General features: G+C 32.3%; 54 protein-coding genes and 2 tRNA genes (1 of these 56 running past the window's edge). 8 read left to right on the top strand and 48 right to left on the bottom strand.

Annotated elements, in window-relative coordinates:
* The 13 genes from J2S72_RS07190 to murB form a co-directional block, all read right to left on the bottom strand.
* On the bottom strand, positions 1 to 885 hold the 5' portion of the coding sequence (locus J2S72_RS07190; RefSeq protein WP_023055919.1) for an electron transfer flavoprotein subunit alpha/FixB family protein. 123 nt of this gene lie to the left of the window's left edge; 885 of the gene's 1,008 nt are visible here — the first part of the coding sequence; it begins with the start codon at positions 883 to 885; its stop codon lies beyond the left edge, outside the window.
* A gap of 11 nt (positions 886 to 896) precedes the next feature.
* Positions 897 to 1,685, bottom strand: coding sequence for an electron transfer flavoprotein subunit beta/FixA family protein (locus J2S72_RS07185; RefSeq protein WP_023055951.1), 789 nt, complete (start codon positions 1,683 to 1,685; stop codon positions 897 to 899).
* 266 nt (positions 1,686 to 1,951) lie between these two features.
* Positions 1,952 to 3,094: an acyl-CoA dehydrogenase family protein gene (locus tag J2S72_RS07180; protein WP_023055915.1), complete on the bottom strand. Its 1,143-nt coding sequence runs from the start codon at positions 3,092 to 3,094 to the stop codon at positions 1,952 to 1,954.
* Positions 3,095 to 3,489: 395 nt separating this feature from the next.
* A complete protein-coding gene (locus tag J2S72_RS07175; RefSeq protein ID WP_023055936.1) occupies positions 3,490 to 4,212 on the bottom strand; it encodes a FadR/GntR family transcriptional regulator in 723 nt (240 codons plus the stop codon).
* A 191-nt stretch (positions 4,213 to 4,403) separates the two neighbouring features.
* Positions 4,404 to 4,479, bottom strand: a tRNA-Thr gene (locus tag J2S72_RS07170).
* 43 nt (positions 4,480 to 4,522) lie between these two features.
* Positions 4,523 to 5,041 (bottom strand): YacP-like NYN domain-containing protein, encoded by a 519-nt coding sequence (locus J2S72_RS07165; protein WP_023055761.1) that lies wholly within the window; start codon positions 5,039 to 5,041, stop codon positions 4,523 to 4,525.
* Positions 5,038 to 5,757 (bottom strand): 23S rRNA (guanosine(2251)-2'-O)-methyltransferase RlmB, encoded by a 720-nt coding sequence (gene rlmB / locus J2S72_RS07160; protein ID WP_023055783.1) that lies wholly within the window; start codon positions 5,755 to 5,757, stop codon positions 5,038 to 5,040. The genes J2S72_RS07165 and rlmB overlap by 4 nt, the downstream gene beginning before the upstream one ends.
* Positions 5,754 to 6,521, bottom strand: a complete 768-nt coding sequence (gene thyX, locus J2S72_RS07155) for an FAD-dependent thymidylate synthase (protein WP_023055772.1) — start codon at positions 6,519 to 6,521, stop codon at positions 5,754 to 5,756. The genes rlmB and thyX overlap by 4 nt, the downstream gene beginning before the upstream one ends.
* Positions 6,518 to 6,934: a Mini-ribonuclease 3 gene (locus J2S72_RS07150; RefSeq protein ID WP_023055760.1), complete on the bottom strand. Its 417-nt coding sequence runs from the start codon at positions 6,932 to 6,934 to the stop codon at positions 6,518 to 6,520. Before J2S72_RS07150 ends, thyX begins: the two co-directional genes overlap by 4 nt.
* On the bottom strand, positions 6,919 to 8,307 hold the full coding sequence (gene cysS, locus J2S72_RS07145) for a cysteine--tRNA ligase (protein ID WP_023055766.1): 1,389 nt from the start codon (positions 8,305 to 8,307) through the stop codon (positions 6,919 to 6,921). Before cysS ends, J2S72_RS07150 begins: the two co-directional genes overlap by 16 nt.
* 169 nt (positions 8,308 to 8,476) lie before the next feature.
* On the bottom strand, positions 8,477 to 8,992 hold the full coding sequence (locus tag J2S72_RS07140; protein ID WP_307495256.1) for an NUDIX hydrolase: 516 nt from the start codon (positions 8,990 to 8,992) through the stop codon (positions 8,477 to 8,479).
* Between the two features lie 34 nt (positions 8,993 to 9,026).
* Complete coding sequence (gene rapZ / locus J2S72_RS07135) at positions 9,027 to 9,860, bottom strand: RNase adapter RapZ (protein ID WP_023055773.1); 834 nt, start codon at positions 9,858 to 9,860, stop codon at positions 9,027 to 9,029.
* On the bottom strand, positions 9,860 to 10,741 hold the full coding sequence (murB, locus tag J2S72_RS07130) for a UDP-N-acetylmuramate dehydrogenase (RefSeq protein ID WP_023055770.1): 882 nt from the start codon (positions 10,739 to 10,741) through the stop codon (positions 9,860 to 9,862). Before murB ends, rapZ begins: the two co-directional genes overlap by 1 nt.
* A gap of 66 nt (positions 10,742 to 10,807) precedes the next feature.
* Between murB and J2S72_RS07125 the strand changes: the two genes are divergently transcribed.
* On the top strand, positions 10,808 to 11,473 hold the full coding sequence (locus tag J2S72_RS07125) for a hypothetical protein (RefSeq protein ID WP_023055774.1): 666 nt from the start codon (positions 10,808 to 10,810) through the stop codon (positions 11,471 to 11,473).
* Between the two features lie 39 nt (positions 11,474 to 11,512).
* Here J2S72_RS07125 and gltX read toward each other — a convergent pair whose 3' ends face one another.
* The 3 genes from gltX to trxB are packed head-to-tail and all read right to left on the bottom strand — an operon-like array spanning position 11,513 to position 14,855.
* Positions 11,513 to 12,994 carry a glutamate--tRNA ligase gene (gltX, locus tag J2S72_RS07120; RefSeq protein WP_023055782.1) on the bottom strand — a complete coding sequence of 494 codons (1,482 nt, stop codon included), beginning with the start codon at positions 12,992 to 12,994 and terminating at the stop codon, positions 11,513 to 11,515.
* A gap of 47 nt (positions 12,995 to 13,041) precedes the next feature.
* Complete coding sequence (locus J2S72_RS07115; protein ID WP_023055768.1) at positions 13,042 to 13,911, bottom strand: patatin-like phospholipase family protein; 870 nt, start codon at positions 13,909 to 13,911, stop codon at positions 13,042 to 13,044.
* Positions 13,911 to 14,855 (bottom strand): thioredoxin-disulfide reductase, encoded by a 945-nt coding sequence (gene trxB / locus J2S72_RS07110; RefSeq protein WP_307495255.1) that lies wholly within the window; start codon positions 14,853 to 14,855, stop codon positions 13,911 to 13,913. Before trxB ends, J2S72_RS07115 begins: the two co-directional genes overlap by 1 nt.
* Positions 14,856 to 14,951: 96 nt before the next feature.
* On the opposite strand from trxB, the gene J2S72_RS07105 reads away from it, so the two are divergent.
* Together J2S72_RS07105 and fni are read left to right on the top strand one after the other, a co-directional pair.
* Positions 14,952 to 16,619 carry a DUF2207 domain-containing protein gene (locus J2S72_RS07105; protein ID WP_023055758.1) on the top strand — a complete coding sequence of 556 codons (1,668 nt, stop codon included), beginning with the start codon at positions 14,952 to 14,954 and terminating at the stop codon, positions 16,617 to 16,619.
* 52 nt (positions 16,620 to 16,671) lie between these two features.
* Complete coding sequence (gene fni / locus J2S72_RS07100) at positions 16,672 to 17,688, top strand: type 2 isopentenyl-diphosphate Delta-isomerase (RefSeq protein WP_023055757.1); 1,017 nt, start codon at positions 16,672 to 16,674, stop codon at positions 17,686 to 17,688.
* 106 nt (positions 17,689 to 17,794) lie between these two features.
* On the opposite strand, the gene J2S72_RS07095 is transcribed toward fni, so the two are convergent.
* From J2S72_RS07095 to J2S72_RS07030, 14 genes are all read right to left on the bottom strand, one after another.
* Entirely contained in the window at positions 17,795 to 21,457 is a 3,663-nt protein-coding gene (locus J2S72_RS07095) for an S-layer homology domain-containing protein (RefSeq protein ID WP_023055784.1), read from the bottom strand.
* Between the two features lie 203 nt (positions 21,458 to 21,660).
* Positions 21,661 to 21,810 carry a YvrJ family protein gene (locus J2S72_RS07090; RefSeq protein WP_023055767.1) on the bottom strand — a complete coding sequence of 50 codons (150 nt, stop codon included), beginning with the start codon at positions 21,808 to 21,810 and terminating at the stop codon, positions 21,661 to 21,663.
* Positions 21,811 to 21,836: 26 nt separating this feature from the next.
* Entirely contained in the window at positions 21,837 to 22,052 is a 216-nt protein-coding gene (locus tag J2S72_RS07085; protein WP_307495254.1) for a DUF2922 family protein, read from the bottom strand.
* Between the two features lie 12 nt (positions 22,053 to 22,064).
* Positions 22,065 to 22,250: a hypothetical protein gene (locus J2S72_RS07080; protein ID WP_023055763.1), complete on the bottom strand. Its 186-nt coding sequence runs from the start codon at positions 22,248 to 22,250 to the stop codon at positions 22,065 to 22,067.
* Complete coding sequence (locus J2S72_RS07075) at positions 22,231 to 22,731, bottom strand: peptidoglycan recognition protein family protein (protein WP_023055778.1); 501 nt, start codon at positions 22,729 to 22,731, stop codon at positions 22,231 to 22,233. The genes J2S72_RS07080 and J2S72_RS07075 overlap by 20 nt, the downstream gene beginning before the upstream one ends.
* Before the next feature lie 146 nt (positions 22,732 to 22,877).
* Positions 22,878 to 23,663 (bottom strand): type III pantothenate kinase, encoded by a 786-nt coding sequence (locus J2S72_RS07070; RefSeq protein ID WP_307495253.1) that lies wholly within the window; start codon positions 23,661 to 23,663, stop codon positions 22,878 to 22,880.
* Positions 23,660 to 24,601: a P1 family peptidase gene (locus J2S72_RS07065; protein ID WP_307495252.1), complete on the bottom strand. Its 942-nt coding sequence runs from the start codon at positions 24,599 to 24,601 to the stop codon at positions 23,660 to 23,662. Before J2S72_RS07065 ends, J2S72_RS07070 begins: the two co-directional genes overlap by 4 nt.
* 41 nt (positions 24,602 to 24,642) lie before the next feature.
* Positions 24,643 to 25,500: an undecaprenyl-diphosphate phosphatase gene (locus J2S72_RS07060; protein ID WP_307495251.1), complete on the bottom strand. Its 858-nt coding sequence runs from the start codon at positions 25,498 to 25,500 to the stop codon at positions 24,643 to 24,645.
* A 1-nt stretch (position 25,501) separates the two neighbouring features.
* Positions 25,502 to 26,821: a replicative DNA helicase gene (gene dnaB, locus J2S72_RS07055; RefSeq protein WP_307495250.1), complete on the bottom strand. Its 1,320-nt coding sequence runs from the start codon at positions 26,819 to 26,821 to the stop codon at positions 25,502 to 25,504.
* 4 nt (positions 26,822 to 26,825) lie between these two features.
* Positions 26,826 to 27,275 carry a 50S ribosomal protein L9 gene (rplI, locus tag J2S72_RS07050; RefSeq protein ID WP_307495249.1) on the bottom strand — a complete coding sequence of 150 codons (450 nt, stop codon included), beginning with the start codon at positions 27,273 to 27,275 and terminating at the stop codon, positions 26,826 to 26,828.
* Complete coding sequence (locus J2S72_RS07045; protein ID WP_307495248.1) at positions 27,272 to 29,254, bottom strand: DHH family phosphoesterase; 1,983 nt, start codon at positions 29,252 to 29,254, stop codon at positions 27,272 to 27,274. Before J2S72_RS07045 ends, rplI begins: the two co-directional genes overlap by 4 nt.
* Before the next feature lies 1 nt (position 29,255).
* Entirely contained in the window at positions 29,256 to 30,143 is an 888-nt protein-coding gene (locus J2S72_RS07040; protein ID WP_307495247.1) for a DUF2232 domain-containing protein, read from the bottom strand.
* Between the two features lie 145 nt (positions 30,144 to 30,288).
* On the bottom strand, positions 30,289 to 31,143 hold the full coding sequence (locus tag J2S72_RS07035) for a YitT family protein (protein ID WP_307495246.1): 855 nt from the start codon (positions 31,141 to 31,143) through the stop codon (positions 30,289 to 30,291).
* Positions 31,144 to 31,240: 97 nt separating this feature from the next.
* Complete coding sequence (locus J2S72_RS07030; RefSeq protein ID WP_307495245.1) at positions 31,241 to 32,635, bottom strand: YfcC family protein; 1,395 nt, start codon at positions 32,633 to 32,635, stop codon at positions 31,241 to 31,243.
* Between the two features lie 127 nt (positions 32,636 to 32,762).
* Here J2S72_RS07030 and J2S72_RS07025 point away from each other — a divergent pair, with 127 nt between their 5' ends.
* The 3 genes from J2S72_RS07025 to J2S72_RS07015 all read left to right on the top strand — a co-directional run bounded on the left by J2S72_RS07025 (position 32,763) and on the right by J2S72_RS07015 (position 35,694).
* The gene (locus J2S72_RS07025; protein ID WP_307495244.1) at positions 32,763 to 34,202 is read left to right on the top strand and encodes an amidohydrolase; all 1,440 of its coding nucleotides are present in this window, start codon (positions 32,763 to 32,765) and stop codon (positions 34,200 to 34,202) included.
* A 372-nt stretch (positions 34,203 to 34,574) separates the two neighbouring features.
* Positions 34,575 to 35,090 (top strand): ECF transporter S component, encoded by a 516-nt coding sequence (locus tag J2S72_RS07020; protein ID WP_023055756.1) that lies wholly within the window; start codon positions 34,575 to 34,577, stop codon positions 35,088 to 35,090.
* Positions 35,091 to 35,094: 4 nt separating this feature from the next.
* On the top strand, positions 35,095 to 35,694 hold the full coding sequence (locus J2S72_RS07015) for a class I SAM-dependent methyltransferase (protein ID WP_307495243.1): 600 nt from the start codon (positions 35,095 to 35,097) through the stop codon (positions 35,692 to 35,694).
* Between the two features lie 49 nt (positions 35,695 to 35,743).
* On the opposite strand, the gene J2S72_RS07010 is transcribed toward J2S72_RS07015, so the two are convergent.
* The 7 genes from J2S72_RS07010 to murJ form a co-directional block, all read right to left on the bottom strand.
* Positions 35,744 to 36,136: a SixA phosphatase family protein gene (locus J2S72_RS07010; protein ID WP_307495242.1), complete on the bottom strand. Its 393-nt coding sequence runs from the start codon at positions 36,134 to 36,136 to the stop codon at positions 35,744 to 35,746.
* The gene (eno, locus tag J2S72_RS07005) at positions 36,133 to 37,419 is read right to left on the bottom strand and encodes a phosphopyruvate hydratase (RefSeq protein ID WP_307495241.1); all 1,287 of its coding nucleotides are present in this window, start codon (positions 37,417 to 37,419) and stop codon (positions 36,133 to 36,135) included. The genes J2S72_RS07010 and eno overlap by 4 nt, the downstream gene beginning before the upstream one ends.
* Positions 37,420 to 37,428: 9 nt before the next feature.
* On the bottom strand, positions 37,429 to 39,354 hold the full coding sequence (gene tpiA / locus J2S72_RS07000; RefSeq protein ID WP_023054980.1) for a triose-phosphate isomerase: 1,926 nt from the start codon (positions 39,352 to 39,354) through the stop codon (positions 37,429 to 37,431).
* Positions 39,355 to 39,362: 8 nt separating this feature from the next.
* On the bottom strand, positions 39,363 to 40,379 hold the full coding sequence (gap, locus tag J2S72_RS06995; protein WP_023054984.1) for a type I glyceraldehyde-3-phosphate dehydrogenase: 1,017 nt from the start codon (positions 40,377 to 40,379) through the stop codon (positions 39,363 to 39,365).
* Positions 40,379 to 41,398, bottom strand: coding sequence for a sugar-binding transcriptional regulator (locus J2S72_RS06990; RefSeq protein ID WP_023054967.1), 1,020 nt, complete (start codon positions 41,396 to 41,398; stop codon positions 40,379 to 40,381). Before J2S72_RS06990 ends, gap begins: the two co-directional genes overlap by 1 nt.
* A 237-nt stretch (positions 41,399 to 41,635) precedes the next feature.
* The gene (locus J2S72_RS06985; protein WP_023054976.1) at positions 41,636 to 43,114 is read right to left on the bottom strand and encodes a carbon starvation CstA family protein; all 1,479 of its coding nucleotides are present in this window, start codon (positions 43,112 to 43,114) and stop codon (positions 41,636 to 41,638) included.
* Between the two features lie 225 nt (positions 43,115 to 43,339).
* The gene (gene murJ / locus J2S72_RS06980) at positions 43,340 to 44,842 is read right to left on the bottom strand and encodes a murein biosynthesis integral membrane protein MurJ (protein WP_023054978.1); all 1,503 of its coding nucleotides are present in this window, start codon (positions 44,840 to 44,842) and stop codon (positions 43,340 to 43,342) included.
* Positions 44,843 to 44,916: 74 nt separating this feature from the next.
* Here murJ and J2S72_RS06975 point away from each other — a divergent pair, with 74 nt between their 5' ends.
* Positions 44,917 to 45,903, top strand: a complete 987-nt coding sequence (locus J2S72_RS06975) for a GNAT family N-acetyltransferase (RefSeq protein ID WP_023054973.1) — start codon at positions 44,917 to 44,919, stop codon at positions 45,901 to 45,903.
* Between the two features lie 100 nt (positions 45,904 to 46,003).
* Positions 46,004 to 47,749 (top strand): ABC transporter ATP-binding protein, encoded by a 1,746-nt coding sequence (locus tag J2S72_RS06970; RefSeq protein ID WP_023054969.1) that lies wholly within the window; start codon positions 46,004 to 46,006, stop codon positions 47,747 to 47,749.
* Between the two features lie 52 nt (positions 47,750 to 47,801).
* Here J2S72_RS06970 and J2S72_RS06965 read toward each other — a convergent pair whose 3' ends face one another.
* The 11 genes from J2S72_RS06965 to J2S72_RS06915 all read right to left on the bottom strand — a co-directional run.
* Positions 47,802 to 49,850, bottom strand: coding sequence for a 5'-nucleotidase C-terminal domain-containing protein (locus J2S72_RS06965; protein ID WP_023054972.1), 2,049 nt, complete (start codon positions 49,848 to 49,850; stop codon positions 47,802 to 47,804).
* A gap of 137 nt (positions 49,851 to 49,987) precedes the next feature.
* On the bottom strand, positions 49,988 to 50,623 hold the full coding sequence (locus J2S72_RS06960; RefSeq protein ID WP_307495240.1) for a hypothetical protein: 636 nt from the start codon (positions 50,621 to 50,623) through the stop codon (positions 49,988 to 49,990).
* Between the two features lie 304 nt (positions 50,624 to 50,927).
* Entirely contained in the window at positions 50,928 to 51,860 is a 933-nt protein-coding gene (rbsB, locus tag J2S72_RS06955) for a ribose ABC transporter substrate-binding protein RbsB (protein ID WP_023054979.1), read from the bottom strand.
* A 48-nt stretch (positions 51,861 to 51,908) separates the two neighbouring features.
* Complete coding sequence (gene rbsD, locus J2S72_RS06950) at positions 51,909 to 52,304, bottom strand: D-ribose pyranase (protein ID WP_023054975.1); 396 nt, start codon at positions 52,302 to 52,304, stop codon at positions 51,909 to 51,911.
* A gap of 9 nt (positions 52,305 to 52,313) precedes the next feature.
* The gene (gene rbsC, locus J2S72_RS06945) at positions 52,314 to 53,258 is read right to left on the bottom strand and encodes a ribose ABC transporter permease (protein ID WP_023054983.1); all 945 of its coding nucleotides are present in this window, start codon (positions 53,256 to 53,258) and stop codon (positions 52,314 to 52,316) included.
* Positions 53,255 to 54,745 (bottom strand): sugar ABC transporter ATP-binding protein, encoded by a 1,491-nt coding sequence (locus J2S72_RS06940; protein WP_023054971.1) that lies wholly within the window; start codon positions 54,743 to 54,745, stop codon positions 53,255 to 53,257. Before J2S72_RS06940 ends, rbsC begins: the two co-directional genes overlap by 4 nt.
* A 1-nt stretch (position 54,746) precedes the next feature.
* On the bottom strand, positions 54,747 to 55,661 hold the full coding sequence (gene rbsK, locus J2S72_RS06935; RefSeq protein WP_023054981.1) for a ribokinase: 915 nt from the start codon (positions 55,659 to 55,661) through the stop codon (positions 54,747 to 54,749).
* A gap of 141 nt (positions 55,662 to 55,802) precedes the next feature.
* Positions 55,803 to 56,954, bottom strand: coding sequence for a CaiB/BaiF CoA transferase family protein (locus J2S72_RS06930; protein ID WP_023054966.1), 1,152 nt, complete (start codon positions 56,952 to 56,954; stop codon positions 55,803 to 55,805).
* 7 nt (positions 56,955 to 56,961) lie between these two features.
* Complete coding sequence (locus tag J2S72_RS06925; RefSeq protein ID WP_023054970.1) at positions 56,962 to 57,435, bottom strand: rhodanese-like domain-containing protein; 474 nt, start codon at positions 57,433 to 57,435, stop codon at positions 56,962 to 56,964.
* 16 nt (positions 57,436 to 57,451) lie between these two features.
* Positions 57,452 to 57,527, bottom strand: a tRNA-Arg gene (locus tag J2S72_RS06920).
* A 42-nt stretch (positions 57,528 to 57,569) separates the two neighbouring features.
* A partial coding sequence (locus J2S72_RS06915; RefSeq protein WP_503128800.1) for an EF-Tu C-terminal domain-related protein occupies positions 57,570 to 57,671 on the bottom strand: 102 nt, incomplete at its 5' end.

The raw sequence follows: 57,671 nt of genomic DNA, 5'->3' as shown, positions 1-57,671 counted from the left end.
GTTTACTGCAATGATAAGTTCAGATTCATCCATTCCGGCTAAATGTTGTATAGCTCCAGAAATTCCAAGAGCAAAATAAAGTTCCGGTCTTACAGTTTTTCCAGTTTGTCCTACTTGAGCATCTTTTTCTATCCATCCAGAATCAACGTTTGCCCTTGAAGAAGAAATTTCTGCATCTAATTCATCAGCAAGCTCTTTTAAGGTTTCGAATCCTTCAGGACCTCCTATACCTCTACCACCTGAAACTAATATGTTAGCTTCGGTAATATCTTTTTTCTTTGATTCTTTTTTAGCTATTTCAAGAATTTCAATATTCATATCAGAATCTACAAATTCAATAGTTTCATCAATGATTTCTCCCTTTCTTGAAGGATCTGAATCTAACGCTTGCATAACACCTGGTCTTACAGTTGCCATTTGCGGTCTGAAATTTTCACATAAAATTTCAGCCATTAGATTACCCCCAAAAGCAGGTCTTGTCATTCTAAGATTTTTAGTATCTTCTTCAATTGCTAAACCTGTGCAGTCTGCAGTAAGTCCTGTGTGAATTCTTGCTGCCATTCTGGGAGCTAAATCTCTTCCTATAGAACTTGCACCGTATATTACAATTTCAGGGTCATATTTTTTTATTATCTCGTAAACTGCTTTAGAATATGGTTCAGTAACATACTCTTTAAGCATTGGATGATCTACAACTATTGCTTTGTCAGCACCATGTCTAACAAGTAAATCAGCTTTATTTCTAATATTTTCTCCTAATAAAATTGCAACAACGTCTTGTTTTAAATCGTCAGCTAATTCTCTCGCTTTTCCAAGAAGCTCTATGCCGACTTTTTGAATTTCTCCATCTCTTTGTTCGATGAATACAAATACATCTTTACTCATTTCAAGCCTCCTTAGATAATATATTTTTCTTCAAGTTTAGATAAGATTGCCTTAGCTGCTTCATCTGCAGATAAATCAGTAAGTATGACACCTGCACCTTTACCTTGTTTAGGATATGACTTCTTTACCTTAGTAGGAGAACCCTTTAATCCAAGATTTGAATCATCAAGTTCATCTTTTATATCTTCATAATGCCAAATTTTAATATCTTTTTTGAAAGCTTCAAAAATTCCTCCAACACTCATAAATCTAGGCTCAGCCAGTTCTGAAAGTGTTGTTATTAGACACGGAGTTTTAAGTTTTATTTTATGATATCTATCTTCGAATTGTCTTGTTACAGTTAAAAATCCTTCGTTAACTTCTATGTTTTCAACATATGTAACTTGGGGTAAATTTAAATGCTCCGCCATTTGTGGTCCTACTTGAGCAGTATCTCCATCAATAGCTTGTCTTCCTGTGATTATTAAATCATAATCCAAATGCTTAAGAGCACCTGCAATTGTACAAGAAGTAGCCCAAGTATCAGCTCCTCCAAAAACTCTATCAGTTACTAAAATAGCCTCATCAGCACCCATAGCAAGTGCTTCTCTTAAAGCATTTTCTGCTTGAGGCGGTCCCATTGATACAACAGTTACATGAGCTCCTGTTTGATCTTTAATTTTAAGAGCAGCTTCAAGCCCTGATTTATCATCAGGATTTATTATGCTTGGTACTCCATCCCTAATTAAAGTATTTGTTTTGGGGTCCAGTTTAACTTCATTCGTATCAGGTACTTGCTTAATGCAAACAACAATATTCAAAATAATACCTCCTTGTTTATTGGTAATACCTTTTTTCTTTATGGTAAACGTTTTGCATGACTTTGTCAATATTTTTTCAATTTATTTTATTTTTTTAACACTTTTAATGATTTTTGTTATATTTTAATGCCATTTTTTTATTAAGCATATTTTTTTAAAAATTAAAAATCCAAAAAAAGGCAAAATAAAAATATGGCATTACCTAAAAATATAAGGTAATGCCATATTTTTAAAAATTCTATTATAATCCTTCAATTAACTATTATTTACTTAAAGATAGCTCCTTGTATAACCATATGTTGAATTTCATTAGTTCCTTCATAGATTTGTGTGATTTTTGCATCTCTCATCATACGTTCTACATGGAATTCTTTCATATATCCTTCGCCGCCCATTAATTGAATACATTCTGTTGTAACTTTCATAGCAGCATCTGTACATAAAAGTTTAGCTTGTGCACATGTTTTCGGTTCAACAATTCCTTGATCAAGCATCCAAGCTCCCTTGTATAGCATAAGCTCAGCTTGGTCAATAATATTTGCAAGGTCAACTGCTTTAAAAGCAAGATATTGATTTTTGTAAAGAGGTCTTCCAAATTGAACTCTATTTTTCAAAAATTCAATAGCTCTTTCATAAGCTCCCTTTGCAATACCTAAAGCTTGTGCTGCAACTCCAACACGTCCTGCATTTAGAGTGTCCATAGCAAGTTTGAATCCGTCCCCTTCTTTACCAAGGCGGCAAGTTGCTGGAACTACCATGTCTGTAAATTTAAGCTCAGCTACTTCAAGGCTTCTAAGTCCCATTTTATCTTCCAATCTTACAAGTTCAAATCCCGGTGTATTTGTTGGAATCATAAATGAGGTAAGACCTTTTGTTCCCGGTGCATCTAAATCAGTTTTAGCAACTACCATTGCATAATCTGCTTCTTTTCCGTTAGTAATGAATCTTTTTGTACCATTGATTATGTAGTTATCTCCATCACGTCTTGCTATTGTTTGTACACCACTTGCATCACTTCCTGCATTCTTTTCAGTTAATGCAAAACATCCTGTAATAGATCCGTCGCAAACTCCCCCTACAAAAAACTTCTTTTGTTCTTCTGTTCCATATTTCAAAATTCCTCCAAGGAATAAAGAAAGAGATACTGAGCAAAATACGCAAAGAGAAGCATCAACTTTTGCAAGTTCTTCTAAAGTTAAAATATAAGACATATAGTCTTTTCCAAGTCCACCATATTTTTTATCGAATTGGAAGCCTATAAATCCTTCTTTAACAAGTTCTTTGTATAAATCCATAGGTAAAATAGAATCTCTATCTCTTTCCAATACTCCAGGTAGAACTTTCTCTTCCGCAAACTTACGAGCACGTGCTTGAACTTCTAAATGTTCTTTTGATAGTTGAAAATCCATCAAAAAACCTCCTCTTTTTCTTTTTTAGTATTAACGATTTTTTAATTATCTCGTCACTCTTATTGTACTAATTTAAAAATTATAGGTCAAGTATATGATATTAATAATCAAATAATCGAAATACTTAATTAATTCATTATTGGTAATACCAATTATACGCCTAAATTTAGCCTTTTTCTACCTTTAAAATAAAATTTTTAAATTTTTTTTATTTATTTGAATAAAAAAATAAAAAAAATTTTTTATTTTTTTCGATTTTTACAATATTTTGTTAAAAAATTTTTTATTATCAATTATTTTTTAATTTTTTTAGTGGTAATACCTTATGAATTTATTTATTTTTTATAAAAATTTTCTCCATAAAAAAACAGCCCTCTTTTATGAGGACTGTCCTTTTATTTTATATCTTTAATTGATTTTCTTATTCTGTTAAAATGTTTGTTCATAAATATTTGTGCGAGTACTGGATCTGAATCCCTTATAGAATCATAAATTGGCTTGTGATAGCTAAAAAGTTCTTCTGAACTTTCTCCCTCTAAGGTAATTGCCACCGTTGTATCTTTTATGCTATCATAAAATAGTTTATTCATGGCTAAATAGGATTCTATTATTAAGGCATTATTAGACATTTCCGAAATTAATGTATGAAATAAACCGTCTAATTTTTGAAATTCATATATTGTGTCTGACACTTTTATTTTTATTAAAATTTCTTCCATCTTTTTAAGTTGATCGGTAGTTCTTCTTTCTGCTGCAAGTTTTACAGCTTCATATTCAAACATTTCTCTAAACTCCATAATTTCTGAAATGGTAACTGAATTCATACGAGAGATTGCACTTAAAGATGAAAACATTACATTCTTCATGTTATTAGCAACATAGGAGCCGTCTCCATGTTTTGTTTCAACTAAGCCCATGTTCTCAAGACTTCTTATTGCTTCTCTAACTGAAGGTCTTCCTGAGTCATATTTTTTTGCAAGTTCTCTTTCAGGTGGTAGTTTGGTTCCCACTGAAAGAGTCCCCAAAAAAATCTTATTTTTTATAGTTTCCGCTATTTGCAAATATTGCGGTTTGTTATTTTTATCATCATTATTTTGAACTGAACTTTTTATATCCAATTAAAACACCTACTCATTTAAAACTCTATTTTTTATAAATCTCTTTTCTATTTTTATATCATATACAATTTAGTATATCACTTTTTTCAATGATTTCTATGTTTTTAATTACCTCTGATAATTTGAATCCGAAACATATCTATTCTTACAGAAAAGAAAAATGGTTTTTATTCGTTTTATTTATAAAAAAATGGAGCTAACGGCGGGAATTGAACCCGCGACCTCTACATTACCAATGTAGTGCTCTACCTACTGAGCTACGATAGCATTAGCTATATTTTAATTTTAAAGGACAAGTTTGTCAATCTTTTCATTGATACTCGTCCTTTAATTTTTCTAATAATTCCATGTGTCTTGTCATGGTGTTTATTTTATCTTTTTTAAGTTCTTTTGTTTTTCTTTTTATTTTCTTTTTGCCTTCGAGGATTTCATTTTCCAGTTCTCTTGCAGAAAGCCTAGTCCCACCTCTTGATAAAATAAGTTGCTGCTCCATGTTGTCTGATGTTGCTACTCTTACTGTGTGAAGTCTTCCTATTTTATCAAGTTCATGTTCTATATAGGCGTCTGCAGTTTCAAATTCTTTTGTAAATACTACGTCTATGCCCTTTCTATGAAAGGTTGAGCCGGGAGATTTTTTTACTTTATAACCGTCAAAGACCAGGATTATATATTCACCTGTTACGTTACTGTGTTCAGCCAACATATCCATTAAAAGTTCTCTTGCCAGCTCCAAGTCCTGAACTGATATTTCTTTAAGTTTTTGTATGTGGTTCAATATATTGTATCCATCTACAAAGAGATACTTCCTGTTCTTTTTATAAATTTTCATTTTGCTTGTCTCATTACTTCAAATATCATTATTGCAGCTGCACATGAAGCATTAAGAGAGTTTATATTTCCTTTCATGGGTATGGAAATTATTTGGTCACAATTTTTTTCTACGCTGTGGCCAAGACCTTTTCCTTCATTTCCTATTACAAGGCATATATTCCCTCGCAAGTCGCTTTCATATATGGAGTCCCCTTCCATATCTGCTCCATAAACCCACACGCCCTTTTCTTTAAGCTTTTCTATTGTTTGTGATAGGTTTACTACTCTTGATACTTTTACACGCTCTATGGCCCCTGCTGAGGATTTATAGACTGCATCATTTACTAAGGCAGATCTTCTCTTTGGAATTATTATTCCTGTAAAGCCTGCTGCCTCTACACTTCTTGCTATGGCTCCGAAATTATAGGGATCTTCTATTTCATCAAGGATAATAAGGCGAATTGTTTGGTCTTTTGCCTTTGCTTCTTCTATCATTTCATCTAAATCTGTATAGTCGAATTGACTTACAAGGGCAACTATGCCTTGATGGTTTACATCTCCTACCATTTCAAATATTTTTTTCTTATCGCATTCAGTCAAGACTACTTTTTCTTCTCTTGCCATGGCAAATATTTTATTTGCTGATCCTGATAAATTTTTAAGAGCGTAAAGTTTGTCGACTTTTTTTGCTTTTAAGGCTTCTATTACTGCGTTTCTTCCATATATATAAGTCATTTTACACCTAAATTTCTAAATTTTTCCCTTACTTCATTTATTTTTCCGCAAGTCATTTTTCCTTCAGGACATGGTCCTTTTACACATCCGGGACCTGCATCTTTAAAGATTACAGGACTTATTTTTTTGAGTTCTTCAAGCATCTTAGTTGCTAAATCTCTTATTTCCCACTGAGCTCTGTTGCAACATCTAAGTTCTAAAAAGTGAAGAAGACTTCTCACGTTCATTGTGAAGACAAGTTTTGTTTCGCAGGCGTTTGGAAATACATATCTTGCATCTTCTATAGATTCCTTTGTGGCGGATTTTTTTGCCTTTTCTTCTTCCATACCTTCTGCAATATATTTTTGAGCATTATCTTTTATTAAAAGTTCAGAGATTTTTCTATAGGCCTCTTTGTCATTTTCCATTGTCTCTTTAAATATTTTTAAAGCTTCTTTATTTTTTGCAATTTTGGGAGGCACTATATATTCAAAGTTGTTAAGCTCCACATATCTTTGGGATTGTTGAGAGTAGCTGGCAATTCTATGTCTTACCAATTGATGACTTAAAGTTCTTGAGACCCCTTCTACTGCAAAGGTAAAGCTTACATGTTCAAGGGGTGAAACGTGAGAAAATCCCATAAGCATTTTTATAAATTTTTCCGTTGCTTCCTTATCTAACTTTTCTTTTATTTCATCTACCCCGACTTTTGAATAGCAAAGCTTTGCTGCTTGAGCTATTAAAAGGTCAGGATCAGGTGTATGTGCTATTATTTCAACTTTCATTTTTCCTCCATCAAATCAATTAATTGTGACATTCTTAAGTCTTGCCCTGTTAAATATAAATATCCAAATAGGGCTTCAAGGCCTGTGGCATTTTTATAATCTATGACGCTGGCATTTTTGGCCATGGTGTGGGGCTTTGCATTGCGGCCTCTTTTAAAAATATAAATTTCATCTTCTTCTAACAAATCCATGATTTCCAGGATTTTTCTTGCTTGAGCTGAAGCTTTTACCTCTCTTGCCGATTCTCGATGAAGAGTTGAGGCTTTTTTATTTTTATTTAAAACTTTTGTGCGGATAAAAAGTTCATAAACTCCATCGCCTATAAAGGCAAGGGCAAGGGGTGAATATTGCCTTGCCTGGTCCTTTGTTAAAATTTTTCCCTTACTTAAAAAAATATTTAAATTCTCGTCCACTTGGTTCCATTCCTTGAATCTTTTATTTCAATTCCCATCTCTTTAAGTTTATCTCTTATTTGGTCAGCCTTTGCAAAATCTTTATTTTTTCTCGCATCTTCTCTTTCTTTTATAAGATTTTCAACTTCTGAGTCAATGTCTTCTTTTTCCATTTCGAGGATTCCCAAAACTTTTGTAAGTTTCATTAAATAATTTTGTGCAAGTAAAAGATCTTCCTTACTTGAATTTTCATTAAGATCAGTATTTATTATTTTTACTATGTTAAATATTGCCGTTAAAGCGTCTGCCGTATTTATATCATCTTCCATGGAAGCTTCAAAGAATTTTCTTTCTTCTTCCAATTTTTCTTTCAAGTTTTTAGATTCTATACCTTCCTTTGCGTCTTTCATTAAATTTTCAAGTTCTTCTTTTGCGTTATAGATTCTTTGCAAAGCATTTTTACATTGATCCATTATGTCTCTTGAAAAATTAATAGGATTTCTATAGTTGGCAGTTAAAAGAAAATATCTTAAAACTTCAAGATCAAATTCCTTTGAAACTTCACGAATTGTGAAGAAATTTCCCTTACTCTTACTCATCTTTTCATTGTCAACTGTAATCATACCGTTGTGAAGCCAAAATCTTGCAAAGGGCACTCCGTTACAAGTTTCACTTTGAGCAATTTCATTTTCATGATGAGGAAATTGTAAATCTTCTCCTCCTGAGTGAATGTCAATAGTATCTCCAAGGATAGTCTTAGCCATTACAGAGCATTCTATGTGCCAACCCGGTCTACCTTGAGACCAAGGTGAATCCCAATAGGGTTCTCCTTCTTTTTTTGCCTTCCAAAGAGCAAAATCTCCTGGATGTTTTTTATGTTCACTCACATCAATCCTAGCTCCAGACATTAATTCTTCAATATTCTTTTTTGAAAGCTTTCCGTAGTCTTTAGCCTTTGTTATATCAAAGTAAACATCACCGTTTGATTCATAAGCTGCACCTTTTTTTACAAGAGTGTCTATAAATTCAACCATTTCCTTTATCATATGAGTAGCTCTGGGATTTATAGTTTCATAATCGTATAAATGCAAGCCATTTGCATCAACTTTAAACTCTTTTATATACCTGTCGGCTATATCTGAAACTTGCACTCCTTCTTCATTGGCTTTTTTTATCATCTTATCGTCAATATCAGTAAAATTAACAACAAATTTTACTTCAAGGCCCTTGTATATGAAATATCTTCTTAAAGTATCAAAAATTACAAGGGGTCTGGCATTTCCTACGTGGATAAAATTGTATACTGTTGGGCCACAATTATACATTCTCACATGGCCTGGCTCTATAGGTTTAAATTCTTCTTTTTTTCTTGTAAGTGTATTATATAGTTTCATGATACCTCCTAAATTTTAAAAAAAATAATCGTCCCAAAGAGACGATTCCACTCAAATTCATTTAGATAAAGCTCCCGCTATAAGCAAAATAGACGCATCTGTCAAAACTTGCCAAAACATCTTTCACCAAGGGATGTTCTCTCTTTGTAACAAGGCTTTTGACCTTTTTCTATTTTTTCGCTTCTATTAATTTTTCAGCAGAGTTGAAAAAATCTCTGTAATAACTGAGATTAAGTAAAATTCCTTCATCTATCATCCTAAAAATTTCATCAACTGAAGCAATTTTTGCATCTTCAACCTCTTCTTCCTGAAGTTTTACATCTTCAAGATTTACATTCATATCTATAAGATAAATATAAAAGATTCCGCTATTCTCTCTGATAATTCTCTTTAAATATATTTTATCCCTATCTAAGTCTATGCCAAGTTCTTCTTTTGTTTCACGCAAAAGTCCGTCAATAGGTTCTTCTCCGCTAATAACAGACCCTCCAACAGAACAATACCACATTCCTCCAAAAGATTTTTTTCTCTTTGAGCGTTTTTGAATCAAATAAGTTTCCTTGCCGGTCCTTATCCAACCTTCAACTATAATATGATACTCTCCTGACAAAAGAGGTGAGCCCTTTTTTACAACTTTATACTTTTTTTTTCCATTTTTATTGTAAATATCCCAATACTCAGTCATAATTTCCTTTATTATACTTTATTTTAAATAAATTTTAAACCTTATCTCTATGGGAAACTTCAACGCTATGGCCCAGGTCACTTAGTCTTTTTCCCACTTCATTTGCTATTGCAACAGACCTGTGAAATCCTCCTGTGCATCCGAAAGCAACTACTATTATAGTCTTGCCCTCTTTCTTATAATTTGGAATTAAAAAGTCCAACATATCTACGCACTTGTCAATAAACTTTTGAGTAACTTCCCACTTCATTACAAAATCTTTTACAGGCTTTTCCTCTCCGCTAAATTCTTTAAGTTCCTCTATATAGAAGGGATTAGGTAAAAATCTAACATCAAAAACTAGGTCCGCATCCTTTAAAATTCCGTTTTTAAATCCAAAAGAAACAACGGAAACTGTAAAATCACTTTTTCTTGTTTTAAATAAATTTGTAATTTCAAACTTTAATTCGCTTGTCTTTTTATTCGAAGAATCAATAATATAATCGCTTCTTTTTCTTATTTCTTCAAGCAAGGTCTTTTCTTTTCTGTAACCTGCAACAATGGATTTATCAAGGGGATGGGGCCTTCTTCTCTCCTTGTATCTCTTGATAATAACTCCCTCACTTGCTTCAAGAAAGACAATTTTATAAGTTACATTTAAAGATCTTAAGACTTCAAGAGAACTGGAAAAATTTTTAAAAAATTCTCCACTTCTTAAATCAACTACAGCAGCCACCTTGTCCACCGGAGAAGACTTGGCAATTTCGGCAAACTTTGGTAAAAGCTCCGGAGGAAGATTGTCCATGGAAAAATATCCCAAGTCTTCCATAATATTAAGAACTTCAGATTTTCCAGCACCACTCATGCCAGTTATAATAATTATTTCCATCAATCCACCCCAATAACTTTAAGTTCTCTTTCCAGTTCAACCCCAAAATTATCAAAAACAACTTTTCTTACAATTTCTATAACTTTTAAAATGTCCTTGGCACTGGAATCTCCATAATTTACAATAAAACCGCAGTGCTTTTCACTTACTCCACAGTTTTTATATCTAAAACCCCTTAATCCAGAATCATCTATTAACTTTCCGGCAAAATATCCCTGAGGTCTTTTAAAAGTAGAACCGCAACTTCTAAGTTCAAGAGGTTGTTTAGACTTTCTCCTATTGTCAAAATCCTCCATTTTTTCTTTAATCAAAGATTTGTCGCCTTTTTTTAGTTCAAAAGTTGCAGAAAGGACAATTTCTTCATTTTTTAAAGCTCTTGAATTTCTGTAAACAAAATCCATATCCTCATTGTTTACCTCAATAATTTTAAAATCTTTAGTTAAAAGCCTTACACTTTTTACAATGTCTTTCATTTCTCCCTCATAGGCTCCAGCATTCATAATCATAGCTCCACCTATAGATCCGGGAATTCCATGAGCAAACTCCATATTTGAAAGAGAATTTTCATAAGCAATTTGAGCAGCTTTTTTAAGAGTTGCCCCTCCCTCAGCTGAAATTAAATTATCCTTTACTTTAATTTCATTAAAGGTATTTTTAAGCATTATAACAAGACCTCTTATTCCTCCATCCCTAATTAAAACATTTGTGCAATTACCAAGAACAGTAATGGGAATTCCTTCATTCTTTGCTGTTTTTATTGCTTCTATTAATGAATTTTCGTCTTTAGGGAACAAGAGTATATCTGCAGGTCCGCCAATACCAAAAGATGTATATTTATAAAGTCCTTCATTTAAAAGAACTTTTCCGAATTTTTCAAACATTAATTCACCTCATACATATTAATTATAACATTAAAATGGGTAATAAGTTAAAGAAAGGATGATTTTATGGATAAAGCTAAACTTACAATGGAAGCCTTTTTATATAGGGAACTTTTATCTGATAAGATTTTTTTAAAAGATGTTTTAATTCCTATAAGAAGGGCTTTTTATACGAAAATTTATGACCAATATAAAATGAAAATTTTTGAACTCCAAACCCTTTGTCAAGTTTTAAGAATGGATTTAAATAAAAATTTAAGTTTAAATTTAAAGCAGGAAAAAAATCTTGCAAGAGAGTTTCTTAAAATTGATGAAAATAATTTGTATTTAGAAAAAGTTGACTCTCTATTAAACCTGGATAGTCAAAAATTTGAAAAAGTTATTAAAGAAATAATAAACCTCTTTAATCCCTATGAATATGACTTGAAAGAAGAAGAATTTGTAATTTGGGAAAACTTTAAAAAATATACAGAAGACTTAAATTTACAAGAGCTTATAAAAATTCAAAATAATAATTTAATAAGGTCCTGTGTTTTAAAAAAGGATTTTAACTATAAAAAAGAAATCGAAATTAAAAAAGATGAAATTAAAACTTTAACAAACAATTTACATGACATACCCCTTGAATTTTCAAAAGAGGAAATTGATGAATTAAAATTTATGGTAAAAAGTTTGGAAGAAACTTATGGCACTTTAAAAGAAAATGCAAATATTAAAAAATTTGACAAATAAAAAAACTTTACCCCAGTTTATCTAGGGTAAAGTTTATTTTTATTTCAAATATTTTTTACTTGAATTAAGTCTTTTTAAAAGATTTTCTTTTCCAAGTAAAAGTATAATGTTATTTAATTCCGGTCCGTGAACATTTCCGCTTATAGCAGCTCTTACAGGCATATATAAATCCTTCCCTTTAATTCCTGTTGCCTTTTGAATTTTTTTCATAACTGTTCTTGAAAATTCATCGTCAACTTCTTCTAGGGAATTTAATTCTTCAATAAATTGATCTATTAATTGAAGTACATGGTCTTTTTTTAGTTCTTCAAGAGCACTCTCTTCTTTTACATTTAAATCGCCAAATAAAAATTGAACTGCCTTAGGCAAATCTTCAAGCTTATCCAAACCATCTCTAACAGTTTCCACAAGAATCTTAAACCATTCAAAATTATTGTCAATTTCTTCTTCAGTCATAAGACCCGATTCAATCATATAAGGCTTTTCCAATTGACATAACTTTTCCAAATCATAGTCTTTCATATAATGAGAGTTGACCCAGTTAAGTTTATCAACATCAAAAATTCCCCCTGATTTTACAACTCTATCAAAGCTGAATTTAGGAATTAAATCTTTTAAAGTCATTATTTCTTCATCATCTTCCGGACTCCAACCTACAAGAGCAAGATAATTTATAAGTCCTTCCGGTAAATATCCCCTCTTTTTGAAATCCTCAACAGAGACATCCCCTTCACGTTTTGAAAGTTTCTTGTGATTTTTATTTAATACTGTGGGAAGGTGAACAAACTCCGGAGCTTCCCAACCTAAAGCTTCATATAAGAAAACATGCTTAGGTGTTGAAGCAAGCCATTCTTCACCACGAACAACATGGGTAATCTTCATCAAATGATCGTCAACTACAACTGCCATGTGGTAAGTTGGAAAACCATCGCTTTTCATAAGAACCTGATCATCAATTTCATCTGTATTTATAGTTACATCCCCTCTTACCAGGTCATGAAATTTTATAAATCTGTTCCTTGGAAGTTTAAGTCTTACTACATACTCTTCCCCATTAGCAATTCTTCTTTTAGCTTCTTCAATAGGAATTGAACGACATCTTCCATCATATTTTGGGACTTGTCCCTTTATTCTTTGTTCTTCTCTTAAATTATCAAGTCTTTCCTTGCTGCAAAAACAATAATAAGCATGACCTGATTCAATAAGTTTATCTACATATTTTTTGTAAATATCAAGACGGTTTGATTGAATATAAGGTCCGCATTGACCCTTTTCTGTAAGTTTTCCTTCTTCGTTTAGGATTACTCCTTCATCAACTTCTATTCCCGCCCATTTTAATGATTGAATTAAATTTTCTATGGCACCTTCTACATATCTTGTTCTGTCCGTATCCTCTATTCTCAAAATAAAATCGCCATTATTGTGTTTGGCGAAAAGATAATTATATAGAGCCGTCCTTAGGCCTCCGATGTGGAGAAAACCTGTAGGACTTGGGGCAAAACGAACTCTTACTTTGTCCATTAAATCACTCCTAAGATTAAATTAAATTTATTATATCACAATTTTTTCTATATTCCTAAAAAGGCAAGCCAATCCCTATATTCATTTAGGCCTTGAAAATATCCCTGTTCATAATTGTCCTGAAGTTTGAAAAGATTTGTTTCCGTGCTTTCAACCGCCTGGTTTTTCGCATAGACAATATAGGCCTTTCCCTCTTCTTTTAACTTTTCCAATCTGTCCAAATCCCTGTTATATCTCTTGTATCTTGTAATCATGGCATTAGCAACATGAGGATAACTTTTAAAGGATTTTTTTATTAATTCCTTATGCTTAATAGGCTCTTTTCTGTAACCTTCAGGTCTTGTTAAAACAGCAAAAATTTTTTGGTAGCCATCTCTTAAAGCCATATCCAGGCTTATTCCATAACCCAGGCCTCCATCATAATAGACCTGACCTTCAAACTCAGTAGGTTGCATAATATAGGGTAAAGACGAAGAAGCTCTTATGGCCTTTCTAAGTTTTTCCATGGAATTAAGTTGCCTTTTGTTCCAATATTTCATTCTTCCTGTGTTGGCATTAAAAGCCCCAATTCTTATTTTTGCGGGATTTGCATAAAACGTTTCAAGGCTTATTATGGAATCAGGATAAGGATCCCAAGATTCAAAAATATAATCTGAATTAAAAAAGCCCTGTCCCTTTAAAAGATTTTTTATGCCTGCAACATTTTCATCTCTCACAGAATCGACGAAAGATCTCTTGGCACGAATTCTATCCCTTAATAAATAGTTAAAAACATGAGTTGAGCCTGCAGAAATACCTGATACGTAATCAAAATAAATTCCCTTTTCAAGAAGAACGTTTAAAATGCCTGCGGAGTATGAATTTCTCATACCCCCGCCTTCAAAAATAAGAGCAGTATCAAATACATTTGACTTCATTATTCATTAAAACCCTCATAAAGAGTTCCCTCTTGCTCTTCAATATACTTATAGGCGTTTATGGCAGCTATTGTGCCGTCCCCTACAGCAGTTGTAAGTTGTCTTACAGTCTTAACCCTTATATCTCCTGCAGCAAAAACTCCATCAATGTTTGTTCTCATTTCTTCATCAGTTAAAATATAACCGTCTTTCATATTTATTTTGCCTTCATAAATCTCAGTTTCTGGGACATAGCCTATAAATACAAAAACTCCAAAAGGTTCGTCCTTTGTGATTTTTTCTATATCTCCACTCTTATTATTTTTAATATAAAGTTCCTTTAAGGTTTTATCTCCCTTAAGCTCTGTGACCTGACTATTCCAAATAAAATCAATCTTTTCATTTTTAAAAGCCTTAGCCTGCAAATCCTTTGAAGCACGAAGTTCATCTCTTCTGTGAATTATATGGACTTTCTTAGCAAAATTAGTTAAATAAATAGCCTCTTCAACAGCAGCATCTCCGCCACCTACTACATAAACTTCAAAACCTTCATAAAAAGCTCCATCGCAAGTTGCACAATAGCTTACGCCTCTTCCCTGAAAATCTTCTTCACCAGGAACCCCAATTTTTCTCGGACTTGCACCACCTGCAATAATTACAACTTTTCCTTCATATTGGTCAAACTTTCCTTTGACTTTTTTTATTTTTCCCTCAAGATCCACTTCAACAATATCGTCATTTACAATTTGACAGCCAAACTTTTCAGCCTGATCTTTTATTGTAAAAGCCAAATCAATTCCGCTTATGCCAGGAGCACCTGGATAATTTTCCACATCATTTGTGTTTGTTATTTGTCCCCCTTCAACGGATTTTTCTATAACTAAAGTTTTTTTCTTATCTCTTGCGCCGTAAAGACCTGCCGTAAGCCCTGCAGGACCTCCACCAATAATTATAATATCGTACATGTCTTCCCTTTCCTTTTTTTTATATTTTACACATAATAGTTTACCCTAATAATAATATATTTCACAAATTTTTGATATAATTAATTTGGTGATAATATGAAATTAAAATTATTTTTATATAAATTTTGTAAGTTTGTACTTTTGTTTTTTATTTTTTCTTCTCTTTTTCTCTTTCCCAGGAAAATTTTTGCAGAAGAAATTTCCGTAAACTTTGACACCCATGTCTTAATTAAAGATAACGGAAGCCTGTATTTTGAAGATGATATAGTATATAAATCCAAAAAAAATGAAGACGAAGTAATAAGAAGCATATATAAACCTAAAAATTCAAAAATAGAAAAACTGACAATTTCCATAGGCAATGAAAAATTGACCCTGGATACCAATGCAAAAAAGGGTTATTCCAAATCATACACCTTGGACGAAGAAGAAGACAGGATTCTTATAAAAATTTTCAATCCCTTTGAAAGTACCTTAAATTTAAAAATGTCCTATGAAATTTCAAACCTTGGAAAAATTGGCAGCGACACCGGATATTTTTCCTATACTTTTTTCAAAGACCTTGAAAATAAAATCGATTTTTTTAAAGGAGACCTCTTTTTTGAAAATGGAATTTCTAAAGAAACAAGTCCATTTTTATACTCATCTGGCAAAAAAGAAATTAAAAACGTAAAAAACGGCTTGGAAATCAAAGTAAGAGATATAAAAAAAGGTGGCTATTTATTTTTGGACCTGGGTTTTGAAGAAGAAGCCATACCCTTTTCAACTCAAAGGACAGATATGACATTAAAGGGCCTTAAAGAAATCCATAAAAATAGCGGCAGGCTATCCTTTTTAGACGGAGATAAAAATAAATTTTCTTATTTTATTTCCACCGGAGCAACAATTTTTTCCTTCCTAATTTTCTTATATGCAATTTATTTATTTAATTTAAGAAGAAAAACAAAGGAAGAAGACCCAAATATAGTAAGTTCCTTAGAAGCCTCCTACCTTCTAAAAGGCGACGGAAGTTTACAAAACCTTATTCTTGCAAATATTTTAAGTTTACAAAGAATTAAGGCCCTGGAAATAAAAAAAGAAGACTATGTAACAAAATCTGGCAAGAAAAAAATAAGTTATTTATTTATTTTAAATCCTAAAAAACTTTCTCAACTGCAAATTGAAGAAAAAACCTTTATAGAAAATTTCTTTAAAGATGAAACTATCATAAGCACAAGAGATATTGCAGAAAAAATAAAAGCCGGACCGGAATTTTATTTACAATTTAACGAATATTCAAAAAGTTTAAAATATAAACTGGAAAATTTAAACCTCTTATACAAAATTGACACTTACAAGAAAAAAGTTATTAAAATTTCCCTTCTTGCAATAATTGTATACAGCCTTTCAGTATTAAACTTTAAACCCATAAATATTATTTCATCTACAATATTTACAATATTTTCCATATCCCTCATGTTTTTATCAATGCTTTATAAAACTCCAAAGGGAAACTATTTAGTAAACTTTTACAATAAAAAAACCGTGGAATACGAAAAAAACGAAGACTTTGAATCCTACACAAATGAGGATATAATCGCAATGATAAGCCTTGGAATAGATGATAAAAAAATATACGAAGCCCTGGGCAAAATGCCCCTTAGTAACTTCTTTGACAGGAGCATTTTTAAAACATTTAAAGAAGACCCCGAAAAATATAAAATTTTTTCAGAAAACTTTTACAATTCTTTTTTAAGTGATATTGTATTAAAATCAAAAAAATAATTATATTAACATTTTTCATTCTTGATGATATTATTAAATACAGGAGAAATTTATGAGAAAATATAGAAAAAGAGAACATATCGAAAGTTTTTTAAGATCAAGTTTCCTTGGAAACCCCCTTTTTGAAGATGTTTTTTTGCCCCACAATTCCCTACCGGAATGTGATTTTGACGAAATAGACACATCAACAAGGTTTTTAAACAAAAAAATAAACTTTCCCCTTATGATTAACGCCATGACCGGTGGTTCAGAATTTACCGAAGACATAAATAGACAACTTGCAGAAATCGCAAGAGAATTTAACATCCCCATGGCAGTAGGCTCACAAACAATAACCCTGGAAGATGAAGACTCCATTGAAAGCTTTAAAATTGTAAGAGAAATTATGGGAGACTCAGGAGTAATCCTTGGAAATCTTTCCGGTCGTGCAAGCATAAAAGATGTAAAATTTGCAGTAGACATGTTAAAAGCGGATGGAATCCAAATTCACTTAAATCCCGCTCAAGAACTTGCTATGGAAGAAGGAGAAAGGTCCTTTAAAGGAATCCTCTCAAACATAGAAGAAATTGTAAAAGGGTCTGAAGTACCTGTAATTGTAAAAGAAGTTGGCTTCGGCATGTCAAGAGATGTAGCAAGAAGACTTTACAGTGTAGGCGTAAGACACATAGACGTTTCAGGATTCGGCGGAACAAATTTTATGGAAGTGGAAAATTTAAGAAGACCGGAAAATGATCTATCAGAACTATATTCCTGGGGAATACCCACAGCCCTAAGTCTACTTTCAATTAAAAACCTTAACCTAAAAGACCTATCCTTAATAAGCTCAGGAGGAATTAAAAATTCCATGGACCTAGTAAAAAGTCTTGTCCTTGGAGCAGACATGGCAGCCATGTCCGGAGAAATACTTTCATACCTGATTCACGGAGGATATGAATACACAATGGAATACCTGGAAAATATTATGTACAAAGCAAAAATCATAATGCTTTTAACAGGCTCCAAAAATGTAGAAGAATTAAAAAAATTGCCCTTTACAATAAGTGGCACACTAAAAGAACTTTCAAAATAATTTTTAAGATTTTAAAAAAATCAAACCACTAATAAAGTTTTGATTTCCAAATTTAAGGCACAAAAAAACACGCATTTCTGCGTGTCTTTTTTTATCTTTCTATAATTTATTTTTCTATAATTTTTATCCAAGTTTCTGGTATACTTCCTTTTGCTCTTTGATATTCATGGGAGTTAGCTGCTTCCATAATTTCACAATAAGCCCAGTGGCTTTCGCTTATATCTGTAAAGTGAATTAAATCTTTCTTTACGCCACTTAAACCTTCTAAGGTTACATTACGACGGGCATATTGATTTAAAATTCTTGCTGCTTCTGCTCTTTGAATATATGCATCAGGTCTAAAGGTGCCATCTTCATAGCCGGCAATACGTCCATTGCCATAGGCTTGATTAATAGCTTCTTCAAATTCGTGACCTTTTACATCGGCAAAGGGTGCTATCTTATCATTTTTCTTGTCTATATAGTAAATAGCTCTTGCAAATTCTCCACGAGTAATCGGTTGGTTAGGACGGAAGTTGCCGTCTTTATCTGCAAACATTAAATCCTTTTTAACCATAATATTAATAGCTGAATTGTACCAAGCTGATGGTGTGTCTTTAAAGTTTGGCTTAGTATTATTGGTCATGTCAAGATTTGCCAAACGAGCTATTAAAGCTGCTGCTTCTGCTCTTGTCATCAATCCTTCAGGACGAACACTTCCATCTGTATATCCATAAAGATATTTGTAGTGGCGATTTATTTCCATATCTTCAATAATTTTAAAGAAACCTAATGATTTTTGATTTTCTTTATTTTGAAGACCAGGATTATTTGGATTATTTGGATTATTTGGATTATTTTGATCTGATTTTTTATCTTTCCAAATAGCTTTTACAATAGTATCTGCATTTACTTGAATAGACTCCCCTGCTTTTTTAGTTTCCTTACCAACTTGCCATCCGACAAACTCTTTATTTGGCGGGAAATATTCTGGTGCAAATATTTCTGGTAAAACATAGCTTCCACCCTTAAGAAGGATTGAACCATCTATGTTTTGCTTTCCACCATTTGCATCAATAGTTACTGCTACTGGGGTTTTTGTATCATCTGTAGATTTATTATTTGCATCATCTTTACCAAATGCTGTTACAAGTTCTTCTGTCTTGTAACTTCCCTTTTTAAGGGTAATTACACCAGAAGTTCCATCTACTTCTTCACCGTTGTCGACTGGAGTGCCATCTGGAGTGCCATCTTCCTTGGCTAATGACCATGTGCTACCAGTTTTTTTAGCCTTGACTTTTATTTCAGTATTATCAGCCTTCTTGTAGGTTACTGTTACTGATGTTGTGTCCTCATCTCTTGGTGGTGTTATAGTAATATTACCAGTTTTTGTATCCACTTCTACCTTTGGGGGATTTGGAGCAGTTTTATCTGAAACAGTTCTCTTTTCAATTTCAGATTTTAAAATGTCACTAATATCCCCATCATTGGTTTGAGCTGTTATTTGAGTTCCGGATTTTATTTTGCCATTTTTAATAGTAATATTTTTTCCATCTTCGCTTACTTCAAAATCAGTTTTGCCTTCAATAGACCATTTGCCTTCGTCATTTCTAGTAAAGGTTACTGTCTTAGGATCTGTTTCTCCTGCTGGTGTGTAGGTAACATCCATTTTTTTAGCAACCCTATCTTTATCTTTTTCAACTGGAGTGATGGTTACATCACCAGTTTTATCGTCAACCTTGATTTCTGGTTTCTTTGGATAGATTTTGATTGTTTCGCTCTTGTTATCAGATGTTTTCTTTTCTTTATCATTATTTGCGATACCACCATTATCTGTTACAGTTGCAGAGACATCGGTTTTATTTTTGATATCAGAATCCTTTATGGTCACCACACCGGTATCTGGATTGACTGTTACTTTAGAGCCTTCTGGTGTACTCCACTTGCCATTTTCCCCATCCTCTTTTTCTATTATTTCTGTTTTTGGATTACCATCTGGATCAGTGTATTTAACTTCTATTTTCTTGGCATCTGTATCAAGAGGGTTTGGACTTATGGTTATCTCGCCCTTGTCTGCATCTGGTGTGATTGTAGGAGCATCTGGTGCCTTGTTTTCTAGGACCTCTTCCTTTTCAAATTTGGCAACATTGTTTTCTTTGCCAGCTTCAACCTTTACAGTACCGTCATCATTCTTTTGAACAATAGGATTTCCACTACTATCCCAATCTACTTCAACATCATTACCACTTATTATTTTTACATTTCCTTGGTCATCAACTTCTATAAAGGCAGGTATACCATCATTGTATCCTGTACCGTTAGGGAGTTTTGAAACACCATCTTCTCTTGTATTGGCTTTTTTAACAGCTTCCTTAATTGCTTCTTTTTCTTCAGGCGTTAGTTTTTTAGGGTCTCTTACTGGTACATTTGGTATTACATATTCAACAGTAGTAGAATTACAAGCCTTAAACTTATGAGGTTCCTTTACTGTAAGACCAACTTCTTGCTTATAATCAAAACCATTTGGCACATTGATTTCAAAAGTTCCATCAGCATTTACACTAGTCTCTCCTAATTGAGAGGAGTTTTTATCTGTGCTACACTTGCCCGTACAATAATCTTTATTCGCATTATTGTTACCACTTGGCTTTAATATGGCTATTACCTTTGTTCCAGCAGCTATCGTACCATCTGGATCTGGGACAAATGTACCATCTTCGAGCTTTTTCTGTGGCACTAACTTACCTGTGATTTTTGTGTCAGTAACTACTATCTTCTCTACGTTTGTAGCTGCTGAGTATTCGGTAACTTGTTTTACAGTTAAGTTTGGAGCTTGTATTTCATCTGATTTTGAATTATCTTTGTAGGTTACTGTATAAGAGGCAGTTTTAGTACCTACTCCCTCGATTTTAAAATCAACAGACTTAATATCATTAGCTATTTCAGTAGAGTTTGCTTTTTTTAACAAATCTAAAGCTTCAGATTTTTCTTCCTCGCTAACTATATTTGCAACGTATTGTTCTATCCAGATTTCTCCTGTTGGCATTTTTATTTTAGTTTTATATTCATCAGCCTTAGAATTAGGAACTGTATATGAACCTGTGTCACCAACTTTAATTCCTTGATCATCATACACTTCAGCCTCTACTAAATCACCGGCTTTTAGTTTACTTTCTAGTGTTACACTAGGTCTTGAATCATTTTTAGTTAGTGTTAATTCTCCACGTTTAAAATTGTTCACATATACAACTATTCTATATCCCTTTTTTAACTCTTTACTTCTTAATCCAATTTTATCGACTCCAGCTTTGATAGCATTTCCAGCGGTATAAAATGTTACAGTAATAGATGCTCTTTCTGGTCCTGGAGCTTTTTGTGCTGGGGCATTTTTAAGGATAGCTTCATTAATAAGACGAGCCTTAGCTTCCTCATAGTTTACTGATGGATCGGCTTTTGCTTTTCTAAGTTCTGCCTTTAATTCTTCAAACATATCACCATTAAAGAAATAATCATTTTCTAAACTATTTGCCCTATTTTTAATATCTTGAATTTCTTCACCACTTAGGATATTTTCAAGTTCTTTTTCAGCTTCTTTCTTAACCTCTAGTCCATTTTCTGCTTTTGTTTCTTCAATCTTTTTTTCTTGACTTACTATAAGTGTATCAACCTTTGCTTCCTTGGTTTCATTAGCTGCTTCCACCACTCCACTAAGGCTTGGTAAGACTAAAGAAAACGCCAAAGTATAAATACCTAAGGGTTTTAATACTCTGTCTTTAAAATTTTTTTCCATAACTTGGTCCTTTCTCTAAATTTTATTTTCCTTAAATTTTTATAAATTTTTGCCATATACATAGTTAATGTATCACTATTTTCCTATTCTTTCAAGTTTTTTGGATTTTTTGGCATTTTTAAGCTCCAATAAAAAACCAGACTTTTAAGGTCTGGACTTTTTAAAAAATTTGAAATTTTTATAAACTTTTAATTTTATAATTTTTATTTTCTCATAATAAGGGAAATATTATTTGACAGGTCTTTTATCGAGTCTGACAGCTCCGTTATTTTTGATTCTATCCTTACTAAAAGAAAAACAGAAACTGCCATGGGAAAGCCTATGTTGGCGATTTGGCTTATGAGTTCTTCCATATAAACACCTCCTATGTAAAATAAGATTAGACAAGAATTTCTTCTTTTACGCTAATCTTAACCGCTTGGGTGAATTCTTCAACTATTTGGTCATTTTTCTTGAACATTTTAGCTGAGGCTATGTTTTCTCCAAGACTTTTTGCTGTTTCTTTTGTGACTTGCGGGTCGCAGTCTCCAAAGGAAATGGACATGGCTTTTCCATCATCCATGTTGAATTTTAATCTTAAACTTACTCTTTCCATATAAACCTCCTATTAACCGATTTTTACTTCTTCTACTGTATAAAGGCTCACTTCTTTACCTGTATACAATTGTTTTAACAGGGTTAAAAATCCTTGCAAACTTCCTTCTGAACCTGGATTTAGCTCTGGTAAAATTTTTCTTTTAATTATGTTTTTGCCTTCCAGGGTTTTACTTACATCACATCTTAATTTTTTCATACTTACTTTTTATAACCTCCTTAAAAATCCACCATCCCTGCCAATTATTTTTACATAGACTTGATGGGCATATTTTTCTTGATGCATCATAGTGCCTTACAATTTTATCTGGTTTTAAGTTGTAAAATTTTGCCAGGCATACTGCAAGATCAGCTGTCCTTTCCATGACTTTTTTAAAGTCCGATCCTTCATTTATGCACATCTCAATCCCCAAACTATTGGAATTTGTGATTCCATAGCGACCTTTTCCATCTCCACAATGCCATGCAGACATGTTGTCTTCAATTATTTGGACTATGCCCTTATCATCTACAAAATAATGGGCGCTTGCTTTCCTATTTCCGCCTGCAAAGTACCTGTAGTGGTTTAGGGCATTTGCTCCCGGGGCCTTATTTGCCGTATCGTGAATGACTATATAGGCGATTTTTGTCCCATATCTTGGCGAAAAATTGTAATGAATGAGTCTTTTGTCAATGATCATTTCTTTTCCCTCCTTCACAATATAAATAGCAAATTTTATGAAAAAGTGACAAAAATATATAAAAATATAAGGGAGCTTGCTAATAGCCTTTTAAAATAAAAAAACTTGCAGGTATGTATTTACAATCCTGCAAGGAAAATTTATTTTTATTTATTTTTTGTGTTTAGCTTATAAAGTTCCATAAGTCCTTTTAAGGTCAATTCTCTTTCTATTTTTATGGGATATTTTAAATTTTTTGTTAAAAGAGGGGCAAAGCCTCCTGTTGCAAAAATCTCAGTATTTTCTGCTTTTAATTGTTTTTCTTCAAATATTTTATCTATTATGCCCTCTATCATTTTTCTATATCCGAAATAGAGACCTGCCTGCATACTTTCTACAGTTTCATCACAGATTACTTTTTCCGCTTTTATTATTTCAATTTTCGGAAGTTTTGCTGTTCTTGTGGTGAGAGCATCGGCGCTTATGCCTATTCCCGGTATTATAAGACCGCCCATATATTCTTTTTTATCTGTTAAGTAGCAAAAGGTTATTGCCGTTCCCATGTCTATTATTATGGCGTTTTTTTCTGTCATTTTTGAAACAGCCACTGCATTTACTATTCTGTCTGCTCCTATTTCTTTGGGATTTTGATATTTTAATTTTATGCCTGTTTTTATGTCTGATGTTACTATGAGGGGATTTATGTTGAAATATTTTATACTCATTGTTTCAAGAGTATGCATAACGTTTGGAACTACTGATGATATTATTATTCCTTCTATGGTGTCTACTTTTATGCCCTTTGCTTTTAGGGTTTGGTAAAATATCATTCCATATTCGTCATTGGTCTTTTTTTCTGAGGTTGATATTCTAAATTCATAGATTAATTTTTCTTTTTCAAATATTCCGTAGACTATGTTTGTGTTTCCCACATCTATTACCAAAATTCTCATAGGTCCTCCATGGCTAAGTAGCCTTCTTCTGTCTTTGCGTTTTTTACTCCACTTATTATTGCATTTTTTACGCAGATTGACCCTAAAGCTTGTACAAGTGTGGGATCTGCTTCTACTTGTCCTGTTGATAAAACGAAAACTGTATCTCCGTCATATTGGGTGTGAACTGGAAATATACTCATGGCGTAACCGTTGTGGGCCACATTTGCAACTTTTTCTGCCTGAGTCTTATTTAGCTTTACATTTGTTGCAAGGACACTTAGGGTTGTATTTGTGCCTTTGAAATATTTTTCTTTATTTTCTTCCATAAGTTTTAAAATTTCTTTTGGATTATAAAATTCTTTTGTTTTTTTATTTATTGCTCCTGCTATTTTCTTTCCGTCTTCAAATATATCTCCAAAGGAGTTTACTACGCTTAGGGCTGATATTGTAACTTGTCCTACTTTTATTGTGTAGGATCCCAAGCCACCTTTCATTGCACTTTCCATGCCTAATATCTTGCCTACTGTTGCACCTAGTCCTACTCCTACATTGCCAAGTCTATTTTCTTTTTCACTGGCATTTTTTGCAGCTTCATAGCCCATTTCTGCATCGGGTCTTGTTTTATAATCTTTGTAGGCTAAATCAAATATTACTGCTCCCGACACAATGGGAACTATTCCTAGACCTACATCAACGCCTCTATTTTTTTCTTCCAAATATTTCATAACGCCTGCTGCTGCATTTAAACCATAGGCGGATCCTCCTGTAAGCATTATGGCGTCAACCCCTTGGACCATGTTTTTTGGATCTAACAAATCCGTTTCTCTTGTGCCAGGTCCTCCTCCTCTTACGTCAACTGCACACACTGTCCCTTTTGGGGGAATTATTACTGTTAGTCCTGTTGCTTGGTTATTGGCGTGTCCGACTTTTATTCCTTTTACGTCTGTTAAATACATAAAAACCTCCGTTTTTTTCTAAAAAAAAATCCCCTGAGGGATTATTTTGTAAAAATTTCTAGGGCAATTACTAAAATTCCCAAGATAATTCTGTAAATTCCAAAAACTTTAAAGTCATGTTTTTTTATATAGGCTAAAAATTTTTTTACAACTATAAGTGCAACTAAAAAAGATACTATAAATCCCACTAAAATAATTATCCATTGGCCTAGGCTCAAACTTACTCCTATTTTAATAATTTTTAAAAATGTTGCGCCTAACATGGTTGGTATTGCAAGATAAAAGGAAAATTCTGCTGCCGTTATCCTATCGGCTCCCAACAAAACTCCTCCTATAATAGTTGCTGCACTTCTACTTGTACCGGGAATCATTGCAAGGCATTGAAATAATCCTATTAAGATAACGGTTTTAATAGGCAGTCTGTCAATGGATGTATATTTCCCAGATTTATCTTTTTTTTCTATTAAAATAATAACTATCCCATAAAAGATAAGGCTTATGGCAACTGTTATGTTGTTAAAAAGATACTTATCTATTAAATCGTCAAACAAAAAACCTAAAACAGCCGCAGGTAAAAATCCTATTATTATTTTTGTCCAAAGTCTTAAAGTCTTCTTATCTGCCAGGGCAAGTTTTTCTTTAAGGGTTAGTCCTTCAAGGGGTCTTTTTAGTTTTCTTTCAAGTTTATTTTTTCCTAAAGGATTTAGGGAATTAAAATAAATAACAACAATTGCAAGGATTGCCCCCAATTGAATAATTACGTTAAAAGCATTTTGAAACTCTTTATTTGAAAGATTAAAAAAATTCCCTGCAAGAATTAGGTGTCCCGTTGATGAAATCGGAAGAAATTCAGTAAATCCTTCTATGATTCCAAGAATTATCGCTTTTATAAAGTCCATTTTATCTCTCCATGTTTAAAAATTTTGTAAATTCTTTTTTGAATACCAGTTTTATTGTTCCTGTAGGTCCGTTTCTATGTTTTGCTATAATAACTTCTCCAACATTGGGTTCTTTTGATTCTTCCTTATTGTAATAATCGTCCCTGTATAAGAACATTACAACATCTGCATCCTGTTCAATAGCTCCTGATTCTCTTAAGTCCGATAAAACCGGTCTATGATCTGAACGAAGCTCCGGTGCTCTTGAAAGTTGTGAAAGAGCTACAACTGGAACGTCCAACTCTTTTGCCAGAGCTTTTAGGGAACGGGATATTGCTGAAATTTCCTGTTGTCTTGATTCAGTTCTGGAGCTTAATTCCATAAGTTGCAAGTAGTCTATAACTACTAAGTCCAGACCCTTTTCAGCTTTTAACCTTCTGCATTTTGCCTTCATTTCTACAGGACTCATGCCTGGTGTGTCATCAATGCTTATGTTCAAATTTTGCAGGACGGTCATGGAGTTTATAACTTTTGTCCATTCTTCTTCATTTAAACTTCCGCTTATGATTTTCATAAGATCTATATGAGTTGCCGCAGAAATCATTCTTTGTACAAGTTGATTTTTGCTCATTTCAAGAGAAAAAATTGCAACTTTGGCGTCTCCTTTTTGAGCGGCGTTTGTAGTTATATTTACCATAAGAGCTGTTTTTCCCATTGATGGACGAGCTGCAATTAAAACTAAATCAGATTTTTGAAGTCCAGAAAGTTTTCTGTCAAGATCTGTAAAGCCTGTTGTAACTCCTGTTAGAGCGTTTTTATTTTGGGCTCTTTTTTCCATAAGGGAAAAGCTGTCAAGAAGGGCTTCTTTTAGTGGTATAAGACCATTGTTCATAGAATCCTGAGTAATTTCAAAAATTGTCTTTTCTGCAATTTCTATTACTGAATTTGCCCTTGCTTCAGGGTTATAGGAGTTTGAAATAATATCATCACTTGCTCCTATAAGTTTTCTTAAGATTGATTTTTCTTTTATGATTTTACAATAAAATTCTGTATTTGCTATTGTTCCCACTGCTGAAGAAAGGCTTGCAAGATAGGACACGCCTCCTATTTCATCAATTACATTTTGCCTTGTAAGCTCTTCGCTTACAGTTACAATATCTGCCGGCTCATTTTTTTCATCTAATTCTAAAATTGCACCGTAAATTTTTTGGTGGGCGGGAGAATAGAAATCTTCAGGGAGTAAAATTTCAGAGGCTGCTGAAATGGCATCTCTTGATAAAAGCATTGCTCCAAGGGAAGATACTTCCGCTTCTTCACTGTGGGGAGGAACTCTCATTTCCATTTTGTCACCTTAATACTTCCACTTTTACCTTTAAATCTGCAAAAATGTCTCCATAAAGTTTTACTTGAATTGTTTTACTTCCTTCAGTTTTTATATTTTCACTAAGAAGAATCCTTTTTTTATCTATATCCAAACCAAAGACTTCTTTTATTTTGTCTGAAATGTTTTGTGAAGTGATGGCACCGAATAATTTTCCGTTTTCTCCACCTTTTGCCTCTATTGTTATGGATTTTTTCTCTATTTTCTTTTTAAGTTCATTGGCTTCTTTTCTATTTTGCTTTTCCTCTTCTTCTTCTCTTTTTCTGTCTTCTTTCCATTTTTGTAAATTTTCCTCAGTTGCTTCTACTGCAATTTTTCTGGGAAACAAAAAATTTCTTGCGTAACCGTCTTTTGCCTCTGTAAGAGTTCCGGCTTTACCTAAAGTCTTGTCATCTTTTAAAAGTATTATTTTCATTTATTTTCAACCTCTTTCATATATTCATCTAAAGCATTTCTTAAAATTTTTTCGGCTTCTTCTATACTGTCAGTTTCAACTTGGGCACCAGCCATATTTAAATGACCTCCACCGCCAATTTTTTCAAGAACAAGTTGAACGCTGAAACTTCCTCTACTTCTGCCGGAAATGTGAATTTTATTATCCTTGTGAGTTAAGACAAAGCTTGCCTCTATATTATTAATTTGTAAAAGCTCATCTGCTGCTTGAGCTGCTATTAAAATAGAATTTTCTTGATATCTATCAAGTTTTGAAATTGCAATTTTACCGTCGATTATTTTTGTTGCATGAACAACTTCGGCCTTTGATTGTAAAGTATCAAGGTCATTTTTAAATAGGGCTTGAACCTTTACCATATCTGAGCCTTGACGTCTTAACATACTTGCAGCTTCAAAAGTCCTTACCCCTGTTTGGAAGGTAAAGTTTTTAGTATCTACAATAATACCACTCATAAGAGCATCAGCTTCAAAGTGAGTTAGGTTTGAATTATCACTCATATAAGTGAGCATTTCCGTTACAAGTTCACAGGTACTTGACGCATAGGGCTCAATATAAGTTAAAACAGGATTATCAACAAACTCCTTACTTCTCCTATGGTGATCTAAAATTACAATTTGATTTGTTTTTGCTATAAGTTCTGGGCATTCCGTCATAGAAGGTCTGTGGTTATCCACCATTATAATTAGGGAATTTGACTTTATTTTTCCAAGAGCTGCTTCAGAATTTAAAAAGTCCTTTAAAAGTTCTGGTTCTTCTTCCTTTAATCTAATCATTAAATTTTCAATGGAAGGATTTATTTCATTAAATACAATGTAACCTTTTTTACCCCTGTTTAAAACTGCTCTGTGCACTCCTATGGCTGCTCCCATGGCATCCATATCCGGGTTTGCATGGCCCATAATAAAAACTTCATCTGTTGCATCAATTAATTGTCTAAGGGCAACTCCTATTACTCTTGCCTTAACCTTATTTCTCTTTTCAACAGCCTTACTTCTACCACCAAAAAATTCATAATTATCATCGACTCTTACAACAGCTTGATCTCCACCTCTTCCAAGGGCAATATCAAGAGCTGTGTCTGCTTCTTGATAGGATTCGCTGAAGCTTTTTCCGAAAGAAGAAACTCCTATGGAAAGAGTTATGGGAATTGCATTTCCCTTGTCAAGTTCTCTTAAATCATCAAGTAAATCAAATCTTCTTTCCTTAATTTGTTTTAAAGCTTGAAAACTTAAAACTGCTATATAGGTGTCAGAATCAGATTTTATTAAAAGTCCTTGGTATTCATCAAAATAACTGTTTAAAATAGAATCTATTTCTGCAATTAATATTGGTCTTGAGGAATCTGGGGTAGAATCAAGAGCCTCATCATAATTATCAACTTCTATTTTTAAAATCATGGCTTTCGAATCAATATAGACTCTTTGAAGTTTTTTGTAATCCGATGAGTCCACCATAAAGTACATCTGTATGCTTTTTCTTTCAGATGAACCGGTGGAAAGATCCACATTGTTTTTATAAACTATATAGTCTTTGGAATCAAAGCTTATATAGTAGCCTGTTTCATTTATATCTTCACGAATTATTTGAGGTAAAATATTTTTTATATTTTCTCCCATAAGTTCTGAAGAGAATAAATTTACAAACAGGGTATTGTACCACAATACAGTACCGTCTCCATCGCATATTACCATAGGAAAAGGCATATTAAAAACGGCTTGTTTAGTGACTGAATCAAAATCCTGAGAAATTTGTTCAATATATCTTTGTGAAGCATAGTTCTTATCTTTTATATTTTTATAGCTTATAAAAATCAGATAGATGTAAATAAGACCTGCTATTCCGCCTACAAATGGCTTTAATACAGTAATTACAATAAGAACTATAAAACTGAATGCAAGAATAAATCTTGCATCAAACAAATTAAAAAATTTATCTTTCATCTTAGTTCGGCAATCTCCTTAAATTAAATAAAGAATCTACAAGGCCAAGAACTGCCGAAGCTATCTGCATACCTGGCAAAAATATAAAAAATACAAGGGCCAAGACTTGAATAAACTGGGAAGCTCCCATTTTAAACAAGAGAAACTTTAAAGTTGCAAGACCGTTTACAAAGGTCATAAAGGTAAAAATTAAAGCTAAATTCATAAAAATTTCTTGAAACCCTAATAATTTTAAAATTAAAAGGACAAGAATTGAAATTGCCACAAAGATTTTTGGCAATCTTAAAAATTCAAAAGACGGCGGTTGCATTACAATTATTCCATCTTTTAAAAGTCTTCTGCCTGTTAGTAAATAGGTCATATAAGAAATTGCAATGCTTATTATAACTATTATTGAAGGTAAAAGAGCTATGGTTTGCAGATACATTGTCCTAAGATTTCCTTCTAAGTTTGAAGTATTTAAACTTCCGCTTTTTGAAAGAACAAGTTTTGCACCTTCAATATAAGCTCTTACACTTTCTTCTGAAGACAGGGTGCTTCCATTTATTCCATAAGCATACATAATTGACAAAATTGAAATAAAAGTTACTAAAGATGCAAGACCTAAGCTCACATCGACTCCATATTTATTTGTTATGAGGTAGTGCAAGCTTAAAATCATAGGTGCAAATACCACAAAAATTGCAAGTCCCAAAGTAGGATTTATATATCCCATAATAAAAGATGGAACAAGCAAAGCTAAAATAGCTTTTATTATTGAATCCTTAATTCCGTAGTACAAAAACAATGATGGAAAAAATAGATAAACAGGTGGGAAAAATAATCCCAACATTGTAATTGTTATTGAACTAAGGAGCAATTTTAAAATGTTTAAATTTGTTGTTTTCAAAAAATCAACTCCCACTTTATTTTACCATAGGTGGACAAATATTAAAATATTGGCTGATTTCATAAAATCACTTTGTCTTGCCTTTTGTAGTTTAAAAAATTTTTGAAATAAAAAAACTCAGCCTTTTTTTGACTGAGGATATTTTTTATTCATAGGTGAAGCCTTCTCCTTCAACTTCTGTTACTGAAGAAACATACATAAAGGATTTTTCATCGGTTTTTCTTATAAATTCTTTTAATTTTATTAAATCTCCCTTGTTTACCACAGATGTTAAAATTTTTCTATTTCTTTTTGTATAGCCTCCCATAGCTTCGTAAATAGTTGAACCTCTTTCTATCTCCTTTAAAATAAATTCATTTATTATTTCCGTCTTTTCAGAAACTATTGTCACATAAAACTTCGTATCAAAACCTGCAATCATCTTGTCTATTACAAAAGAATTCATAAAGCATCCAAGAAGGGCATACATTCCAAGACCAGGTCCATACAATAAAAGAGCTATTAAAGTTACAACTCCGTCACTCATTATAAGTCCGTTGCCGAAGGAAAATCTTGTATATTTTTCTATGATCTTTGCAAGTATATCTGTTCCACCTGTGGAAGCTCCTTGATTTACTACAACACCTATACCTATTGCCTGAATTATTATTCCAAAGATAAGATTTATAAATATATCTCCTTCTACTATGGGTCTTACTGTAGGTATTGTCTTTTCTAAAAGCCACAAGAAAAATCCCAAAGACATTGAAGCATACACTGTATAAAATCCGAAATCTCGTCCTATGGTGACAAAGCCCAGAACTACCAAAATCATATTTAATGCAAATAATATGTATGATACGGGAATAAAGGGAAATATATGTCCAAGCTCTATGGAAAGTCCGCTTGTTCCTCCAACTGCAAGACTATTTGGAATTAAGAAAAAATGCAGTCCAATTGTAACTAAAACAACTCCTAAGTTTACAAGTAAAAATCTTTTTATATTAAAAACACTCTTCATTTTTCACCTCAAGAAATATTATAACAAAATTTTTCAAAATTTTTATAAGTATTTTAACAATAAAAAATCCCTGCTTTTGCAGGGATAAAAAATTTTTTTAGAATGGTCCATAATTGATTTTTACTGCTACATAGAGTGCACCTATGGCCACAATGAAGAAGAATATTATAAGAGGTGCAACAAATTTCAAATACTTATTATATGGAACTTTACCATAAGATAAGAACATAAGAAGTGAACCGTAAGTAAACCAAACCATGTTTGTTATACCATCTCCAAATTGATAGCAAAGGGTTGTTATTTGACGGTTAAGTCCTATTAAATCTCCAAGAGGAATTACAAGAGGTATAAGGGCCATAGCCTTTCCTGAACCTGATGGTACAAGACCGTTTAAAAGTGATACGGCTATTATTATACCTATTCCTGCTGTAAGAGTTGAAGTATTTGAAAGAGCGTTTGCCATAGCATTTATAATCGTATCAACTATATGAGTTGTTTCGAGAATCCATTGAACTCCTCTAGCAATTCCTACTATAAGAGCTCCACCCATGGCAGACTTTGCTCCTTCAATTAAGGAATTTACTATTTCATTTCCATTCATCTTGTTAAGAAGACCTGCAACTACTCCGCAAAGTAAGAAGACTGCAGTCATATCGTTAATGTTCCATTTAAGTTTAAACATTCCATATAGAGATAGTAAGAAAGCTGCTAAAAGAGCAAATAGTGAAAGAGTTTGACCGCTATTTAGCTTTTTGCCTTCATAAGTTGAAAAATCGTATTTCAAATCTGAAGTGTCTATATCTGCTACCAAACTTTTTGAAGGATCCTTTTTAATTTTATTTGCATAGGCAAGTATATAAGCTAAAGAGCCTACTAAAAATATAATCCATACTGCAAATCTTAGAGAAAATCCTGAAAATAGGGGAAGTTCAGAAATTTGTTGAGCAATACCTACAGTTAATACATTTGTTGGGCCTGCACAAAATCCAGCCATCATTCCTACTATTACAATACTTACAGCAACTAAACTGTCAAGACCTAAAGCCAGCATAATAGCTACAACAAGAGGTGTAAAAGGAAGCATTGTTTCAATCCATCCTAAAAATCCTCCAAGTAAAGCAAATATTAAATAAAAAGCTATAATTAATAAATTGCTGCTCTTTGTGCCAAGTCTTGAAATAAGTTTATAAATTGCAAGAGGTATAGCTTCCGTTTTGTCATAGATTTTAAGAGTACCACCAATGATAAGTATAATTGCAATTATTGGTGCGGCTCCTATAAAACCGTAAGGAACAGCACGAAAGATATCAATTATACTTGCGTGATTTGCTTCAATAGTCTTATAAGAGTTTGCTACAACCATAGTCTTGCCGTCTACGACTTGTCTTTCAAAACTTCCGGCAGGAATGAAGTAGCTTAAAAGTCCACACACTGCTATTACTGAAAATAAAAGTATGTAGGGATTGATGTTTAATGATTTTTTCTTTTTCATCATATATCCTCCTTTCATCAATTAACTTTATTATAAGACAAATAAGCTTTTTTTTCATTACTTTTTAGAAAACGTTTTTTAATTTGATTTTTATTTTAAATAATATAAAATAGTATTAGGTGATAATATGAAAGATAATTTAAAAGAATTAGTAATTGAATTACAAAAAAAACACGAAAATTTAACATGGAGCTTAAGTGAAAAGATATGGAATCTTTCGGAAGTCGGCTTAATTGAATATAAGAGTGCTGACGCTTACAGAGAAGTTTTAAAAGAAAATGGTTTCACAGTTAGCCCCGTAAAAGGTATTGAAACTGCCTTTGTTGCAAGTTATGGAAACTCATCTCCCATTATAGGATTTACAGGAGAATATGACGCTCTTCCTGGTTTAAGCCAGGTTGCAGGTCTTGCTGAAAAAAAACCTGAAGAAGGAAAAACAGACGGTCACGGTTGCGGTCACAATAATTTAGGAACAGGAGCCTTAGGTGCCGCTCTTATTGTTAAAGACTACATTGACAAAATTGGCCATGGCACTGTTAAATTTTTCGGAACTCCATCAGAAGAAAGGGACGGAGCAAAAACATTTATGGCAAGAGATGGTTATTTTGATGACTTAGACATGGCTTTAACATGGCATCCAAAAGACAGAAATGCAGTTTGGACTGAAGGAACTCTTGCAAACGTAATTATGGACTATAAGTTTAAAGGAACATCATCCCACGCATCAGATGCACCGGAAAATGGTAGAAGTGCCCTTGACTCCTGTGAACTTATGGACGTAGGTGTAAACTATCTAAGAGAACACGTAGTAGAGCAAGCAAGAATTCACTATGCTTACCAAGATGTAGGAGGAAGTGCTCCAAATGTTGTCCAAGCTCATGCAGGACTTAGATATTTTTATCGTGCTCCGAAAATTAAAGAAGCCCTTGATATAGCAAGAAGAGGAGATAATATTGCAAAGGCTGCTGCTATGATGTGTGAAACCGAAGTAGAAGCAAAAATGATTGTTGCAATTTCTGATTACCATGCAAATAAAACTTTAGCTAAAGTTATGGACGAAGCCTTTAAAGAACTTGGTGCGCCAGAATTTGACCAAGAAGATTTCAAACTTGCAAGAGAATTTTATGAAACTCAAACAGAAGCTGTAAAAGAAGCTACAAAAGAAAGACTTTTAGATGAATTTGACGAAAAAGACGTGGAAGATATGTTGGAAAAGGGAATACAAACAAAAGTTGAACCTCTTGATTTAAAACGTAGAGCCATGACAATCACTTCCGATGTAGGAGATTTAAGTTATGCAGCTCCAACCATCCAACTTAACATGGCAACAGCCGCTTTGGGAACAAGTTTACACACTTGGCAAATGACTGCACAAGGACTTACATCATATGCAAAAAAAGCAAGTGCAAAAGCAATGCAAGTTTTAGCTTTAACTGCTATAAAGGCAATGAATGATCCTGAAATTTTGAAAAAAGCAAAAGAAGAACTTGTTGCTTTTAGAGGGGAAAAATATCAAACTCCTTTAAAAGATGACATAATAATTCGTGATCCTAAAGTTAGTAAATAATTATTAATAAAAAAATGCTCCATTTATTGGAGCATTTTTTTTATTGTATTTTAATTAATATTTGTTTTTTATGATCTATGTGAAGTATTTTTATTTTAAAATTTTTTCATTCGCCTTACGGCGCCGGACCAATAAATTGGTCCCTACAAACCTATGTAAGACTCTAGGGCCCGGTTTACGGGTCCGTGTGCCTATGATGGGAGAACAAATTCAACATTTTTTATAAATATTTTTTGCCCTTTATGTGAATCATTTCTTTTTTGTATTTTTTATTTTTTATTTTTTATGTAATTTAAAAATTTTTATAACAATTGTTATAATTATTCTTCTTTTGTGTTAAAATATAAATAATTTAAGAAGGGAGTAAAAAATATGAAACTTACAAAAACAAAAGAACTTGTCCTTTCAGGACTTTTAATTGCCCTTGGTCTTGTACTTCCAATGGCTTTTCATTTATTTAAAGCAGGTGGCCCGGTATTTTTACCTATGCATATTCCTGTGCTTTTGGGAGGAATGATTTTATCTCCTGTTTTCGCTTTACTAGTTGGGGTGCTTACGCCTATTGTATCTAATTTACTTACTAGTATGCCACCTCTTATGCCCATGCTTCCAATTATGATTGTGGAACTGGGTCTTTATGGTCTTGTGGCTTCGATCTTAAGAAAAAAATTAAATTTAAATGTTTTTATTTCTTTAATAATTTCAATGATTATAGGTAGGATTGGTGCTGGCCTTGTAGTTTATGTAATGACAAGTGTTTTTGCAGTACAATTTGCTCCTCCTATTGCTTTTGTTATTGGAGGAATAAGTAAGGGTATCCCTGGTATTATTATTCAACTTATTTTCATTCCTATTATTGTTAAGGCTGTGGAAAAATCCATGAGGTAATGTGATGGAAAATATTAAAAAAATTAATGAAAATATTTTGTTTTTTAATAAGATGGCTGAAAAATGGGATCAGATTGCTGATGATGATTTTGATTTAATTAGAGCTATTTTAAAATTATCTTCTATTGAGGATGAGGGTAAAGTCCTTGATGTTGGTTGCGGTACGGGAATCTTGGAAAATTTTTTCAAGGGTACAAATTTAAAGGTTACTGCTATAGATATTTCAGATAAGATGATTGAAAAGGCTGAATCAAAATTTAAGGAAGATAATATTTCTTTTAAAAATATTGATTTGTTTGATTTTGATGAAAAAGATTTTGATTTTATAATTTTATATAATATCTATCCCCATTTTAAGGACCAAAGAGCTTTGGCTTCAAAGTTATATAATCTTCTTTCTGATTCTGGCAGATTAACTATTGCTCATGGCCATGGAAAAAATTACATTAATAAGCTTCATGGCAAGATTGAGAGTGATTCTAATTCCCTTAAAGCTGTGGAGGAAGAAATAAAATATTTTTCTGATTTTTTTAAGGTTGATATAAAAATTGACACCGATAATTGTTTTATGATGTCAATGACTAAGAAGATTAACCTTTTATAGTGTTCATAATAATAAAAAATATCTGCAAGTTTTTTCTTGCAGATATTTTTTATATTTCTATTTCATGAATTGTCCCTCTTGAAACTATTAAACTTTTTCCTGTTAATTCATAAATCCAAGTGCTTATATAGGGTTCGTGGCTTATTAAGATAAAATTTTCTGATTTTTCCATTTTTAATTTTTCCAAGAGCTCTCTTGTTGATACTCCCCCTAAAAAATTTTTTATAAAAAACTTTTTATTTATTATTTGGGATAATATTTCTGCCGTTTCCACTGCTCTTTTGTAGTCTGATGATAAAAATTTATAGTTGGAAAAGTCTCTTTCTTTTAAATTTTTAAAGTTTTCTCTTAATTTTATTTTGCCTTCAAGGGTTAGCCTTCTGTCTTTGTCATTTTCTCTATAAGCTTCGGCAATTCCATGTCTTATAAAAATAATTTTCATTTTAAATTGTAAAATGCTTCAAGGCCTGCGTATTTTGCATTGTTGCCAAGCATATCTTCAATTCTTAAAAGTTCGTTGTATTTTGCTACTCTTTCACTTCTTGCTGGTGCTCCAGTTTTTATCATTCCTGCATTTGTTGCTACAACTAAATCACTTATTGTTGAGTCTTCTGTTTCTCCACTTCTGTGAGATACTACTGCTGTCATGTTGTGACGTTTTGCAAGTTCTATAGCATCAAGGGTTTCTGTAACTGTTCCGATTTGATTTAATTTAATTAAAATTGAATTTGAAACTCCAAGTTCAATTCCTTTTTTTAGTCTTTTTGTGTTTGTTACAAATAGGTCGTCTCCTACAAGTTGTACTTTGCCTGAAAGTTTTTCAGTTAGAGTTTTCCAGCCATCCCAATCGTCTTCTGCAAGTCCATCTTCAATGGAGTATATAGGATATTTTTCTACTAATTCTCTATAGAAATCTACAAGTTCATCTGAAGAAAATTTTCTATTTTCTCCTTGCATATAGTATTCCTTTGTTTCACTGTTATAAAATTCACTTGCTGCAACGTCCATAGCAAGAACTATATCTTTACCTGGCTCATAGCCTGCTCTTTCAATTGCTTCTAAAATTACATCAAGAGCTTCTGAGTTGCTTTTTAAGTCTGGTGCAAAGCCACCTTCATCTCCAACTCCTGTGCTAAGTCCCTTATCTTTTAAAACATTTTTTAAATTATGATAAACTTCTGAACCCATCCTTAAAGCTTGAGAAAAGCTTTTTGCTCCTGTGGGCATGATCATAAATTCTTGAATGTCCACATTGTTATCTGCATGTTCTCCACCGTTTAAAATGTTCATCATAGGAACGGGAAGAACTTTTGCATTAACTCCTCCTAAATATTGATAAAGAGGTAGGCCTATTTCATCTGCTGCTGCTCTTGCAACTGCTATGGAAATTCCCAAGATTGCATTTGCTCCAAGCTTTGCCTTATTTTCTGTTCCATCTTCTCTTATTAAAAATTCATCTATACTTACTTGATCAAAAACATCAAAGTAAGTTAATTTTTCTTCAAGTTTATTTACATTTTCTACGGCTTTTTCTACGCCCTTACCCATGTATCTTGATTTGTCATTATCTCTCAATTCCACAGCTTCATGGGCACCAGTTGAAGCTCCACTTGGAACCATTGCTCTTCCGAAACCACCGTTTTCTGTTAAAACTTCAACTTCTACTGTGGGATTTCCTCTTGAATCTAAAATTTCTCTTGCGTATACACTACTAATAAAGCTCATTTTATCTCCTTATTTTCTAAAATTAACAAGTTTTGCAAAATCCGAGGCCTTTAAAGATGCTCCACCTACTAAGGCTCCGTCTATATCTTCTTTATTCATTAATTCTTTAATGTTTTCTGGTTTAACACTTCCGCCGTATAAGATTCTAGTGTTTTCATAGTCCCTGTTTATGCTAGTTAAACTTTCTCTTATAAATTTACACATATCCTGTGCGTCTTGAGAACTGCAAGTGTTCCCTGTGCCTATTGCCCATATAGGTTCATAGGCTATAACAAAATTGCCCTTTAAATTTTTTACGGATTCTTTTAGCTCTTCTCCTACAACTTCAAAATGTCTATTTTCAAGTCTTTCTTTTTGGCTTTCTCCAAGACAAATTATAGGAGTCATTCCTCCCTCTAAAACTTTTTCAGCTTTTGCATTTACTAGTTGGTTTGATTCCTTATAATAATTTCTTCTTTCAGAATGGCCAACTATAACATACTTAACATTTAAATCTTTAAGCATGGAAATGGAAATTTCTCCTGTGTAAGCTCCATCCTCATTTTCATTTACATTTTGTGCCCCAACTTTTATGTCACTATCTTTTAAAAGTTTTGAAACTCTATCAATAGCTGTAAATGGTGGTGCAATTAAAGCTTCCACTTCTTTATCCAAATCAATTTTTAAAAGTTCTTCTATCATGGATTCTGCTTCAGATGGACTTTTGTTCATTTTCCAATTCCCTGCAATAAGGGCTTGTCTTGAATTTTTATCTTCAATTGCAGCAAGACCAGGAAGAATTTTTCCTTCCATAAGTTCAAGGCTTGCTCCCCCTCCTGTTGAAATGTGAGTCATTTTATCTGAAAGTTCTGCAAGTTCAATGGCGTGAGCTGAATCTCCTCCACCGATTATTGTGGTTGCGTCTTTAAGATTTGCTAGGATTTCTGCAAGGGCGAAAGTTCCCTTTGAAAAATCTTCAATTTCAAAAATTCCACAAGGACCGTTCCAAATTACAGTTTTTGCATCTTTTAAAACATTTTTAATGTTTTTAATACTTTCAGGACCTATGTCAACTCCATCTCCATCTTGTGGGATTTCATCTCTTGAAACAAATTTTGTATTTGCTCCTGCTTTTATTTCATCTGTGATTAAAATATCCGAAGGCAAAATTAATTCAACATTTTTTTCAATGGCACTTGCCATAAGTTGTCTTGCTAAATCCAACTTGTCATCTTCTACAATGGAGTTTCCAATTTCAAGGCCCATAGATTTAAGAAAAGTATAAGCCATTCCTCCGACAATTATTATTTTGTCGCAAACATTTAAAAGATTTTCTATTACTCCTATTTTATCTGAAACTTTTTTGCCACCAAGGATAGCAACAAAAGGTCTTTCAGGATTTGCTATGGTGTTTGAAAGATATACAACTTCTTTTTCAAGTAAAAATCCTATGCCTGAAGGTAAAAATTTACTCACTCCCACATTTGAAGCATGAGCCCTGTGAGATGTACCAAAAGCATCGTTTATATAAATATCTCCAAGACTTGCAAGTTCTTTAGCAAATTCTTCTGAATTTTTTTCTTCCCCTTCTACAAATCTTGTGTTTTCTAAAAGGGCAACTTGTCCATCTTTTAAACTTGCAACTTTATTTTTTACATCTTGGTCTACGACCCTATCGCTTTTAAAGAAAAATACTTCTTTATTTAAAAGTTCAGAAAGTCTTTTTGCGACAGGACCTAAGCTCATTTCTTGATTGGGCTTTCCCTTAGGTCTTCCTAAGTGGCTCATTAAAATTACTTTAGCTCCCCTTTCAAGAAGATAGTTTATAGTTTTTAAAGACTGAACTATTCTGTTGTCGTCAGTTATCTTTCCATCTTCCATAGGGACGTTGAAATCAACCCTTACTAAAACTCTCTTGCCCTTAAGATCAAAATCCCTTACTGTTTTTTTATTCATTGTTCACCTTATAGATTTTTAGAAACCATGTCAGTTAAATCAATAACTCTTTGTGAATAACCCCATTCATTATCGTACCAAGAAATTAATTTTACCATTCTATCTTTTACTAAAGTAAGCTTTGCATCAAAAATTGATGAGTGAGTGTCTCCTATAATATCAATTGATACAAGATCTTCTTCTTGATAGTCAAGAACTCCCTTCATTTCTCCTTCAGCTGCTTTTTTAACTGCTGCATTTATTTCTTCAACGCTGGCTTCTTTTTCAAGTTCAAAAGTTACATCTACAACTGATCCTGTTGGAACTGGAACTCTCATAGCCATACCTGTTAAAATTCCTTCAACTTCAGGAATAACTTTTGCAACTGCCTTTGCAGCTCCAGTGCTTGTAGGAATAATATTTTCAGCTCCCATTCTTGCGCGTCTCATATCTTTATGAACTGCATCGTGAATCTTTTGGTCATTTGTGTAAGCATGAACTGTAGTCATTAAACCTCTTTTAATTCCAAAGTTGTCAAGAATAACTTTAGTAACAGGTGCTAGGCAATTTGTTGTACATGAAGCATTTGAAATAATATTGTGTCTTGATGGATCATAATTTTTATTGTTAACTCCCATTACAATTGTAATATCTTCACCCTTTGCCGGTGCTGTAATTACAACTTTTTTAGCTCCTGCTTTTAAATGGCCTTCAGCCTTTTCTCTTTCTGTAAAAGCTCCTGTTGATTCAATAACAATATCAACGCCTTTTTCTCCCCAAGCCATTTCTTCCGGTAATTTTCCATCAATAAATTTAATCTCTTTTCCGTTAACAAGCATAGTATCGCCTTTAACTTCTACTGTTCCTGGGAATTTTCTGTAAATTGAATCAAATTTAAAAAGATGAGCAAGCTTTTCAGCATTTTTTGAAGCATTAAGATCAGCAATATAAGCAATTTCAAAATCCTTATTATCTCTTAATGCCCATCCTCTTAAAACATCTCTACCAATTCTTCCAAATCCCATAATAGCAACTTTAACTGTCATCATTTACCTCCTAAATTTTTTATTTTATTTGCTGCAGCCTCGTCAATAACGAGAACTAAATCTTTTCTTAGCTGGGAAATAGCGATAATAGCTTCCGCTTTTTCTTCTCCCCCTGCAACTGCAATAGCGTCATTAATACTTAAAAAATCTTCCATGCTTATGCCTATACTTGGCTGGTGTAGAATAATTTTTCCTTCAATGGAAAAAAAGTTTCCAAAAGCTTCTCCAACTCCACCTTTTTTAAGTATGTCTTTAGAAAGATTTTTATTTAAACCTCTTCTTCTTGCCATAATGTCGGCTCTTCCTATACCAAATAATAATAGGTCGATGGCTTTTATTCTTTTTGCAATTTCTTTAAAATCATCTCTTTTTATAAGAGCTTTTAAAGTTTCATCATCAACTGTATCAGGAAGGGGAATCATAAAAGATTCAGAATTTGTATTCCTTGCTAAAAGACTTGCAACTGTGTTTGCCTGATAGGTGCTTCTTATGCCTATACTTCCCCTTGCAGGGATTATAGTCATGTTTTTATTTTGAGATTTAATATATTCACTTAAAAGACTCATAGTGTGTCCACCGGTTATACCTATGGACAAATTGTCCTTTAACTTTTTTTCAGCTATAGAAGCTCCCAATTTTGCAAGTTCAACAAAAGCATTTTCATCCTTAGTTGAATCGCCTTTAGAAATATAAATTTCTTTTAAATTTAAAATCCTTTTTAAGTCATCTGAAATATTATTTGTGTCTTCTGGGAAAGTTTTATAAAGGTCAGAAAATTCTTTAATAAGTGATCTCCCCTTATCTTTTATGGATATTCCCTTAGTTGATACGTAGACCGCATCCATATCCTTTAAAAAAGAAATCTCATCTCTTATATTTCTTTCTGAAATGTTAAAATTTTTAGCAAGACTTCTTCTTCCCACAGGTTCATTATTCATAATAAATTTTAGGAGCAAGTACCTGTTTATAAAAATATTTTTAAACTCAGGCACAAACTCTGAAATTTTTTTTAAATCCATTCTGTCCTCCGGGTCAATAATGGTCCATCACAATTTCGTTCCCACATTTAGTTTAACATTTTTTTCTCTAAGCTTCAATTAAATAAAACAATTTTACCAAAAAAATAAAATTAGAAAAATTTTTTTATTTAAATTTTACAAGCTTTGAAATTTTTTAGAATTATTAAATTTTTATTTTTAAAAGAGCAAGAAAAAAACACGGCTTAAAGCCGTGTTTGCTAATTTGTTTTTTTCCATTTATTTTATTTTTACAGAAAGAATTTGATCCTTGTTCTTCTTAGCATGGTTAAGCAGCCAAACTATATAAAGAATTACTGCAACTGCTGCTATAGGATAAGAAATCGTATAGCTTAGAGGATCCATACCAAGTCTTTTTTCAAGACCAAAGCCTATAGGTTGATGCATGATGTATGAAATAACGATAAATACATAGAATACACCAGGAATTAATGCAAGTAGATAATTTTTTCCGTGAGTGTATAAATATACAACAGCAACACCAAGAGCAAATACTGCAACAAATTGGTTGGTAAATCCAAAATATCTCCATAGTAAGTTGAATCCGCCTGGACTCTTCTTAGCAAATACAAGAATTATTACTGCAGGAATAAATATGCATACAGAAACCATAATTCTCTTATACCAAGATCTTTGTTCGATGTTGAATTCATCAGCAATTATAAGTCTTAAAGCTCTAAATGCAGTATCACCTGAAGTGATAGGAAGAACAATAACACCTATTACTGCGAACATTCCTCCAACAGCTCCTAGGAATTCTCTTGAAATATTACCTACCATAGCAGTTGCTCCTGTATCTAAAGGAGCTTTGCCGCTTGAGAATAATACCATAGCTCCGCCTGCCCAACACATTGCTATAAATCCTTCAGCAACCATTGCCCAGTAAAATACGAAAGTACCTTCTTTTTCATGTTTAACAGTTCTTGAAATAAGTGTTGATTGAGAACCGTGGAAACCTGAAAGTATACCGCAGGCAACTGTTACAAAGAAAGCAGGAATAAATTTTTGTCCTGCTGGATGTTGTGCAAGAAGGCCTTGACCTTCAAAAGAAAGATGGTTAGCACCCTTTAAGAAAATTCCAATAAATATACCTGCTGCAGAAATAATTAAAAGTGCTCCAAAAATAGGATAAATTCTACCAATAATAGCATCAATAGGAAATAGAGTCGCTAAAATATAATAAGCAAAAATACAAGCATAAATAATCCAAATAACATTTGAATTAGGATCTTTTCCTAATATGTCCTTTGCAATTAAGTCTCCAGGAGTATAAACAAATACAACACCTACAAGTAGAATAAGAATAAAGTTTACAATGTTGTAGAAGTTACGAACTCCATGACCTAAGTACTTGTTTACAAGTTGGGGAATTTGAGCTCCGCCTTCTCTCATGGAAATCATACCGTTAAAATAATCGTGAACTGAGCCTCCGATTATGTTTCCGATAGGTATAGCAATAAATGCTATAGGTCCAAATAGAATTCCTTGGATAGGTCCCATAACAGGTCCTGTTCCTGCAATGTTAAGTAATTCTATAAGGAAGTTTTTAGTTTTACTCATGCCGACATAATCTATTCCGTCAGCTTTTGCAATGGCAGGTGTTTCCCTGTCGTCAGGTTCGATTTGTGCTTCAGCAAGCTTGCTATAGAAAAAGCCGCCGCCAAATAAAATAACTAAACCAATTAAAAATAATACCATAATTACACCTCTTTACTGTACAAATTAGCTTACTTTTATAATAGCACTCACAAGAATTTAAAACAACTTAAGAGATATTTTAATAATTTATTTTTATAGATATTGAATTTCTTTTTCCTGAATTTTAGCCTTTATGAGAGTTTTTATTCTTTGGATAAAGGCTTTACCAAAAAATAAAAAAACAGACAAATTAAATTATTAAAATAAAAAATGTCTGTTTTTTAATTATTTATTTTTTCTAAAATTTAAAAGCTCTTTAAGTTCATCAACTTTTAAAAGCCAAATCATAATAAAATATACAAGACCTGCACTTAAAAGACTTATTAAAAAGTTAATTGTATAAGAAATCTTTCCTAAAAGACTTAGGTGGATTACAAATGAAATCCCTGCCATTACAAAACTTGCAATTAAAATTTTAAATAAATTTTTATAAGTTCTCTTTTCAAAAAGACTTCCGATTTTTTTTCTTAAACTTATAAAGATTAAGATGGCTCCTACTATAAAAGAAAGAGAAGTTGCCAGTGCAAGTCCATCAATGTCATATTTTTTTACTAAAATAAGACTTAAAACAATATTTAATCCAACCATTATGACTGAATTAATAACGGGTGTTTTAGTATCATTAATTGTATAAAAAACCCTTGAAATAATTTCCCTTACTCCAATGCCTAAAAGACCAATAGCATAAAACATTAAAACTCTCATGGTTTTCATTGCATCAAGTTCCGTAAACTCTCCCCTTAAAAATAAAATTTTTACAATAGGCTCAGCATATAAATAAAGTCCTATAGTTGCAGGAATAACCAAAAATAAAACAAAACTTAAAGCCTTTTCGCTGCTTTTTTTAAGTCCCTCCATATCTTTTGCACTTCCAAATTTTGCCATTGTAGGATAAACTGCAGTAACAATAGATGTGATTACTATACCGCTTACAAAACTTTGCAGCTTATAAGCATAGTTTAAAATTGAAACTCCTCCAGCTTCCACATTTGATGCAAGGGCTTTTGAAATAATAAAATTCAACTCTATAACTGAAGTTGAAATAAGTATTGGAACTATAATTTTAAGCATTTGTTTTAAATAATCATCTTTAATATCAAAAACAAATTTGTGCCTATAACCTTCTTTGCGAATATAGGGAAGAAAAATAATATATTGAAGGACAAAACTTAAAAACATTCCGTAAGCAAGATAATTTTTTCCTTGCTTATAGGCAAAATACATACTTAACATTAAAATGACATTCATAATAATGGAATGCAAAACACTTACAACAAATCTTTTTTTAATTTGCAAATAAGCTTTAAAAATAGAAGCTGAAGATGTTATGGATATACTCATAAGCCCCATTTTAGTTATAAAAATAGCAAGTTGTCTCTTTTGACCTTCAAAGCCTGGTGCCATGGCATCTATTAGTTGGGGAGAAAAAATTAAAAGTAAAATCGATATTAAAAAAATAAAAACAAATAATATATTTGAAAAATTGGAAGTAAATTTATCCGCTTCATCTAAATCTTTTTCTTTTAAAACTTGATTGTAAATTGGTATATATCCGTTTGCAGTGGCTCCTGAAATTATATTTGTAAAAGCCATAGGGATTTGAAAGCCTATTAAAAATACATCTGAAATAATTCCCGTGCCAAAAAGGCGTGCTAAAGTTTGTTCTCTAAGTAGACCGAATATTTTTGAAAATACAGTCACTATCATTAAAATAATTGATGTTTTCATATTTACCTCGCTATTTATTATAACATATTGCATATAATCTTGATAAACTCTATAATTAAATTGAGGTGAAATTTGTGAAAAATGCAAAACCCGGCTATGAAGTTATTGCCGACTATATAAAAAATGATATTTTAAATTCATCTTATAAAGTTGGAGATAAAATTCCTTCTGAAAGAAGCTTATCTCAAAAATATGAGGTAAGTCGTTCTACAATAAGAGAAGCGGTAAGAAGCCTTGAAAATTCAGGTCTTCTTCTTACAAAACACGGTGGTGGCACCTATGTAAAAGGTGATTTTTCACAAGGGCTCTATTCTCCTCTTTCAATGATAAGTGATTTAAATAAGATACCCATAAGACAAATTATGGAATTTCGTACAATGTATGAATTAAACACAGCATCTCTTGCAGCCATTTATAGAAGCGAAGATCAATTAGAAGAGCTGAAAAATATAATTGATAAAATGCAAGATGAAGAATCTTATGAGAATTTTAAATACCTGGATTTAAAACTTCACAAGCTTCTTGCTCAAATGACTCACAATGAACTTATTGAAAACAGTTTTGATTCATCAATAATGCTTTTTGAGCATAATAATCATGATTTCAGAGTGAAACTTTTACATGACCCTTTAAGATTTGAAGCTGTTAAAAAACAGCACCTTAAAATTTATGAGGCTATAAAAAATAAGGATCCTAAGCTTGCCCAGGAAAAAATGAGAGACCATATGGAATTTTTAGATGAAACTCTTGAAATACAAAAAAGCTCAAGAAATTTTGGAGGTTACAATAAGATGGATTTTAAAATTGATGGAGATTCTATTTATTTAGGTAATTCAAAAGATGATTATAGTGCCCTTATCCACTTTGTAAAAGATGGAGACACTTTAAATATCGATCATACTTTAGTAAAGCCGGAGCTGCAAGGCAAAGGAATTGCGGCAAAATTACTTGAAGAAGTTGCAAAATATGCAAGAAAAAATAACTTTAAAGTATCTGCAACTTGTTCTTATGCCAAGGAAAAACTTGAAAATGATGATTCCTATGAGGATATTAGAAAATAAGTTTAAAAATTAAATTTAAAACTTAATTTAATTTTAAAAAGGAGAAAATACAAGTAATTGCATTAACTCCTTTTTGTTTTACAAAAACAGAGGTGATAATTTGCATAATATAAACTTAATAAAAAGAGTTTTAAAATATTTTAAAAAATATAAAAAAATTTTACTTTTAGATCTTTTTTGTGCTGGACTTACAACGACAAGTGAAATGATCCTTCCTCTTATCTTAAGAAAGCTTTCAAACACAGGCCTTTATAACTTTGAAAGTCTTACAATAAATTTTGTTTTGAACTTGGGGCTTTTTTATTTAATTATAAAAATTGTGGAAATAATTGCCCAATACTATATGACTAGTATAGGCCATATTATGGGGGCAAAAATTGAAACCGATATGAGAAAAGATCTTTACTCTCATCTTCAAACTCTTTCAGATTCTTTTTACAATGAAACAAAAGTTGGAGTCATAATGTCAAGAATCACTAACGATTTATTTGACATAACTGAATTTGCCCACCATTGTCCCGAAGAATATTTTATAGGATCCATAAAAATTTTAATTTCTTTTATAATTTTAATAAATATAAATTATAAAATGACTCTTTTAATTTATCTTATGATTCCCGTTATGATATTTTTTGCAAGAAAATATAATAAGAAGATGAGAAAGGCTCAAAAGGACCAAAGGATCCACATAGGTCATTTAAATTCAACTATAGAGGATTCCCTTCTTGGTATAAGAGTTGTAAAATCTTTTGCCAATGAAGATTTGGAAAATGAAAAATTTTTGGGTCAAAACAATAAATTTTTAGACATAAAAAAATCATTTTATAGGGCAATGGCAGGCTTCACAAGAGTTACAAGGACCTTTGACGGACTTATGTATCTGATTTTAATATTAAGCGGCGGATTCTTTATGATTAATAAGGAGCTTATGCCTGGAGATTTAATTGTCTATGTTATGTATGTTACAAGTTTACTTGCAACTGTAAGAAGAATTGTTGAATTTACCGAACAATTTCAAAAGGGTATGACAGGAATTGAAAGATTTTCAGAAATTATGGACTTAAATCCTGATATAAAAGATAAAAAAGATGCACAAGTTTTGAAAAATGTTAAGGGAAATATTATTTTTAATTCGGTAGATTTTAAGTACGAAAAAAATAATGATTATGTTTTAAAAAACTTAAATTTAAATATTGCTTCCGGAAAAAAACTTGCAATTGTCGGACCCAGTGGGTCAGGAAAAACTACAATTTGTAATTTGATACCCAGGTTTTATGATGTAAGTGCTGGCTCAATTACAATTGACGGAATTGATATAAGGGATGTAACTTTAGATTCTTTAAGAAATAATATAGGCATTGTTCAACAAGATGTATATTTATTTTCTGGCACAATTTTAGACAACATTAAATACGGAAAATTTTATGCAAGTGATGAAGAAGTGGTTGAGGCGGCAAAACTTGCTGGAGCTTATGACTTTATAAAAAATTTACCAGAGGGTTTTGACACTTATGTAGGTGAAAGGGGTCTTAAACTTTCCGGTGGCCAAAAGCAAAGAATTTCCATAGCCAGGGTCTTTTTAAAAAATCCTCCAATTTTAATTTTGGATGAGGCTACCTCTGCTCTTGACAATAAATCTGAAATGATAGTTCAGGAATCTTTGGAAAAACTTTCAAAGGGAAGAACTACCATAACTATTGCTCACAGACTTACCACAGTTCAAAATTCAGATTTAATACTTGTTATGACTAAAGATGGAATTGTTGAAATGGGAACTCACGAAGAGCTTATGGAAAAAAGGGCTTATTATTATAATCTTTACACCAAGGGAGGAAGTCTTTTATAAAATTTTCATAAAAAAACTGCACCATAAAAAGTGCAGTTTTTATTTTTATTTTTTATTTTGGTAAATTTAATATTTGACCAGGGAATATTAAGTTTGGATTTTTTAAGCTATTGGCATTAATTATTTCTTCTGCATTTAGTTTGAGTTCTCTTGAAATTTTATAGATCCAATCTCCGCTTTTTACAGTGTAAGTCTTTTTTTGACTTTCTCTTTGTTCTTGAACTTCTTTTTTAATTTCTTTTTTAATTCCCTTATTCGGTGATGATTTTTCAGATTTAGTTATTTCATCATTTTCTACCTTTTCCTTAGGTTTAACTACTTTGCCGTCAACTATTATTCCTTTTTCTTTTAATTTTTCAATGTTTAAAGATTCATGATAGGGTGCTTCTATATAACCTTCATTTACAAGTTCTATTATTTCTTTTCTTAGAGGATTGTTAAAGTCTGTTCCTATTATTTCCCAATTTTTAGAAATAGTTGGACTTATTTTCTTTTGTTCTTTTATATAGTTTGCAATATAATCACGAATTGCTATTGGTGATTCCCAATCTCTGTTTCCTGCTACAAGTTTATTTGCTTTTAAGCCGGAAGAATAACGATAGTTATTAACTGCAAGTTTTAATACTTGATCGTCTTTTAATGCTTTTCCCTTATACATTACATCTTTAATTCTATTTCCTGCTTCTTGAGATAAATCTATTTTGTAGTCTACCCCTTTAAAAATATCATATCTGTAGCCTGGAACATCTTCTGAAAATGATACTGAAAGATCTCCCTTTTTATATTGATTATAAAAAGCTGCTGACCATTCCATATAATCTTTTAATTCTTTTCCCGTTACATTTACTGTATAAAGAGTATTATCAAATTTATAGATTTTAAAAATATCTCCATAAGTTATATTTCCCTTATGAAGGTCTGAATCGTCTCTAAAAAGTGCAACTGCAGTAACATCTGCTCCGCTCATCTTTAATTGGCATTTTCCTATTAAATCTATTACTCCGCTATCTTCAAGCCATCCTTGAGGAATTTTTCTTATTTCATTTTTTGGTTGAAAATCTGCTGTTGCTATTCCGAAAATTCCTCCGCCTGCTTCTGAACTCTTTCCTGTTCCTTGAATGAAATTTATTGTATTTTCGTGTTCTTCTTTTATTACGTTTCTTAAGCTTTCAGAAGGTTTAACGTCGTCCATTTTTATTACATCAACTTTTTTTTCTATGGTTTTATAGCCTTCAGGTGTTTTTTCAAGAACTAGTTGAAATTTTACAAGATCTCGTCCGTTATTTCTTGGTGCTCCATATACAACTCCATTTTTTTCACCCTTATCAATCATGTGAAAATGTCCTGCTAATACAAGATCTACGCCTTTAACTTCTTCAATTAACTTTTCAAGTCCGTCGCTTCCGCCGTCAATATCATATTCAGGAACTAAGCCTGCATGTGCAGCTACAATTACTAAGTCACATTTTTCTTTTTCTTTTAAAATTGGAACATATTTTTTTGCAGTTTCTGTAAGACCTTTAAAGTTTAAAGATTTAACTTTATCTCCGTCCCAGCGTGGTACGTTGGGATTTGTAAGTCCAAGTATTCCTATTTTTATTCCTTGTCTTTCTACAACTACATAGGGCTTTACTTGTTCAAAGTTTTTTCCATCTTTTGTTGTAAGATTTGCTGCAAGAGTGGGCGTTTTCTTTTCATTTACTATTTTTTTAAGAAAGTCAATTCCAAAATTAAATTCATGATTTCCTAAAACTGTTGCATCATATTTCATGTAATCAAGAACTTTTGACATAGGATGAATTACGTCTTTTTTCTTGTTATAAATTGCATCGGACATTATAGTTCCTTGATAGGTGTCCCCGTCATCAATTAATACTATAGGACCCTTTTTTCTTTCTTCTTCAACATAGGTTGCAATTCTTGCAAGTCCGTTGTTTTTTCCTTCTTTGTTGTCTTCATAACTATATCCGTATGGATTTGCATGAATGTCGCTGGTTCCTATAATTGTTAAATTAATTTTTTGAGAATCTGCAAATGCAAATGTCAAAAGCATGCTCAGCATAATAAAAGCTGATAAGATTTTTGAAATTTTCTTTTTCATATTACCCCTCACAATTCTGATTTGATAAAATTAAATTTTATCACTTATAAAAAATAGGCGGAAAATTATTTCCACCTATATTTTATAATTTTTTTTATTTTTTAACAATTATTTGAAGCTTAACATAAATACTTTTTTCAACTACTTTTTAAGAGGGCTGCTATTTCATCTTCAAAATCATCAAATGCTAACTCAAAATAATATAAATCTTTATATTCCCTTACAAAATCTTTAAGTTCTAAGTTATTTTTACACTTACTGATTAAAGCATTATGCTTTTCTGAAACAAATGATTCAAGGTCTTTTAATTCTTCAAAACTTTCTCTATCAATTCCTGCATATTTGCAAATTAAACCTATTTTTTCTTTTTTTGATTTTGCTGTGTTTATTTCAGATATAATTTTATCGTAAACTGCTTCATAATCTATTTCTATTGCTTCTTTTAAGAGTTTTATCTCATCTGTGTTATTGTTTCCATTTATTTCTTCGTCTGCTTGTATGACATCTGCTCTTATTTCCATTAAATCTCTACATAGACCCAGGAAGTTATCTGTTATAATGGGATATTGCGAAAATTTTATCAAATTTTCTATAATGCCTTCTCTTTTGCCTAAGGTTTTTATTTCTTTTTTTATGTTTTCTCTTTTAAATTCCAGCGAAAAATCGAGACCAAACAAATTTGAATGTTTAAGAAATATAATTTTTTCCCCATGTGTTTGTGGTCCATAACTATATTTTGACATTATTTTTATTATTTTTTCTTCAATTACCATTGCCTTCCTACTTTCTATTTTACTTCTATTTATTTTTTATATTTTATATGTATCTTTTCTTTATTGTCCTATTTAATATTTATGTTTCTATTTTATTATTTAGTCTTTCAGTGGATTTGTAAATGGTATTTGCCTTTTATTTTGCATAAATGTAAGCACAAAAATAAAGCCATAACTAGGCCTTATTTTTGTCTTATATTGTTAGTTACTATTCGGCGATTCTATATCTTTTTATTTGTAATCTTTTTATAAGTCTTGATTGGTTATTCGCCTTACTTTTTAAATTTTCAAAAAAGTGAAATTTTTATTTTTTAACAATTAGTTGAAGTTCAACAGGAATACTCTTTACAACTTCTTTTCCGTTTAAAACGTCCATTGCTGTTTCAACTGCTTTTTCTCCCATTAACTTAGGTTGTTGAGCAATTGTTGCTGCAAGTTCTCCTGCTTCTACTGCTTTTACTGCATCGTCTGTTGCATCAAAGCCTACAACTTTTATATTTTCTCTACCGCTTGCTTTTATTGCTTCTAAAGCACCAAGTGCCATTTCATCGTTGTGAGCAAATACTGCATCGATTTCGCTTTGGGATTGAAGAATATTTTCCATTACTTCAAGACCTTTAACTCTGTCATAGTCTGCTGTTTGTTTTGCTACTACTTCAATGTCTGAACCTTTAATTGCTTCATTAAAGCCTTGTCCTCTTTCAATTGCTGAGTTTGCTCCAGGAATTCCTTCAAGTTCTACAACTTTTCCTTTTCCGCCAAGTTGTTCAACTATAAATTCTCCTGCCATTTTTCCTCCGGCAAAATTGTCAGATGCAACTTCTGCTACAACTCCTCCTCCGTTTGATACTCTATCAACTGTGATTACAGGAATTTTAGCTTCGTTTGCTGCTTCAACGCTTGGTACTATGGCATCACTGTCAGTTGGATTTACAATTATTAAATCTACTCCTCTTGTGATTAAGTCTTCCATGTTTGCAGTTGCTTTTGCTGAATCGTCTTGAGAATCAAGTACTATTAATTCAACTCCAAGTTCCTTTGCTTTTGCTTCTGCTCCTTCTTTTAATGTTACAAAGAAGGGATTTGTTTGTGTAGAAACTACAAAACCTATTTTCTTACCTTCTCCTGCACCTTCTTGTTTTTTGTTTCCATTAGCAGGTGCTTCTTTTTTTGCTCCACATCCAACAAGGCCTAAAACCATTACTAGTGAAAGTAGAGCTGCGATAAATCTTCTCATTTTAATATCTCCTCTCTTATATTTATACTTGCATTGCAAGTTATAAGCTTAAAAAACTACTCCCGATTTTAAAATAATATTTGAATAGGGAGTAAATTCTCCTGTCCTAATTGCTGCCACGCAATTTTTAGAAATTGCTTTTAATTCTTCATGGGGAATTTCTTCAACTTTTGCATCCCCTAAAAGTTTCAAGATTTTTTCCCTGTATTGGGGATTCTTTTCTTTAAGTTCCAAATCTATTACTGCTCCTTCAATGTGAAGCTCTTCCAAAACTTTTTCAAGAACATCTAAAAATCCTGGGATTCCTTCTGAAACTGCAAGATCTATAAATTTAACTCCCTTTGGCACAGGCATTCCTGCATCCCCTATCATAATCATGTCCGTATGGGCAGATTCTGCTATTATTTTTGAAATTTCTGCATTTAAAATTCCTATTTTTTTCATAAATACTCCTTAGTGTTTACTTTTTCTATCAAGTAGTACAGCTATTAAAATTACCATTGCTTTAGCTATCATTTGATAATAGGATTGAACATTTAATAAATTTAAAGTGTTATTTAAAATTCCTATTATTAAAGCTCCTATAAGAGTTCCTATTATTGAACCTTGTCCTCCTGAAAGGGAAGTGCCTCCTAAAACTACAGCAGCTATTGCATCCATTTCATAGCCTTCTCCCGCTGTAGGTTGGGCTGAGGACAGCCTTGAAAGAACAATTAGACCTACAATAGCACTCATAAGACCATTGATGGCATAGGCGCTTATTTTTACTTTATGGGTGTTTATACCAGAAAGCATTGAAGATTCTTCATTGCCTCCGACTGCATAGATATATCTTCCAAATTTTGTATGATTAAGTAGAAAATACCCTACAATAAAGACAACTATTGTTATGATGATTGGAACGTGAATGCCAAATACATTTCCCCTTCCTATAAAGGTGAATACTTTTGAAACTTCTTTTGCTGGTACAGGAATTGGCTTACCATTTGTAAATACCAGCGTTCCCCCTCTTAAGAGTTGCATCATTACAAGAGTTGCTATAAAGGGTTGAATTCCTCCTTTTGTAATAAAAATACCATTTAATGTTCCTGCCACAAGTCCTATTAAAAGAGCTATTAATATTACAAGAAAAATGTTCATTCCGCCCTTTATTAAGTAAGCTCCTAGGGCACTGGAAAAAGCAAGAACTGAACCTACGGAAAGGTCAATGCCTGCAGTTAAAATTACAAAAGTCATTCCTATTGCTATAATCGCATTTATCGAAGTCTGCCTTAAAACATTAAAAAGGTTATTTGCCGTTAAAAATCTGTCGCTTACAAAACTTATAATGACTACGAAAATAAAAAGCCCTATAATAGGACGAGCTTTATTTAACAATTCTTTATTTTTTTCACTCATTTTTCTTCCTCTACTTCCATAATATAGGTCATAATCTTTTCCTGACTTGCCTCTTCTCTTGAAAGGGTTGCCTTCTTCCTTCCCTCATTCATTACTAAAATCCTGTCACACATTCCTAAAATTTCCTGCATATCTGAAGAAATTATAATTATTGCCTTGCCCTCTTTTTTTAAATTATTTAATAACTCATAAATTTCTTTTTTTGCTCCAACATCAATTCCCCTTGTAGGTTCATCTAAGATTAAGAGCTTGGGCTCAGTTAATAAAGATTTTGCGATGGCAACTTTTTGTTGATTGCCTCCGCTTAAATTTTTTACCTTTTGCTTTGTTCCTGTGGTTTTTATGCTTATTGATTTAATATATTTTTGACTTTCTTCTTTTTCTTTTCTTTTGTTAATGGATAAAAAATTAATAAACTTATCAAGAGCTGAAAGAGTTATATTTTCTCCAACATTCATACCTATTATAAGGCTTTCGCCCTTTCTGTCTTCAGATACATAAACTATTCCCTTATTAAGAGAATCTTTGGGGGATTTAATGCTTATTTCTTTTCCATCTAAAATCATCTTTCCCTTATCAAGTTTATAAAAACCAAAGATAGTCTTGGCAAGCTCTGTTCTTCCTGAGCCTACAAGACCTGATATTCCTAAAATTTCTCCACTGTTTACTGAAAAAGAAATATCTTTTACATATTCATTGGTAAAATTTTCAACTCTAAAAATTTCCTGACCTTGACATTCAACATGGGGGAATTGTTCATCGAGGCTTCTTCCTACCATCATCTTAATAATTTCATCAATATTTAAGCCTTGAACTGCACATTCATCAATGTATTTTCCGTCTCTTAAAACCGTAACCCTATCACAAATTTCAAAAATTTCGTCTAATTTGTGGCTTATATAAATAATTCCCTTTTCTTGTTTTTTTAGTTCCCTTATTATGGTAAATAAAACCTGGGCTTCTGCTTCCGTAAGGGTGTCTGTGGGTTCATCCAAAATTATTATTTGAGCATTTATAGAAAGAGCTTTTGCTATTTCCACCATTTGTTGTTGGGCTATGGAAAGTAATTTTACAGGTGTCTTTGGATTTAAATTAAGATTTAATTTTTCAAGATACTTTTTACTTTCCAATATCATGGCTCTCTTATCAAGAAGACCTAATGAATTTGTAATTTCTCTGCCTAAAAAAATATTTTCATAGATTGTAAGCTGAGGTATTAAATTTAATTCCTGGTGAATAATGGCAATTCCCTTTTCCGTTGCTTCTGAAGGTGAATTTACACTTATTTTTTCATTATTTAAAATAATTTCTCCCTGGTCAGCCTTATATGCTCCCGAAAGAATTTTCATAAGGGTACTTTTGCCTGCTCCATTTTCTCCTAAAAGAGCCATAACCTGACCCTTATAGACATTTAAATTTACCTTATCAAGAGCTTTTACACCGGGAAAGGATTTTGAAATATTATTCATCTTTAAAATAGGTTCCATATCAACCTCCAATTTTAAAGTTTTCCACTTCTTCTTTACTAGGTATAGAAGTTTGTGCTCCAAGTCTTCCTATGGCTATTGCAGCAGTTTTTTGTCCGTAATTAATAGCCTCATCAAGGTCAGAATTTTCTACAAACTTGTTGCAAAAACCTCCTATAAAACTATCTCCTGCAGCTGTAGTGTCTACAACTTCCGCCTTATAAGCTGTAAAAAACTTTTCAACCTTATCAGTTTTTAAAAATACTCCTCTTTCTCCAAGGGTTACTATTATTATTTTTATTCCCAGATCAAATAAGTTTTGAGCAGCCTTTTTTATTCCTTCTTCTGTTTGAGTTTGAACCCCTGTAATTCTTTCAAGTTCATATTCATTTGGCACAATAATATCTATAAGACTTATTACTTCCTCTGGGATTTCTCTTGCAGGCGCAGGATTTAAAAGAGTTTTAACATTTTTTTCCCTTGCAAGTTTTAAAAGATAATTTATTGCATCTTGAGGGATTTCATTTTGCATTACAAGAATTGATGCTCCGTCCAAGACTTCTTTTACACTGTCAATATAAGGCCCATCAATTTTTCCGTTCGCCCCTTCTATGTAGATAATGTTGTTTTTACCTTTGTCATCCACATTTATTATTGCAACTCCTGTGGAGCAATCTTCCTCTTTTATTTCTTCTATTTTTATTTGAGATTCTTTCATGGATGCAAGGACTTTTTGGCCAAAAATATCTTTGCCTACTTTTCCTAAAAAAGTGCAGTCTCCACCAAGTTTTGCAATTGCCACTGCTTGATTGGCACCCTTTCCTCCAGGTATTGTTAAAAATTCTTTACCTGGAACTGTTTCTCCGATTTTTGGAATTTCGTGACACCTTACTACTAAATCCATATTTATGCTACCAGCTACAATTATTTTTTTCATTTATTACTACTCCAAACTTATTAAGTGTATGTTTCATTACTATTTTATACTATATAGTATACACTACAAATTTACTGTAAAAACTATCAAATAAAAAAAAGAGATGAAAAAGTTTTCACCTCTTTTTTATTAATTTTATTTTTACTTAAAAGTTCCCTTTTCTTTTAAATTTTCTATTTCTTCATCACTATAAGAAAGCTTTTTTAAAATTTCTATATTATCTGAACCAATTTTCTTTCCTGGAAATTTATATTCTTGCTTGCTTTCTGAAAATTTTATGGGACTTGCAAATTGTTTGATTTTTTTGTCTCCCATTTTCATTTCAATTATTAAATTTCTTTCTTTAATGTGGGGATCCTCAAGGATTTCTTCTAAATTTAAAACAGGTTCTGTGCAGACGTCTTCATCTTTAAATATTAAAGTCCACTCTTCTAAAGTCTTTTCTCTTATCTTTTTTCTAATTTCTTCTTTAGCATTTAAATCTTTTGGAGAATCTGATTTTATATTTAAAATTTGGCAAAATCTAGAATAAAATTTAGGTTCAAGAGCTCCAACGCTTAAAAATCTTCCGTCTTTTGTCTTATAAAAATCATAATTGCTACCTCCGTTTAAAAGTTCTCCTTCTCTTTTTGGAGATTCTCCTGAAAGTAAAAAATCACTTCCAACTAAAGAGTTCATAGGTAAAAGCCCATCCATCATAGATATGTCTATAAATTGGCCCTTTCCTGTTTGATTTCTATAATTTACTGAAGCAAGGATTCCAAGACAAGCATTCATTGCTCCTCCTGCTAAATCTGCAATTTGTGTTCCATAAAGTTTTGGTCCTTCTTCTTTTGATCCACTAAAACTCATAATACCTGACTTACCAAGAAAGTTTATATCATGTCCTGCCCTATCTCTATAAGGACCTGTTTGTCCGTATCCAGTTATGGAACAATAAATGATTTTAGGATTTATCTTTTTTAAATCTTTATATCCTAAGCCTAATTTATCCATTACACCAGGTCTAAATTGTTCAAGGATAATATCATATTCACCTATTAATTCTTCTACAATTTTTATTGCTTCTTCTGTTTTTAAATTTAGAGCTAAAGTTTTTTTGTTCCTGTTAAGCCACAATAAATTTGCCGATCTCTCATCAATTTTTGGTCCTTCTTCTAAAACGAGGTCATATTTTGAAGGAGATGAGATTTTAATTACATCAGCTCCCATGTCTGCAAGAATCATTGAAGCATAAGGTCCTGGCAAAAGAGTTGTAAAGTCTAAAATTTTAAGATTTGAAAGCGCGTTCATAATTACCTCACTTTGTTTCAATCAGTTGACCCTTATAGTCACTTAAATCTCCCATATTTTTTACATTTTTATATCCAAGTTCACCTAAAGTATCAGCTGCAGCTTTTCCATCTCCAGATTTAATATAGACAAAAATAAGTTGTTCTTTATCCAAGAGGTTTATTTTTGCCCCTGATTTTATAGTTTTCTCAGGAATATTTATAGCTCCTTCAATATGGCCCTCATCATAGTCTTTTGGCTCTGAGATGTCTACTATAACATATTCTTCATTTTCAGACATAAGTTTTTCCGCTTCTTCCTTTGAAACATTCTGTGCTGAAAATTTTTCTTCCTGCAGTTTTTCTTTATCTGTTTCAAGGTTTTCTATTTTCTTTGTTTCATTGGTTTCATCCGGTTTTCTTACATCCATATACCAGTACATATATCCTATTCCTGATCCTAAAATAAGAATTAATAATATGGCATAAATTTTATTTTTCATACATACCTCCATTTTTTGGTGCGCTCAAGAGGATTCGAACCTCTGACCAACAGTTTCGGAAACTGCTGCTCTATCCCCTGAGCTATGAGCGCTGATAAAAAAAGGTGGCTTACCGCCACCTAGTATTTTTAATTTTAGTCGAGTAATTTTGATACAACGCCTGATGCTACTGTTCTTCCACCTTCTCTTATGGCGAATCTTAATCCTTCATCCATTGCGATTGGTGTTATTAGTTC

The sequence above is a fragment of the Peptoniphilus koenoeneniae genome (assembly GCF_030812875.1).
GTDB lineage: Bacteria > Bacillota > Clostridia > Tissierellales > Peptoniphilaceae > Peptoniphilus_B > Peptoniphilus_B koenoeneniae.
Note: the sequence above shows the minus strand (reverse complement) of the source record. Positions and strands in the feature narration are given on the sequence as shown.

Coding starts and splice junctions, on each gene's coding strand:
- J2S72_RS07180 (WP_023055915.1), bottom strand. CDS start 3,094: ATGGATTTTCAACTATCAAAAGAACATTTAGAAGTTCAAGCACGTGCT.
- J2S72_RS07165 (WP_023055761.1), bottom strand. CDS start 5,041: ATGAAAATTTATAAAAAGAACAGGAAGTATCTCTTTGTAGATGGATAC.
- rlmB (WP_023055783.1), bottom strand. CDS start 5,757: ATGACTTATATATATGGAAGAAACGCAGTAATAGAAGCCTTAAAAGCA.
- thyX (WP_023055772.1), bottom strand. CDS start 6,521: ATGAAAGTTGAAATAATAGCACATACACCTGATCCTGACCTTTTAATA.
- cysS (WP_023055766.1), bottom strand. CDS start 8,307: ATGAAACTATATAATACACTTACAAGAAAAAAAGAAGAATTTAAACCT.
- J2S72_RS07140 (WP_307495256.1), bottom strand. CDS start 8,992: ATGACTGAGTATTGGGATATTTACAATAAAAATGGAAAAAAAAAGTAT.
- rapZ (WP_023055773.1), bottom strand. CDS start 9,860: ATGGAAATAATTATTATAACTGGCATGAGTGGTGCTGGAAAATCTGAA.
- murB (WP_023055770.1), bottom strand. CDS start 10,741: ATGTTTGAAAAATTCGGAAAAGTTCTTTTAAATGAAGGACTTTATAAA.
- J2S72_RS07125 (WP_023055774.1), top strand. CDS start 10,808: ATGGATAAAGCTAAACTTACAATGGAAGCCTTTTTATATAGGGAACTT.
- gltX (WP_023055782.1), bottom strand. CDS start 12,994: ATGGACAAAGTAAGAGTTCGTTTTGCCCCAAGTCCTACAGGTTTTCTC.
- J2S72_RS07115 (WP_023055768.1), bottom strand. CDS start 13,911: ATGAAGTCAAATGTATTTGATACTGCTCTTATTTTTGAAGGCGGGGGT.
- trxB (WP_307495255.1), bottom strand. CDS start 14,855: ATGTACGATATTATAATTATTGGTGGAGGTCCTGCAGGGCTTACGGCA.
- J2S72_RS07105 (WP_023055758.1), top strand. CDS start 14,952: ATGAAATTAAAATTATTTTTATATAAATTTTGTAAGTTTGTACTTTTG.
- fni (WP_023055757.1), top strand. CDS start 16,672: ATGAGAAAATATAGAAAAAGAGAACATATCGAAAGTTTTTTAAGATCA.
- J2S72_RS07095 (WP_023055784.1), bottom strand. CDS start 21,457: ATGGAAAAAAATTTTAAAGACAGAGTATTAAAACCCTTAGGTATTTAT.
- J2S72_RS07090 (WP_023055767.1), bottom strand. CDS start 21,810: ATGGAAGAACTCATAAGCCAAATCGCCAACATAGGCTTTCCCATGGCA.
- J2S72_RS07085 (WP_307495254.1), bottom strand. CDS start 22,052: ATGGAAAGAGTAAGTTTAAGATTAAAATTCAACATGGATGATGGAAAA.
- J2S72_RS07080 (WP_023055763.1), bottom strand. CDS start 22,250: ATGAAAAAATTAAGATGTGATGTAAGTAAAACCCTGGAAGGCAAAAAC.
- J2S72_RS07075 (WP_023055778.1), bottom strand. CDS start 22,731: ATGATCATTGACAAAAGACTCATTCATTACAATTTTTCGCCAAGATAT.
- J2S72_RS07070 (WP_307495253.1), bottom strand. CDS start 23,663: ATGAGAATTTTGGTAATAGATGTGGGAAACACAAACATAGTCTACGGA.
- J2S72_RS07065 (WP_307495252.1), bottom strand. CDS start 24,601: ATGTATTTAACAGACGTAAAAGGAATAAAAGTCGGACACGCCAATAAC.
- J2S72_RS07060 (WP_307495251.1), bottom strand. CDS start 25,500: ATGGACTTTATAAAAGCGATAATTCTTGGAATCATAGAAGGATTTACT.
- dnaB (WP_307495250.1), bottom strand. CDS start 26,821: ATGGAAATGAGAGTTCCTCCCCACAGTGAAGAAGCGGAAGTATCTTCC.
- rplI (WP_307495249.1), bottom strand. CDS start 27,275: ATGAAAATAATACTTTTAAAAGATGACAAGACTTTAGGTAAAGCCGGA.
- J2S72_RS07045 (WP_307495248.1), bottom strand. CDS start 29,254: ATGAAAGATAAATTTTTTAATTTGTTTGATGCAAGATTTATTCTTGCA.
- J2S72_RS07035 (WP_307495246.1), bottom strand. CDS start 31,143: ATGAAGAGTGTTTTTAATATAAAAAGATTTTTACTTGTAAACTTAGGA.
- J2S72_RS07030 (WP_307495245.1), bottom strand. CDS start 32,635: ATGAAAAAGAAAAAATCATTAAACATCAATCCCTACATACTTTTATTT.
- J2S72_RS07025 (WP_307495244.1), top strand. CDS start 32,763: ATGAAAGATAATTTAAAAGAATTAGTAATTGAATTACAAAAAAAACAC.
- J2S72_RS07020 (WP_023055756.1), top strand. CDS start 34,575: ATGAAACTTACAAAAACAAAAGAACTTGTCCTTTCAGGACTTTTAATT.
- J2S72_RS07015 (WP_307495243.1), top strand. CDS start 35,095: ATGGAAAATATTAAAAAAATTAATGAAAATATTTTGTTTTTTAATAAG.
- J2S72_RS07010 (WP_307495242.1), bottom strand. CDS start 36,136: ATGAAAATTATTTTTATAAGACATGGAATTGCCGAAGCTTATAGAGAA.
- eno (WP_307495241.1), bottom strand. CDS start 37,419: ATGAGCTTTATTAGTAGTGTATACGCAAGAGAAATTTTAGATTCAAGA.
- tpiA (WP_023054980.1), bottom strand. CDS start 39,354: ATGAATAAAAAAACAGTAAGGGATTTTGATCTTAAGGGCAAGAGAGTT.
- gap (WP_023054984.1), bottom strand. CDS start 40,379: ATGACAGTTAAAGTTGCTATTATGGGATTTGGAAGAATTGGTAGAGAT.
- J2S72_RS06990 (WP_023054967.1), bottom strand. CDS start 41,398: ATGGATTTAAAAAAAATTTCAGAGTTTGTGCCTGAGTTTAAAAATATT.
- J2S72_RS06985 (WP_023054976.1), bottom strand. CDS start 43,114: ATGGTATTATTTTTAATTGGTTTAGTTATTTTATTTGGCGGCGGCTTT.
- murJ (WP_023054978.1), bottom strand. CDS start 44,842: ATGAAAACATCAATTATTTTAATGATAGTGACTGTATTTTCAAAAATA.
- J2S72_RS06965 (WP_023054972.1), bottom strand. CDS start 49,850: ATGAAAAAGAAAATTTCAAAAATCTTATCAGCTTTTATTATGCTGAGC.
- J2S72_RS06960 (WP_307495240.1), bottom strand. CDS start 50,623: ATGGTAATTGAAGAAAAAATAATAAAAATAATGTCAAAATATAGTTAT.
- rbsB (WP_023054979.1), bottom strand. CDS start 51,860: ATGAGAAGATTTATCGCAGCTCTACTTTCACTAGTAATGGTTTTAGGC.
- rbsD (WP_023054975.1), bottom strand. CDS start 52,304: ATGAAAAAAATAGGAATTTTAAATGCAGAAATTTCAAAAATAATAGCA.
- rbsC (WP_023054983.1), bottom strand. CDS start 53,258: ATGAGTGAAAAAAATAAAGAATTGTTAAATAAAGCTCGTCCTATTATA.
- J2S72_RS06940 (WP_023054971.1), bottom strand. CDS start 54,745: ATGGAACCTATTTTAAAGATGAATAATATTTCAAAATCCTTTCCCGGT.
- rbsK (WP_023054981.1), bottom strand. CDS start 55,661: ATGAAAAAAATAATTGTAGCTGGTAGCATAAATATGGATTTAGTAGTA.
- J2S72_RS06930 (WP_023054966.1), bottom strand. CDS start 56,954: ATGAACGCGCTTTCAAATCTTAAAATTTTAGACTTTACAACTCTTTTG.
- J2S72_RS06925 (WP_023054970.1), bottom strand. CDS start 57,435: ATGAAAAATAAAATTTATGCCATATTATTAATTCTTATTTTAGGATCA.